General features: G+C 43.8%; 59 protein-coding genes (1 of these 59 cut by a window edge). 27 read left to right on the forward strand and 32 right to left on the reverse strand.

Going from position 1 to position 57,671, the window contains the following annotated elements:
• The first annotated feature begins 85 nt into the window (after window positions 1–85).
• From H0W44_04170 to fadJ, 5 genes are all read left to right on the forward strand, one after another.
• Window positions 86–919, forward strand: coding sequence for a ferritin-like domain-containing protein (locus H0W44_04170; GenBank protein ID MBA3581630.1), 834 nt, complete (start codon window positions 86–88; stop codon window positions 917–919).
• A 2-nt stretch (window positions 920–921) separates the two neighbouring features.
• Window positions 922–2,415 carry a deoxyribodipyrimidine photo-lyase gene (locus H0W44_04175; protein MBA3581631.1) on the forward strand — a complete coding sequence of 498 codons (1,494 nt, stop codon included), beginning with the start codon at window positions 922–924 and terminating at the stop codon, window positions 2,413–2,415.
• Window position 2,416: 1 nt separating this feature from the next.
• Window positions 2,417–2,908 (forward strand): dihydrofolate reductase, encoded by a 492-nt coding sequence (locus H0W44_04180; GenBank protein ID MBA3581632.1) that lies wholly within the window; start codon window positions 2,417–2,419, stop codon window positions 2,906–2,908.
• A gap of 152 nt (window positions 2,909–3,060) precedes the next feature.
• Window positions 3,061–4,374: an acetyl-CoA C-acyltransferase FadI gene (gene fadI, locus H0W44_04185; GenBank protein MBA3581633.1), complete on the forward strand. Its 1,314-nt coding sequence runs from the start codon at window positions 3,061–3,063 to the stop codon at window positions 4,372–4,374.
• Window positions 4,375–4,379: 5 nt separating this feature from the next.
• Entirely contained in the window at window positions 4,380–6,536 is a 2,157-nt protein-coding gene (fadJ, locus tag H0W44_04190; protein MBA3581634.1) for a fatty acid oxidation complex subunit alpha FadJ, read from the forward strand.
• Between the two features lie 78 nt (window positions 6,537–6,614).
• Here the strand turns inward: fadJ and H0W44_04195 are convergent, their stop codons facing one another.
• Window positions 6,615–7,442 (reverse strand): symmetrical bis(5'-nucleosyl)-tetraphosphatase, encoded by an 828-nt coding sequence (locus H0W44_04195; GenBank protein MBA3581635.1) that lies wholly within the window; start codon window positions 7,440–7,442, stop codon window positions 6,615–6,617.
• An 11-nt stretch (window positions 7,443–7,453) separates the two neighbouring features.
• Window positions 7,454–7,831: a Co2+/Mg2+ efflux protein ApaG gene (apaG, locus tag H0W44_04200; protein MBA3581636.1), complete on the reverse strand. Its 378-nt coding sequence runs from the start codon at window positions 7,829–7,831 to the stop codon at window positions 7,454–7,456.
• Between the two features lie 196 nt (window positions 7,832–8,027).
• On the opposite strand from apaG, the gene H0W44_04205 reads away from it, so the two are divergent.
• Window positions 8,028–8,411, forward strand: coding sequence for a hypothetical protein (locus H0W44_04205; GenBank protein MBA3581637.1), 384 nt, complete (start codon window positions 8,028–8,030; stop codon window positions 8,409–8,411).
• On the opposite strand, the gene rsmA is transcribed toward H0W44_04205, so the two are convergent.
• The 5 genes from rsmA to H0W44_04230 form a co-directional block, all read right to left on the reverse strand.
• The gene (gene rsmA, locus H0W44_04210; protein ID MBA3581638.1) at window positions 8,385–9,212 is read right to left on the reverse strand and encodes a 16S rRNA (adenine(1518)-N(6)/adenine(1519)-N(6))-dimethyltransferase RsmA; all 828 of its coding nucleotides are present in this window, start codon (window positions 9,210–9,212) and stop codon (window positions 8,385–8,387) included. The two genes, H0W44_04205 and rsmA, sit on opposite strands and share 27 nt — an antisense overlap.
• A 20-nt stretch (window positions 9,213–9,232) precedes the next feature.
• Window positions 9,233–10,213, reverse strand: a complete 981-nt coding sequence (gene pdxA, locus H0W44_04215; GenBank protein ID MBA3581639.1) for a 4-hydroxythreonine-4-phosphate dehydrogenase PdxA — start codon at window positions 10,211–10,213, stop codon at window positions 9,233–9,235.
• Between the two features lie 43 nt (window positions 10,214–10,256).
• A complete protein-coding gene (locus tag H0W44_04220) occupies window positions 10,257–11,591 on the reverse strand; it encodes a peptidylprolyl isomerase (protein MBA3581640.1) in 1,335 nt (444 codons plus the stop codon).
• Window positions 11,582–13,762, reverse strand: coding sequence for an LPS assembly protein LptD (gene lptD, locus H0W44_04225; GenBank protein MBA3581641.1), 2,181 nt, complete (start codon window positions 13,760–13,762; stop codon window positions 11,582–11,584). The genes H0W44_04220 and lptD overlap by 10 nt, the downstream gene beginning before the upstream one ends.
• Before the next feature lie 272 nt (window positions 13,763–14,034).
• Window positions 14,035–14,787 carry a VacJ family lipoprotein gene (locus H0W44_04230; protein MBA3581642.1) on the reverse strand — a complete coding sequence of 251 codons (753 nt, stop codon included), beginning with the start codon at window positions 14,785–14,787 and terminating at the stop codon, window positions 14,035–14,037.
• Window positions 14,788–14,918: 131 nt separating this feature from the next.
• On the opposite strand from H0W44_04230, the gene H0W44_04235 reads away from it, so the two are divergent.
• The 8 genes from H0W44_04235 (at window position 14,919) to H0W44_04270 (ending at window position 20,031) form a co-directional block, all read left to right on the forward strand.
• Window positions 14,919–15,731: an ATP-binding cassette domain-containing protein gene (locus H0W44_04235; protein MBA3581643.1), complete on the forward strand. Its 813-nt coding sequence runs from the start codon at window positions 14,919–14,921 to the stop codon at window positions 15,729–15,731.
• Window positions 15,732–15,747: 16 nt separating this feature from the next.
• Window positions 15,748–16,530: a lipid asymmetry maintenance ABC transporter permease subunit MlaE gene (gene mlaE, locus H0W44_04240; GenBank protein ID MBA3581644.1), complete on the forward strand. Its 783-nt coding sequence runs from the start codon at window positions 15,748–15,750 to the stop codon at window positions 16,528–16,530.
• Between the two features lie 3 nt (window positions 16,531–16,533).
• A complete protein-coding gene (gene mlaD, locus H0W44_04245; protein ID MBA3581645.1) occupies window positions 16,534–16,998 on the forward strand; it encodes an outer membrane lipid asymmetry maintenance protein MlaD in 465 nt (154 codons plus the stop codon).
• A gap of 50 nt (window positions 16,999–17,048) precedes the next feature.
• Window positions 17,049–17,687 carry an ABC transporter substrate-binding protein gene (locus H0W44_04250; GenBank protein ID MBA3581646.1) on the forward strand — a complete coding sequence of 213 codons (639 nt, stop codon included), beginning with the start codon at window positions 17,049–17,051 and terminating at the stop codon, window positions 17,685–17,687.
• A gap of 35 nt (window positions 17,688–17,722) precedes the next feature.
• The gene (locus tag H0W44_04255; protein MBA3581647.1) at window positions 17,723–18,040 is read left to right on the forward strand and encodes an STAS domain-containing protein; all 318 of its coding nucleotides are present in this window, start codon (window positions 17,723–17,725) and stop codon (window positions 18,038–18,040) included.
• Between the two features lie 88 nt (window positions 18,041–18,128).
• A complete protein-coding gene (locus tag H0W44_04260) occupies window positions 18,129–18,551 on the forward strand; it encodes a cupin domain-containing protein (protein ID MBA3581648.1) in 423 nt (140 codons plus the stop codon).
• Window positions 18,552–18,778: 227 nt separating this feature from the next.
• On the forward strand, window positions 18,779–19,729 hold the full coding sequence (locus H0W44_04265) for a sodium-dependent bicarbonate transport family permease (protein ID MBA3581649.1): 951 nt from the start codon (window positions 18,779–18,781) through the stop codon (window positions 19,727–19,729).
• Entirely contained in the window at window positions 19,729–20,031 is a 303-nt protein-coding gene (locus tag H0W44_04270) for a transcriptional regulator (protein MBA3581650.1), read from the forward strand. The genes H0W44_04265 and H0W44_04270 overlap by 1 nt, the downstream gene beginning before the upstream one ends.
• Window positions 20,032–20,145: 114 nt before the next feature.
• Here the strand turns inward: H0W44_04270 and H0W44_04275 are convergent, their stop codons facing one another.
• From H0W44_04275 to H0W44_04305, 7 genes are all read right to left on the reverse strand, one after another.
• Window positions 20,146–20,700: a DUF2059 domain-containing protein gene (locus H0W44_04275; protein ID MBA3581651.1), complete on the reverse strand. Its 555-nt coding sequence runs from the start codon at window positions 20,698–20,700 to the stop codon at window positions 20,146–20,148.
• A 141-nt stretch (window positions 20,701–20,841) separates the two neighbouring features.
• Complete coding sequence (sucD, locus tag H0W44_04280) at window positions 20,842–21,717, reverse strand: succinate--CoA ligase subunit alpha (GenBank protein ID MBA3581652.1); 876 nt, start codon at window positions 21,715–21,717, stop codon at window positions 20,842–20,844.
• Window positions 21,717–22,883 (reverse strand): ADP-forming succinate--CoA ligase subunit beta, encoded by a 1,167-nt coding sequence (sucC, locus tag H0W44_04285; protein MBA3581653.1) that lies wholly within the window; start codon window positions 22,881–22,883, stop codon window positions 21,717–21,719. The genes sucD and sucC overlap by 1 nt, the downstream gene beginning before the upstream one ends.
• Before the next feature lie 102 nt (window positions 22,884–22,985).
• Window positions 22,986–24,422 carry a dihydrolipoyl dehydrogenase gene (lpdA, locus tag H0W44_04290; GenBank protein MBA3581654.1) on the reverse strand — a complete coding sequence of 479 codons (1,437 nt, stop codon included), beginning with the start codon at window positions 24,420–24,422 and terminating at the stop codon, window positions 22,986–22,988.
• 15 nt (window positions 24,423–24,437) lie between these two features.
• Window positions 24,438–25,634, reverse strand: coding sequence for a 2-oxoglutarate dehydrogenase complex dihydrolipoyllysine-residue succinyltransferase (gene odhB / locus H0W44_04295; protein MBA3581655.1), 1,197 nt, complete (start codon window positions 25,632–25,634; stop codon window positions 24,438–24,440).
• A gap of 345 nt (window positions 25,635–25,979) precedes the next feature.
• Window positions 25,980–28,775 carry a 2-oxoglutarate dehydrogenase E1 component gene (locus tag H0W44_04300; protein ID MBA3581656.1) on the reverse strand — a complete coding sequence of 932 codons (2,796 nt, stop codon included), beginning with the start codon at window positions 28,773–28,775 and terminating at the stop codon, window positions 25,980–25,982.
• Between the two features lie 119 nt (window positions 28,776–28,894).
• Complete coding sequence (locus tag H0W44_04305) at window positions 28,895–29,545, reverse strand: adenylate kinase (GenBank protein ID MBA3581657.1); 651 nt, start codon at window positions 29,543–29,545, stop codon at window positions 28,895–28,897.
• Window positions 29,546–29,787: 242 nt separating this feature from the next.
• Here H0W44_04305 and ppa point away from each other — a divergent pair, with 242 nt between their 5' ends.
• The 10 genes from ppa to lipA are packed head-to-tail and all read left to right on the forward strand — an operon-like array spanning window position 29,788 to window position 39,245.
• On the forward strand, window positions 29,788–30,345 hold the full coding sequence (gene ppa, locus H0W44_04310) for an inorganic diphosphatase (protein ID MBA3581658.1): 558 nt from the start codon (window positions 29,788–29,790) through the stop codon (window positions 30,343–30,345).
• 54 nt (window positions 30,346–30,399) lie between these two features.
• Window positions 30,400–32,286: a penicillin-binding protein 2 gene (gene mrdA / locus H0W44_04315; GenBank protein MBA3581659.1), complete on the forward strand. Its 1,887-nt coding sequence runs from the start codon at window positions 30,400–30,402 to the stop codon at window positions 32,284–32,286.
• A complete protein-coding gene (rodA, locus tag H0W44_04320; protein ID MBA3581660.1) occupies window positions 32,276–33,400 on the forward strand; it encodes a rod shape-determining protein RodA in 1,125 nt (374 codons plus the stop codon). Before mrdA ends, rodA begins: the two co-directional genes overlap by 11 nt.
• A 50-nt stretch (window positions 33,401–33,450) precedes the next feature.
• Window positions 33,451–34,491 (forward strand): lytic murein transglycosylase B, encoded by a 1,041-nt coding sequence (mltB, locus tag H0W44_04325; protein ID MBA3581661.1) that lies wholly within the window; start codon window positions 33,451–33,453, stop codon window positions 34,489–34,491.
• 1 nt (window position 34,492) lies between these two features.
• Window positions 34,493–35,293, forward strand: a complete 801-nt coding sequence (locus H0W44_04330; GenBank protein ID MBA3581662.1) for a septal ring lytic transglycosylase RlpA family protein — start codon at window positions 34,493–34,495, stop codon at window positions 35,291–35,293.
• A 5-nt stretch (window positions 35,294–35,298) separates the two neighbouring features.
• On the forward strand, window positions 35,299–36,462 hold the full coding sequence (locus tag H0W44_04335; protein MBA3581663.1) for a D-alanyl-D-alanine carboxypeptidase: 1,164 nt from the start codon (window positions 35,299–35,301) through the stop codon (window positions 36,460–36,462).
• Window positions 36,459–37,310 (forward strand): D-amino acid aminotransferase, encoded by an 852-nt coding sequence (locus H0W44_04340; protein ID MBA3581664.1) that lies wholly within the window; start codon window positions 36,459–36,461, stop codon window positions 37,308–37,310. Before H0W44_04335 ends, H0W44_04340 begins: the two co-directional genes overlap by 4 nt.
• A 36-nt stretch (window positions 37,311–37,346) precedes the next feature.
• On the forward strand, window positions 37,347–37,619 hold the full coding sequence (locus H0W44_04345; protein MBA3581665.1) for a DUF493 domain-containing protein: 273 nt from the start codon (window positions 37,347–37,349) through the stop codon (window positions 37,617–37,619).
• Window positions 37,619–38,287: a lipoyl(octanoyl) transferase LipB gene (gene lipB / locus H0W44_04350; GenBank protein MBA3581666.1), complete on the forward strand. Its 669-nt coding sequence runs from the start codon at window positions 37,619–37,621 to the stop codon at window positions 38,285–38,287. The genes H0W44_04345 and lipB overlap by 1 nt, the downstream gene beginning before the upstream one ends.
• Window positions 38,280–39,245: a lipoyl synthase gene (lipA, locus tag H0W44_04355; protein ID MBA3581667.1), complete on the forward strand. Its 966-nt coding sequence runs from the start codon at window positions 38,280–38,282 to the stop codon at window positions 39,243–39,245. Before lipB ends, lipA begins: the two co-directional genes overlap by 8 nt.
• A gap of 6 nt (window positions 39,246–39,251) precedes the next feature.
• Here lipA and H0W44_04360 read toward each other — a convergent pair whose 3' ends face one another.
• The 4 genes from H0W44_04360 to H0W44_04375 all read right to left on the reverse strand — a co-directional run bounded on the left by H0W44_04360 (window position 39,252) and on the right by H0W44_04375 (window position 42,328).
• Window positions 39,252–39,635, reverse strand: a complete 384-nt coding sequence (locus H0W44_04360) for an acyl-CoA thioesterase (GenBank protein ID MBA3581668.1) — start codon at window positions 39,633–39,635, stop codon at window positions 39,252–39,254.
• A gap of 164 nt (window positions 39,636–39,799) precedes the next feature.
• Entirely contained in the window at window positions 39,800–40,597 is a 798-nt protein-coding gene (gene lpxA / locus H0W44_04365) for an acyl-ACP--UDP-N-acetylglucosamine O-acyltransferase (GenBank protein ID MBA3581669.1), read from the reverse strand.
• A gap of 61 nt (window positions 40,598–40,658) precedes the next feature.
• Window positions 40,659–41,339 (reverse strand): nucleotidyltransferase family protein, encoded by a 681-nt coding sequence (locus H0W44_04370; protein ID MBA3581670.1) that lies wholly within the window; start codon window positions 41,337–41,339, stop codon window positions 40,659–40,661.
• The gene (locus tag H0W44_04375; protein ID MBA3581671.1) at window positions 41,336–42,328 is read right to left on the reverse strand and encodes a phosphotransferase; all 993 of its coding nucleotides are present in this window, start codon (window positions 42,326–42,328) and stop codon (window positions 41,336–41,338) included. Before H0W44_04375 ends, H0W44_04370 begins: the two co-directional genes overlap by 4 nt.
• Window positions 42,329–42,468: 140 nt before the next feature.
• Here H0W44_04375 and H0W44_04380 point away from each other — a divergent pair, with 140 nt between their 5' ends.
• From H0W44_04380 to H0W44_04390, 3 genes are all read left to right on the forward strand, one after another.
• Window positions 42,469–43,056, forward strand: a complete 588-nt coding sequence (locus tag H0W44_04380; GenBank protein MBA3581672.1) for a hypothetical protein — start codon at window positions 42,469–42,471, stop codon at window positions 43,054–43,056.
• 78 nt (window positions 43,057–43,134) lie between these two features.
• Entirely contained in the window at window positions 43,135–43,941 is an 807-nt protein-coding gene (gene mazG / locus H0W44_04385; protein ID MBA3581673.1) for a nucleoside triphosphate pyrophosphohydrolase, read from the forward strand.
• Complete coding sequence (locus H0W44_04390) at window positions 43,938–44,693, forward strand: tetratricopeptide repeat protein (GenBank protein MBA3581674.1); 756 nt, start codon at window positions 43,938–43,940, stop codon at window positions 44,691–44,693. The genes mazG and H0W44_04390 overlap by 4 nt, the downstream gene beginning before the upstream one ends.
• A 288-nt stretch (window positions 44,694–44,981) precedes the next feature.
• Here the strand turns inward: H0W44_04390 and H0W44_04395 are convergent, their stop codons facing one another.
• The 14 genes from H0W44_04395 to H0W44_04460 form a co-directional block, all read right to left on the reverse strand.
• Window positions 44,982–45,761, reverse strand: a complete 780-nt coding sequence (locus H0W44_04395) for a putative DNA-binding domain-containing protein (GenBank protein MBA3581675.1) — start codon at window positions 45,759–45,761, stop codon at window positions 44,982–44,984.
• Window positions 45,762–45,766: 5 nt separating this feature from the next.
• Window positions 45,767–46,369 carry a DoxX family protein gene (locus H0W44_04400; protein MBA3581676.1) on the reverse strand — a complete coding sequence of 201 codons (603 nt, stop codon included), beginning with the start codon at window positions 46,367–46,369 and terminating at the stop codon, window positions 45,767–45,769.
• Between the two features lie 58 nt (window positions 46,370–46,427).
• Window positions 46,428–47,951, reverse strand: a complete 1,524-nt coding sequence (locus tag H0W44_04405) for an FMN-binding glutamate synthase family protein (GenBank protein MBA3581677.1) — start codon at window positions 47,949–47,951, stop codon at window positions 46,428–46,430.
• A gap of 29 nt (window positions 47,952–47,980) precedes the next feature.
• Window positions 47,981–48,826, reverse strand: coding sequence for a DUF692 domain-containing protein (locus H0W44_04410; protein MBA3581678.1), 846 nt, complete (start codon window positions 48,824–48,826; stop codon window positions 47,981–47,983).
• Between the two features lie 29 nt (window positions 48,827–48,855).
• A complete protein-coding gene (locus tag H0W44_04415; GenBank protein MBA3581679.1) occupies window positions 48,856–49,254 on the reverse strand; it encodes a hypothetical protein in 399 nt (132 codons plus the stop codon).
• Window positions 49,255–49,549: 295 nt separating this feature from the next.
• On the reverse strand, window positions 49,550–49,888 hold the full coding sequence (locus H0W44_04420) for a hypothetical protein (protein ID MBA3581680.1): 339 nt from the start codon (window positions 49,886–49,888) through the stop codon (window positions 49,550–49,552).
• A 93-nt stretch (window positions 49,889–49,981) separates the two neighbouring features.
• Window positions 49,982–50,617, reverse strand: a complete 636-nt coding sequence (gene nth / locus H0W44_04425; GenBank protein MBA3581681.1) for an endonuclease III — start codon at window positions 50,615–50,617, stop codon at window positions 49,982–49,984.
• A complete protein-coding gene (locus tag H0W44_04430) occupies window positions 50,614–51,270 on the reverse strand; it encodes an electron transport complex subunit E (GenBank protein MBA3581682.1) in 657 nt (218 codons plus the stop codon). The genes nth and H0W44_04430 overlap by 4 nt, the downstream gene beginning before the upstream one ends.
• On the reverse strand, window positions 51,267–51,920 hold the full coding sequence (gene rsxG, locus H0W44_04435) for an electron transport complex subunit RsxG (GenBank protein MBA3581683.1): 654 nt from the start codon (window positions 51,918–51,920) through the stop codon (window positions 51,267–51,269). The genes H0W44_04430 and rsxG overlap by 4 nt, the downstream gene beginning before the upstream one ends.
• Window positions 51,917–52,942 (reverse strand): electron transport complex subunit RsxD, encoded by a 1,026-nt coding sequence (gene rsxD, locus H0W44_04440; protein ID MBA3581684.1) that lies wholly within the window; start codon window positions 52,940–52,942, stop codon window positions 51,917–51,919. Before rsxD ends, rsxG begins: the two co-directional genes overlap by 4 nt.
• Window positions 52,939–54,525, reverse strand: coding sequence for an electron transport complex subunit RsxC (rsxC, locus tag H0W44_04445; GenBank protein ID MBA3581685.1), 1,587 nt, complete (start codon window positions 54,523–54,525; stop codon window positions 52,939–52,941). The genes rsxD and rsxC overlap by 4 nt, the downstream gene beginning before the upstream one ends.
• Before the next feature lie 17 nt (window positions 54,526–54,542).
• Window positions 54,543–55,127: an electron transport complex subunit RsxB gene (rsxB, locus tag H0W44_04450; GenBank protein ID MBA3581686.1), complete on the reverse strand. Its 585-nt coding sequence runs from the start codon at window positions 55,125–55,127 to the stop codon at window positions 54,543–54,545.
• Window positions 55,128–55,129: 2 nt separating this feature from the next.
• Window positions 55,130–55,711, reverse strand: coding sequence for an electron transport complex subunit RsxA (gene rsxA / locus H0W44_04455; protein ID MBA3581687.1), 582 nt, complete (start codon window positions 55,709–55,711; stop codon window positions 55,130–55,132).
• A gap of 131 nt (window positions 55,712–55,842) precedes the next feature.
• Window positions 55,843–57,671, reverse strand: the 3' portion of a protein-coding gene (locus tag H0W44_04460) for a M48 family metallopeptidase (GenBank protein ID MBA3581688.1). Its footprint extends 37 nt past the window's final position; only the last 1,829 of its 1,866 coding nucleotides appear in the window; its start codon lies off the right edge, out of view — the gene reads right to left on this strand; it ends in the stop codon at window positions 55,843–55,845.

Raw genomic sequence — 57,671 nt, forward strand, 5'->3', positions numbered from 1 at the left:
ATTTGAATTTTAGTTTAGTGTGTTTTTCTCTAAGATAAGCCCCGGCTGGTGGGGCCTGTTGATACGATGTTTATTGAGGTAGCAAATGTTATATCCGGAATTGTTTAAAACGTTGGAAAGAGCGCGCTGGGAAATGGAAACGGATATTCCTTGGGCTAGTTTTGCCCCTGAGTTGTTGAGCGAAGAGCAAGCGCAAACCATTCGCTCCAATGCTATTACTGAATGGTCAGCGTTGCCTGCGACTGAAATGTTTTTGCGTGACAATGTGGATGATTCTGATTTTTCTGCATTCATGTCAATTTGGTTTTATGAAGAACAAAAACACGCATTAGCGTTGATGGAATATTTACAGCGTTTCCGTCCTGATCTAATGCCTACTGAAGCAGAATTGCATGCAGTGCGTTTTGAGTTTGATCCCGCGCCGGCATTAGAAACCTTGATGTTGCATTACTGCGGCGAAGTGCGTTTAACCAATTGGTATCGTTGCGCGGCAGAATGGCATACGGAGCCCGTCATTCAAGCGATCTATAAATTATTATCTAGCGATGAAGCGCGTCATGCTTCTTGTTATATGCGTTATATGAAACGCGCGATTGAAAAATTAGGTAATCCAGCAAAATTAGCTTTTGCTAAAACCGGCGCTCTGATGACTAATTTAAAAACAGCGCGTGCCTTGCATCCCACAAATTTGCATGTAAATAAAAAAATGTATCCGCAAGATACCGTGCAAAGCCGTTTGCCAGATCCTGCTTGGTTAGAGCATTGGTTAGATCAGCAGATTTGTTTTAATGGTGAGTGGGAAGAAAAAGTGATCGACACTATTTTGAAAAAACTTTCAGGATTACTAGGTGTGACCTTTGAATCTTCTAAAGATTTACGGCATTACCGTCGTAGTTTGGCGCCTGAGTCTGCTGTATAAATATGCGCGCGCTGGTATGGTTCCGGCGCGATCTGCGACTTGCAGATAATCCTGCGGTACACGCCGCTAGCAAAGCTGAAATATTATTACCTGTTTATATCCATGCGCCTGCTGAAGCAGGTGCATGGCCGATTGATAGCACCGTTGGCGCGGCGGCGGCGTGGGGTTTGCATGAAGCGTTGCAAGCGCTCGCAAACGAATTACAAACACGTCAACAGCAACTGCATATTGCGCAGGGTAATTCTTTAGAACAATTATTGTTATTCATTGCGCAAGCAAACATCACACACGTTTTTTGGAATCGCCAATATGAGCCCTGGGCGATCACGCGCGATAAACAGCTGAAACAAGCGTTGCGTGAACGCGGCATTATTTGTGAAAGTTTTAATGCTAGTTTATTGCTAGAACCTTGGAACATTACGACACGCGAACAAAAACCTTATCAAGTGTTTACGCCGTTTTGGAAAACCGCGCAGTCTTTGTTACAAATTAATGCGGAATTAAAAGCACCTAGTACTTTACCGCCCGCGCCTCGACTCGAGACTAAAATTAATTTAGCGACCTTAGCACTCAAACCGGCTATCGGTTGGGATAAAGCATTTTATTCGCATTGGGTATTGACCGAAAAACAAGCACAACAACGTTTGCGTAGTTTTGCACGCCATGAAGTTGCGGAGTATGACACGCAGCGCGATCAACCCGCTGTTGATGGCACTTCAGCTTTATCTCCGTATTTGCAATTAGGTATTATTTCACCACGACAAATTTGGCGCGGCATTGAAAAAGTCCGCGCAGATGTTGCAGTGAGCCAGCGTTCTGCCTTGGATATTTATTTAAAAGAATTAGGTTGGCGTGAATTTGCTTATCACTTGTTATTTCATTTTCCCGACACACCCGAAACCGCATTACGTCCTGCGTTTCGCCGTTTCAAATGGCGTGATCTAAACAGTGTGGCCGCGCAAAAAGATTTGGGTGCGTGGCAACAAGGTCAAACTGGCATTCCTATAATTGATGCAGGTATGCGCCAACTTTGGCAAACCGGCTGGATGCATAATCGTGTGCGCATGTTGGTGGCATCATTTTTAACTAAAAATTTACGCCTCCCGTGGCAAGTGGGTGCGCAATGGTTTTGGGATACATTATTAGACGCAGATTTGGCGAGTAATACCTTAGGTTGGCAATGGAGCGCAGGTTGTGGCGCAGATGCCGCACCGTATTTTCGGATTTTTAATCCGGTTTTACAAAGTCAAAAATTTGATTCGCAAGGCGAATATTTATTACGTTGGCTGCCGGAATTAAGCGGCTTAGCAAAAATTGCAACAAGTCGTAAAACCGGCGGCAAAGCGGAATGGTTGCACGCACCTTGGTTAGCACCGGCGACAGTTTTGCAACAAGCCGGTATCTTATTGGGTGAAACCTATCCTGCACCGATTGTGGATTTACAACAAAGTCGCGTTGCTGCATTAGCAGCGTATCAGCATTTAAAGGACGATTAAGATGGCAGTATTAAGTTTGATTGCAGCGATGGATCGTAATCGATTAATCGGCCGCGATAATCAATTGCCCTGGCATTTGTCGGCTGATTTGCAGCGTTTTAAAGCGTTGACACTGCATAAGCCGATTGTCATGGGACGTAAAACCCATGAATCTATCGGCAAGCCGTTACCGCAACGCGACAATATAGTCGTTAGTCGCAATCCTGATTTTCAGGCGGCAGGCTGTCAAATGGCGAGTAGTTTGGAAGACGCACTGCAAAGCGCTAAAGAAGCAGAAGAAATCATGTTGATTGGTGGCGCGCAGCTATATGCTCAAGCTTTGCCCTTAGCAAGCCGCTTATATCTGACGATTATTGATCATGAATTTGTCGGTGATGCGTGGTTCCCCGCATGGCATGCGCAAGACTGGCAAGAAATTGCCAGCGAACAACATCAGTCGCTTGAACGCCCATGGAGTTATCGTTTTATTACCTTGCAACGCCTAATGAATTAAATTTACTAGCAGCGACTAGCTCTTAAGGTCAGCGCTCGTTATGCTCGCGTATTCATATATTAATGATGCCAGAAATAATGCCGGATGAGTTTAAGACATCCACCCTTACTTTTTATTACATAGATTAAGTCAGCTTGCTGAGGGAGATTTTTATGTCGAATAACGGAGCCGGTTATACCAATCATATCGGTGAACGCGTGGCAGTGGTTGCCGGTTTGCGTACGCCATTTGCCAAACAAGCCACGTTTTTAAGAGAGCTCAGCGCGATTGAATTAGGCAAAATGACTGTTGCGGAATTATTAGCTCGCAGTGATATTGATCCGGCATTGATTGAACGCGTAGTGTACGGCGCGGTGATGATATTGCCCGAAGCGCCAAACATCGCACGCGAAATTGTTTTAGGCACTGGCATGCCGGTAACCACAGATGCGTTTAGCGTATCGCGCGCTTGTGCTACTAGTTTTCAAGCTGTAGCCAGCATCGCTGATGCCATTCGTTTAAATGATATTAGTATTGGTATCGCCGGTGGCGCCGATTCGTCAAGCGTTTTATCTATTCAAGCCTCTCGGCCGTTAGCTAATACATTAATTTTGGCCAGTAAAGAAAAAACCTTAAGCGCGAAAATAAAATTATTTCGCAAATTACAATTAAGAGATTTTTTACCCGTGCCACCAGCCGCCGCTGAATATTCTACCGGCTTGCGAATGGGCGATACAGCCGAACAAATGGCGAAAGATTATGGCATTACACGCGCAGCACAAGATGCCTTGGCGCATCGTTCGCATTCTTTAGCGGCACAAGCATGGGAAACAGGAAAATTGGATGATGAAGTGTTACGCACTTATATACCTCCTTTTGCAAAAACTTATCATCGTGATGAAAATATTCGTTTTGATTCTAAGTTGGAAAATTATGCAAAATTAAAACCCGCTTTTGATCGTCAGTACGGCACGGTAACGGCCGCCAACTCGACACCCTTAACCGATGGTGCTTCCGCTATTTTATTAATGAGCGAAAGTCGTGCAAAAGCGTTGGGTTATAAGCCGTTGGGTTACATCAAACAATATGTATTCACGGCGAATCAAGTGAAAAAAGATTTGTTGATTGGTCCTGCCTACGCCATTCCTAAAGTATTGGCCCGCGCGGGTTTAACATTAAAAGATATTAGCGTAGTGGAAATACACGAAGCATTTGCTGCGCAAACGTTAACGGTAACGAAATTATTGGCTTCAAAACAATTCGCCGAAAAAGAATTAGGCTTAAGTGCTGCGGTAGGTGAAATTGATGATGATAAATTTAACGTATTGGGTGGTTCATTAGCCTACGGTCATCCTTTTGCCGCAACCGGTGGACGAATGATTACGCAAACCTTACGTGAGTTAAATCGTCGCGGCGGTGGTTTAGGTTTATTAAGTGCTTGCGCTGCGGGCGGTTTGGCGGCAGCTATGATTGTGGAGGCGGAATAATCGTTATGGAAAAGAATTTAACTGTAGAAATTAATGCGCGTGCTATTGCCGTTATTACGGTAGATGTGCCAAATGAAAAAATGAATGTGTTGAATCGTGCATTTCTTGACGAATTTTCTGCCGTCTTTGACGAGCTTACTAACAACGCTGCAGTAAAAGGCATCGTTATTGTTAGCGGCAAAGCCGATAGTTTTATCGCAGGTGCAGATGTGCGCATGTTAAGTGCGGTGACGACGGCGGAAGAAGGCCAAGCATTGTCGTTGGCCGGTCACGCCATCATGAATAAAATCGCTGAGAGTCATAAACCGGTAGTGGTGGCTATTCATGGTGTCTGCTTAGGCGGCGGTATGGAATTAGCGTTGGCTTGTCATGGTCGTGTTGCGAGTGATGATGCGAAAACGGCATTAGGTTTGCCCGAAGTACAATTAGGTTTGTTGCCCGGTACAGGTGGTACGCAACGTTTACCACGTTTAATCGGTTTGATTAAATCATTAGATTTAATGTTAACCGGTCGTCAAGTACGCGCCTTAGAAGCAAAACGCTTAGGGTTAGTTGATGCGGTTGTGCCGCAACCCGTGTTAGTAGAAGCCGCTATGCGACGTGTTGAAGTCTTGCTGAAACCTGCTGCAGATAAAGCCAAGATGCAATGGTTCTCGGTTAAGGCTTGGCGCGATTATATTTTGCAAGACACGCGCTGGGGACGTGGCAAAGTATTTGCCGCTGCGCGTTTAGATGTGAAAAAGAAAACGCGGGGTAATTATCCTGCGCCACCAAAAATTATTGATTGTGTTGAATACGGTTATCGTCATGGCTTAACTAAAGGGCTAGTGCATGAAGCACAGCGTTTTGGTGAGTTAACGGTTACCTCTGAAGCGAAGCAACTCATTAATATTCATTTTGCACAAACGGCATTGAAAAAAGAAACGTATGCACCCGAAGGTGTAAAAGCCGTGGCGATTACTCAAGTGGGTGTATTGGGTGGCGGTTTAATGGGCGGTGGTATTGGTACCGTGTCATTAGATAAAGCGGATGCAGAAGTACGTTTAAAAGACATTAATGATGATGGCATTCGTCGTACCTTAGTGCATGTACATGAACACTTTAATGTAAAAGTTAGCAAGCGAGCAATGACTGCGACTGATGCAGCGCGGCAGTTACGACGTTTAACCGCTACAACTGATTACAGTGGTTTTAAACGCGTGCAATTAGTTATTGAAGCGGTGTTTGAAGATTTAGCATTGAAGCAACAAATGGTGCGCGATATCGAAGCCTTAGGTAATCCAGATATTATTATGGCAACAAATACTTCTTCTATTCCGATTCGTGACATTGCCAGCGTCGCTAAACGTCCCGAACAAGTCATCGGCATGCATTATTTTTCACCTGTTGAAAAAATGCCTTTATTAGAAATTATTAAACATGAAAAAACGGCTGATTGGGTAGTGGCTAGCTGTGTAGCATTTGGTAAGCGTCAAGGTAAAACGCCAATCGTAGTGCAAGATGTGCCAGGGTTTTATGTGAATAGAATTTTATTTCCTTATATTAATGAATCTGTTTATTTGGCTTTAGAAGGTGTACCCATTGATGTTATTGATCGTGCGATCGTGCAGTGGGGCATGCCGGTCGGGCCGTTTAAATTATTGGATGAAGTCGGCATTGATGTTGGTGCTAAGATTCAAAAGATTTTGGAAAATGCCTACGGCGAACGCATGCAAGGTAGCACCGCAGTCGATAAATTATTAGCTGATGGTCGTAAAGGCCGCAAAAATAAAAAAGGTGTTTACGATTACAGTGCCGCGAGTCGCGGTAAACAAATTGATGCTAGCGTTTATACCTTGTTGGGCATTACGCCGACTGCTACCTCCAGTAAATCCATGTCGAATGCGGACATTGTCGAGCGCTGCATGTTGCCCTTATTAAATGAAGCGGCTATTTGTTTGGAAGAAGGTGTCATTAGCAGTGCACGGGATGGTGATATTGCAACTGTTTTTGGTATCGGTTTCCCACCGTTCCGTGGCGGACCTTTCCGCGAACTAGAAAGCCGAGGTTTGGCAAAAGTTGTAGAGCGCTTAAAGAGTTTTGAAGCGCAATATGGTGTGCGATTTACACCCAGCAAAGAATTAGTAAAAAAAGCCACTGCCAATCAAAGTTATTTTTCTTAATAAATTCGTCAATGTTTTATTTAAAAATGCCCAGCTTGCTGGGTATTTTTTTGTAAGTAGTCTTGGTAACGATTTCGATTAGTTGTTTTTACAATTGATGCACGATTGTTGCGTAATGATTAAATCAGGATGGTCTAATTGCATGGCGGTTAATTGTTGCCCCCATACACAGCCACTGTCTAATGCAAAAGCGTCATGACGTTGAGTGGCGCTTAATGCAGACCAATGTCCAAACACGATGCGTGTGCTGGCGCTGCGACGTTCAGGCAAATCAAACCACGGTAAGAGTCCAGGCGCTTGACTACCCGGCGCACCTTTGGGTTCTAAGTCCAGCGCTCCATCAATCGTACAAAAACGCATGCGAGTTAAAGCGTTGATAATATAACGATAGCGCGGCATGCCGACTAAATCATCTGACCATTGCGCAGGTTCATCGCCGTACATATTGCCCAGTAAGTTTAAATATTCATCGCTGCGTAATAAATTGCTGACGCTTTGTGCATGAATGAGGGCTTCATCGATAGTCCATTGAGGTGGTAACCCTGCATGTACCATGCTGAAATTTAATTGTGGGTCGTGATGGAAAAGAGGTTGTTGGCGTAACCAATAAAATAATTCTTCGCGATCTTTAGCGTGCAAAATATCCCCGGTAGTATCTTTATTTTTCGCCGGTCGGATTCCTGCTAGCGTCGCTAATAAACTTAAATCATGATTGCCTAACACGGTGATGCAATGCGCGCCTAAATTTTTAACGTAGCGTAATGTCTCTAGTGATTGTGGGCCACGATTAACTAAATCACCCACTAGCCACAAATAATCTTGTGCAGGATCAAAGTGTAATTTGTCGAGTAATGCGCGAAATTCACGGTAACAACCTTGCAGATCTCCGATGGCGTAAGTAGCCATGATTTCAACCGTTAATGCACGCTATTAGGAGTGGAAAGCAGGAAGGCCGGAATCGGTGCTTCGAATAATTCACCGCTTTGGCTGCGAAATTGATAGTGGCCATGCATCGTACCAAATGGCGTTTCTAACATTGCGCCGCTGGTGTATTCAAAACTTTTGCCGGGTTGAATGAGCGGTTGTTCACCTACTACGCCATCGCCGTCGACTTTTTGGATTTGACCTTCGCCGTCGGTAATGACCCAGTGCCGCGTTAATAATTTTGCTGGACTGGTGCCTTTATTGGTGATCCGAATGGTATATGAAAAAACGAAGCGGCCGGCATCAGGTGCAGACTGTTCTTCCAGATAACGGGTTTTGGTGTGTACATCAATTTTTTGATTGTCTGCCATGGCGTTACCGACTTGCTACTGTTCATACGAGTGGGCATAGTATATCGCAATACCCGTAGCCCGTTGTATCTTGCGCGGAACTCTACAATAATCGGTTTAGTAAAATTGCAGCGCTTGATGTGGACTGGGTGCGTAATTGGGCGCGTAACTGAATATATAACTGGGTTTGTCAGCGAGTGCATAAAAGGATCTGATCATGGACATTTTACAAGAAGTACCTAGCAGCAAACAAAAGCAACCAGAAGCGGGTCGTCGCTGGTTTCATGCCGCGGGCGCAGATTTATATGTGTGGCACGATGCGCACAACACACTCACTGCTTTACGTTATCAATGTCAAAGTGACCAAGAGCAATATTTATTAACCTGGAATACACAAGAAGGCATTCGTCAGCAATGTAATCGATTGGATGCTACTCAGTCCAAAAATGTGGACTTCGACAAAACCCAAATATTAAATGGCAGAGCAGCGTTTGATGAGGGCTATGTAGCGCGTGATTTTCGAGTACGCGGTTTGCATTTAGAACCGCCATTATATCAATTCATTCTGTATAAATTATTCGATCCCTTGCAAGCGGCGTGAATGTACGCATTCGCTGAGCGCCGCAAATGCGCTTAGCGATAAAGTTTCTGCACGTGCTTGAGGATCGACACCGGCTTTTTCTATGCTGGCTTCATCTAATAATATTTTCAAAGTATTGCGTAACATTTTTCGACGTTGCGCAAATGCGGCTTTCACCACCTCGGAAAAAATAGCCATATCACTGACCGTTATAGGCGCGTCGGTGTGTGGCACGAGTCTGATAATGGCAGACTCTACTTTAGGCGGAGGATTAAAAGCATGACTGCCGACGGTGAATAATTTTTCTGCGTGACAATAGAATTGCAGCATCACTGACAAACGTCCGTAGTGTTCCGTGTCGGGTGCTGCCACAATTCTATCGACTACTTCTTTTTGCAGCATAAAGTGCATATCTTTAATGACCGATAAGTGCCGCATTAAATGAAATAATAAAGGCGAAGAAATGTTATAGGGCAGATTACCGATGACGCGAATTCTTTCACTGCCTGCTAAAGTACTAAAATCTACCGTCAAAACATCTTGTGAAATAACCGTGAGTTCAGCTTGTGGTTGATTGGTTTGGCATAAGGCAGTTAATTTTGGAATAATGTCGCGATCAAGTTCAATCACAGTTAGTTTTTTGGTTTGCTCTAATAAAGGCAGCGTTAAAGCACCTAAGCCTGGGCCTACTTCAATATGCTGCTCATAATCATTCGGTCGAATCGCACGCACGATGCGATCAATCACATTTTGATCGACTAAAAAATTTTGTCCAAACCGTTTGCGTGCTTGATGCGGTGATGAATGATTAGAATAACTCATGAAAATAATTAATTGCTGATCTATTGGGGCAGCAAACTAGATGCAAGTTCAAACGCAGCTAATAAACTATCGTGCTTAGCTTTGCCGGTACCGGCTAATGCTAAAGCCGTGCCGTGATCAACCGAAGTGCGAATAATTGGCAAACCTAACGTCACGTTGACCGCTTCACCAAAGCCTAGTGCTTTTAATACGGGTAAACCTTGATCGTGATACATGCAAAGGAAAGCATCGGTGTTATTCAAATTTTCGCTAGTGAATAAAGTGTCCGCTGGCAAAGGATCGCTGATGTTCATGCCTTGTGCACGCAGTTCATTAATTACGGGTTGTAATATATCGCGTTCTTCTGTGCCTAAGTGACCTTGCTCGCCTGCGTGTGGATTAACCCCGGCGATTAAGATACGTGGCTCGGCAATATTAAAACGAGTTTGTAAATCTTTATGTAATATTTCTAGCGTTTTTTTCACCGTATCGTGCGTAATCGCTTGTGCGATTTTATTCAAAGGTAAATGCGTAGTCACTAAAGCAACTTTTAAACGCGGACAAGCTAACATCATGACGGGGTAACCACCGACACACTCAGCTAAAAATTCTGTGTGGCCCGTGAAAGCAATGCCTGCGTCATTAATCACACCTTTGTGCACAGGCGCTGTCACCATAGCGGCATAACGATTTTTTACGCAACCTTGCGCGGCTTCGCGTAAACAATCTAATACATACGGCGAGTTAGTCGCATCGAGTTTCCCTGCCGTCACAGTGGCACGTAAGGGCAGAGATTTTATCCAGATATGACCGGGCATATTCGCGCGCGGTTCATCAGCGCTAGCATCACCAACCTCATGGAATTCGATTGATAAATCTAATTGGCGCGCGCGTTTTTTAAATAAAGCAAAATTAGCGATGACTACCATCGGCCTTGGTAAGGCGTGTTGTGCTAATGCTAAAATAATATCAGGCCCTACGCCTGCGGGTTCACCGGCGGTTACAGCGATGCAATATGTCATTGGGTTATAGCGTACCTTTTTATATTAATGTTTTTTGTTAGCATTATTTTTTATCGGTTTTGTTATCGATTTTCTTAGGGGCAGCATCTAAACGATAATCCACATACGCTTGTTCGCGAATTCGACGTATCCACAAATCTTCTTCTTCAGCGGCTTTGCGTTTAAATAATAATTCACGTACTTGCGTGCGTTTCAGATCTTCGGTTTTATCGTATTGACGACGTTCCAGAACTTCGACGATATGCCAACCGTATTGAGATTGAAAAGGTTCGCTGAGTTTTTTAAGGGGCAAACTATCCACTACAGAACGAAATGTAGGTACAAAAGTGGTGGATTCCGTCCAGCCTAAATCACCACCTTCGGTGGCGCTGCCGTGATCTTCGGAATATTGTTTGGCTAATGCGGCAAAATCGCCACCGTTTGATAATTGGCGACGAATATCATTTAATTGTTGGCGTGCCTGATTGTCATCTATGACTGCATTGGTTTTAATTAAAATATGTCTAGCGTGTAGTTGCGGCACGATTTGACGTTTATCGCCGCCACGAACATCTTCGAGTTTGATTAAATGAAAACCGCTGGGACTGCGTAAGGGATGACTAAAGTCACCGGCTTTCATATTAATAAGTTCACGCGAAAATAGTTTAGGTAATTCGGCGCCTTTGCGCCAGCCTAAGGTGCCGCCTTCCAACGCATTTTGACTATTAGAATAAGTGGCGGCTAATTGATCAAACGGTTTTCCTGCTACTAAGTCTTTGTATAAAACATCTGCTTGTTGTTCGGCTTGTTTGATTTTTTCAGCGGCAGTGTTTTCAGGAACGGCGATCAAAATATGTGATAACAAGTATTCGGCATTATCGCTGGCTTGTTGGCTAGCTAAAAATTCGTCGATTTCTTGTTCGGAAATAGTAATGCGGCTTGCAACCATACGTTGTGTTAAACGCGAAATGGCAATTTCTTTGCGTAAGTCTGCACGAAAAATTTCATAACTAATACCATCGGCGGCCAGTTGTTTGCTGAATTCTTCTAAAGACACGCGATTTTGCCGAGCAATTTGATTCATCGTTTCATTGAGCGTGAGATCATCTACTTCAATGCCACGGCGATTAGCTTCTTGTAATTGCAGCGTTTCTACAATCATGCGTTCTAACACTTGGCTGCGCAAACTTTCTTCTGGTGGCAAAGTAGTGCCGCGACTTTTAAGTTGTTTTTTAACTTGCGCTAATTGCTGATCGAGTTCGGTGGCTAAAATTACATCATCTTCAACCACCACCAGAATTCGATCCAGCGGTTGTACATTCGCGGCGAATCCGTATGGTGTGCTTAATATTAAAAATAGGGCTGTGCAGAATATTTTTGGGATTTTTATCACTTCAATGTTTCCTCAAAACCGATGACATTGCGTTCTAACAAGCCACCTAAATCATCGCCAAAACGCGTAAAGCCTTTTAGCACTAGTTGAAAATAAATACCGTCTTTAAGTTCGCCATTATCGAGATAACGTCGACTGGCTAAGCGCACGCCATAACAACAACTTTCGTATTCAAGTCCCATTAATATTTCGGGGTCTTCTTCGCCAGCACGCAAACTGTGATTCCAGCGACCTAAAGCGTACCAATGCGCCGTAATAGGCCAGCGCAAAGAAATATCCGTTTGTTCTAATTCATCAATAAAATAGCGATAGCTGAAATTGATGACATGTTGTGCATCGGGTTTATACTGTGCTCGAAATAAACGTTGTTGATCGCTTTCGGTATCGGGATCACGTACCCAAGTAGTGCTTAAATACCACACTTTTTGCAAACGTAACGCCGCTTCTGCTACCCAATCTGAATCGTGATCCTGTTGAATAATAGGTTCGTCAGGTAAGCGCACTTGTGGCGTGACGGCATAGTATATACGACCCACTTGAAAGCTGAATTGTTCTTCGCCGCTATTGGTATCTAACCAGCGGCTGCTTAATGCCACAGTCGTTTGTTGAGTATCACCAATCCGATCAGCGCCGGTATAACGATTGGTTGCAAACAGTTGACTAAAGCTGAATTCGCGTAAGTCAGTATCCAGTATCGGAATATCGTCTTGATTGCGGTAAGGTGTATGCAGATAAAAAATACGCGGCTCTAAAGTTTGTATCGTAGTGTCATTAAAGTCGCGTTCTAAAATAAAACCAGCATCCACGGATTGCACATTTAAATGACGTGAAAGAGTGCTCGTGTCATTTGCGGTGTTGGTGATGCGATATTCAGTGTAGCGAGGCGCAATCGCGGGTTCTATATACCAACCATGATCACCTAATCGATAACCTAAGCGAGTGTCGATGTCGGTGCGTAAGGTATCTGGATTAACGGGGTGTTGAAATTCAATCATTTCTACGCTCGCATCGGAACGTAGCCCGCGCCAATCGGGAGGTAAACCGGTTAATTTAATTTGCGGCGCTAATCGATAAGGTTCGTCTTCCGCTGCAATACTAGTATCGAGCGTTTGATAATCTAATACTTTAGTTTCAAGAATCCAACTGTCACCTTCACCCACTAAGCCAGCCGTGCGTTGCACATGAGTTAAACTGCTTAAACTTAGTTCGTTACCTAAATCGCTAAAATACTCTGAGTCAGATACTTCTGTTGCATCTATGTAAGTGCGCCACCGATCAAAAAAGCGGCCCGATAAATTACCATCGTGACGTAACCGTAGTAATTGTCGAGCATCGTTGGTTTTACGATCATCTAAATATTCAGCATCTAACTGATTATGACTCCAATTATTTAAATATCGCCATTCGGTTTGTGCTTGAAAACCGCGATTCGCCAAATAGTGCGAGGTTAATGTTGCATCTGCTTGTGCAGCGATATTCCAGTAATAAGGCAAACTAAATTCAAAACCTGATGCTGACGTGTGACCAAAAGTAGGTAATAAAAATCCTGACTTGCGTTTATCATCAATCGGAAAACTCATATAAGGAAAATAAAAAACAGGCACATCTTTTACAAACACCCGCATATGTTTAACGGTGCCGGTACCTTCGGTTTTATCTAAGGTGATTTTGCTGGCTTTTAAATACCAATCGCGTTCTTCTGGATCGCAGGTTGAATAAGTAGGTTCTTCTAAGGTAGTGACATTGTTTTCGCTGAAAATACGCGCTGCACTGCCATTAGCATTATGAGAAAAAATATAAAATTGGGCTTTTTGAAATTCAATACGTTCGCGTTCTTGCACAAAATCCATGCTGTTTGCTTGTGCTTGTAAATCCGCATTGCGGTAATTGACATTACCTTCTAACAAAAAATGTTGTTGAGTTAGATCATATTGCGCGGAATCTGCGCGCAATTCATCACTCATTCGAGAGAGCACCACGTGACCGGATAACTCTGCGTGTTTTTTATCCACCCAGGTCATTTGATCCGCGGAAACAGATAATTCATCAAGGGTTTCAATTTGCGCACTGTTATTAAAAGGTTCGACCCAGCGCGGCAGATGGCAAAATGCCCAGTCGGCGGAGGCCGCGACCGGCAATAAAGCGCTAAAAACCAATAAATAGCGGAACCACATCAACGCCGTATATACCTTATAGATAGATGTTAAAAAGCCTAGCTAGTGTATCGGATTGGCAGGGCTGACAGAACTGCTGAATAAAGCGAGGTGATGCAAAGTTTAGCGATTTATTATTTTGCTATGGAGATGGAAATCGGATTGGTTCTGCGCTCTGTTGGCTGAGCGCTGCATTGTTTCAGGATTTTGAGGTTTGATAAGGCGGCTATAATGAATTTAATCCAGCGCCTGAATGTAGAAAAAGGGTTATCAATGTTGCAGAGTTTGGCTGGAGTTTAATCCGAAAAAATATCTATTTTTTCATCATCAGGCATATCTGCGGCAGGCGGTAACACACCATCATGAATTAAACTTTGACGCCGTTGCAAATAGGCTTCGCGGACAAAGGTATAGCGATCCAAGGCGGCCTCGTCGAGAATGTCCGTTGCTTCTAATAAACTTGCCCGAACATCTACAAACGCAAGCGCATAAAGGGCATTTTGAGTGCCTTGATCATTTACGTATTGCAAAGGATCAAGATATACAACGTCGACCCCTAAGCCAAAGCCATCACGTACCGTGCTGGGACCCAGGAAGGGCAAAACTACATAAGGCCCAGACGCTACGCCCCAATGTGCCAGGGTTTGACCAATATCTTCATGGTGTTTTTCTAAACCAACCTTGCTGGCAACATCGACCACACCTGCAATTCCCACCGTGGAGTTCAGCAAAAAACGGCCAAGATCAGCGCTGGCTTGGACGGGTTTTAATTGCAGTACGTCATTAACAAATACTTTTATATCCCACAGATTACTAAAAAAATTACTGACACCATGTTCGACCAGATTGGGCGTAATAGCACGGTAACCTTTGGCGACAGGTTCTAGCGCATAATGGTCGACGGTATCATTAAAGCTGTATATGCTGCGATTCATCCGCTCCCAAGGATCGTGTGATTCAGGTGTGTGATTCAATGACGCACAGCCTGATAACATCAGCAGATTCAGGATAATAAGCAAGTAAGAATATAAACGTAGTTTGGGTCGCATAATGCTACTGAAAGTGTAAGAGTTTTAATTTTTTGAGCTCGTACAATGTGACACAATTATGCCATTATTCCAAGCGTAGCCTACGGCATTTCTGTGAGCCTCTTTTAAAGTGATGATGTGTAAAATTGCATATGGAATCTAATAACGACATATTAGTAAAAGTGCGTGGCTTGTCTTTTACGCGCGGCAATAAAGTCATTTTTGAGAATGTAGATTTGGATATTCGTCGTGGCCAGATCACCGCTATCATGGGCCCCAGCGGTACTGGTAAAACTACTTTATTAAAAATTATCGGCGGAGAATTACGTCCGCATGCCGGTAATGTCTGGGTGGATGGCCAAGATGTTCATCGCGTAGCACGCAAAGATTTATTTGAACTACGTAAGCGTATGGGCATGTTGTTTCAAAGCGGCGCATTGTTAACGGATTTATCGGTATATGACAATGTGGCGTATCCATTGCGCGAACATACGCAATTATCGGCATCACTGATTCGTCATTTAGTATTAATGAAATTACATGCTGTGGGTTTACGAGGTGCACGGGACTTGATGCCAGCAGAATTGTCAGGCGGTATGGCGCGGCGTGTGGCATTAGCGCGTGCGATGGCATTAGACCCGATGATGATTATGTATGACGAACCTTTCACTGGCCAAGATCCCATTTCGATGGCGATGCTGGTTAAATTAATTAAAACTGTTAATGCTTCTATGCAATTAACCAGTGTCATTGTTTCGCACGATGTGCCTGAAACATCATCTATAGCAGATTATGTTTATATCATTGCGGAAGGCAAAGTGATGTCACAAGGCACACCCGCAGAATTACATGCAACGCCTTCTGAGTGGGTTAATCAATTCATTCACGGATTACCGGATGGCCCTGTTAATTTTCATTATCCCGCGCTTGATTATGCGCAGGATTTATTTACACCTATAAAATGAATAAGTGGAGTTAAGGGTGCTCGATAAAATTGCACAGATAGGGCGTTACGGTTTAGATGTATTGCAGCATCTTGGCCGCAGCTTACTATTTTTATTGCGCGTATTAGAAGGCGCGCCATCCGTTATGCTGCGCTGGGATTTATTAATACGCCAATTATATTCCGTGGGCGTGCTTACCATCGTTATCATTTTTGTTGCTGGTGGTTTTGTCGGCATGGTGCTCGCGTTGCAAGGATATAACACCTTAGTGCGTTTTGGCGCTGAAGAATCCTTAGGTATTATTGTCGGATTATCCTTAGTGCGCGAATTAGGCCCAGTGGTAACCGCATTATTATTTGCAGGTCGTGCAGGTTCTGCATTAACCGCTGAAATTGGTTTAATGAAAACCACTGAACAATTATCCGCACTCGAAATGATGGCGATCGATCCTTACAAGCGTATATTTGCACCGCGATTTTTAGCAGGATTTATTTCTATGCCGTTGCTCGCGGCTATTTTTAGCGCGGTAGGTGTCATGGGCGGTTACATGATTGGCGTAGGATTGTTAGGTGTAGATGATGGCGCTTATTGGTCACAAATGCAGAACTCGGTAGATTTCCGCGAAGATGTAATGAGCGGTTTTATTAAAACCGTGGTGTTTGGTTGGGTTGCCACCTGGATCGCGCTTTATGAAGGTTTTAACGCCGTCCCGACTGCAGAAGGCGTCAGTCGTGCGACGACGCGAGGAGTAGTGCAAGCCTCGCTCGCAATATTGGGAATGAATTTTGTATTAACGGCATTAATGCTAACTGGGAACTAAGTTATGAACACACGCATCATAGAGATTTGGGTTGGATTATTTGTAGTGGGTGGTTTGGCGGCATTATTTATGCTGGCCATGAGCGTCAGTAATTTAACTGATTTTGATTCCTCGAAAGGTTATAAAGTAGTTGCGCGTTTTGAAAATATTGGCGGTCTAAAAGTGCGATCGTTAGTGAGCGCCAGCGGCGTTCGCGTCGGCCGCGTAACGGATATTCGTTATGACAATACCGGTTTTGAAGCAGAAGTAACCATGACACTAGAACCGCAGTATGTTTTCCCGAAAGATACATCGGCGAGTATTTACACGGCCGGATTGTTAGGCGAACAATATATTGGTTTACAACCCGGTGGTGAAGAAGAAAATCTAAAAGAAGGTGATCGTGTCGCTTTAACAGAATCAGCGATGGTGTTGGAAAGATTAATCAGCCAATTTTTATATAACAAAGCGTCTGGTGACAGCGAATAAAAGTCCAGAATCTAATTTAGCGTTTATTTTAAAGTATAAGGAATCATCATATGTTAAGCCGTCTGTTTAGTTTGGTAGTTTTGATCGCGACGACAAGTATTAGTCCGGTGTTCGCCGTTGAGCATCAAGCGCCGCAACCATTGGTAGAAAACGTGACGCAAAAAGTATTAGCAGAATTGCGTCAACCGAAAGGCGCGGCAGTTAAGGACGCGAGTTTTTTAACGCAAAAAATAGAAGAACATATTGTCCCGCATGTTGATATGACAGCAATGTCAAAGTTGGTTTTGGGTAAACATTGGCGCGCTGCTACCGATGCGCAAAAAGAACAGTTCATGAATGAATTTAAAAAATTATTAATTCGTACTTATCAAAAATCATTATCGGCTTACAGTAATGAAAAAATTGCTTTTGAACCGTTTCATCCTAGCGCGGAACCAAACAAGCTCGCTACTGTTAAGACCAAAATTGTGCGCGGCAATGGCCCAAGCATTGCGATCGACTACGATTTAAGATTTAAAGCAGAAGATGGTTGGAAGTTATATGACATTACAGTGGAAAGTGTAAGTTTGGTGACTAATTATCGCAGCAGCTTTTCAACTGAAGTTACTCAACAAGGTTTAGATCATTTAATCCAAACATTAAAAGATCGCAATGCTAAAGCGATAAGCGGCAATAACGCTAAAAAATAACTTATAAGTTAAATTTTTTAATAAGGCGTGTGCAAATGGCGAGTTTGAACTCAGTGACTACAACTGCGGATAGTGCGGAGTTTGATTTGGCGGGCGAGCTTAATTTTGTCAGCGTTGCTGAACTCTGTGAAAAAATCCAACCCCTACTAGCTGCGCATGCGCTTATTACGATTAATCTTGTGAATGTAACCCAGGCCAATAGCGCGGGTTTGGCGTTGTTACTCGAATGGCTAAAACGCGCTGCTCTTGCTCAAAAAAAGCTACAGTTTAAAAATATCCCCGTAAATTTAAAAAATATCGCGGAAGCGAGTGGCGTATTAGTCTTGTTGCCATTAGCGCCTGACACCATTTAAGTTTAATGGTGCCCGTGTGGCTAGATGCCAAATCGCTCAATTGTTTTTTTAAACATCCATTTTTCAAATAGTAACTAAAATAACCCATATGAAATTTAATAATATATTTTTCATATTTATTTTTATGTGTTTTTCTGTGCGCACATATGCAATTGAAAACAAAGCTGCTGTTAATGTTATGCCATTGCTGAAAACCACCCAGAGCTGGGATGGCAAACAAATTGTTTATCCAGCGGGGAAAGCAGAAATTACTAGCTTGTTAGTTGAAATCGCGCCCGGCGGTGAAACTGGCTGGCATCAACATCCGGTTCCTTCATTCGCTATGTTATTAGAAGGCACATTAGAAATAACGCTTAAAGATGGCCGTGTTAAACGCTTGCAAGCGGGCGCCGCATTAGCGGAAGTAATTGATACTTTGCATAATGGTCGTAACGTAGGTGATGCGCCTGTAAAGATTTTGGTGGTTTATATGGGCGTGGTGGGCCAGCCCCTTGTCATAAAAGCGCAGTAAATCTATTTGTAAGCCATAAAACGCTTCATATAAAAAGTTACCGAATACATAAGCAGAATGCACTAAGGTCTCTATTTTAAAATGTTGAAGAGAGGGCTCAAAAATATCTAACTGGGCCTATTTAAAAAATCGCAGTCTGAAGTTTTGCGTCAAATAATGATCGATTTTTATCCGGCGCCTGCGTACAGTACGGTGGCTATAAAAACATTGTGGAGCACCTTGGCTATATGAGTATTGATCCAGTAGTCGCGTTTTTTGTTTTAGGATTGCTCGCCGGTTTGTTGCGTTCCGATCTTAAAATACCTGTAGCGCTATATGAAACGTTGAGTATTTATTTACTACTGGCGATTGGGCTAAAAGGTGGCATAGCGTTAGCGCAAATGAACGTCAGCGATATTTTGTTACCCTCATTGGTGATTATTTTATCTGCAGCACTTATTCCTTTATTTGCATTTCCGATCTTGCGTTATTGGGGCAAATTGCCACGTGTTGATGCCGGCTCTATCGCTGCGCATTATGGTTCAGTCTCGGTGGTCACTTATGCTGTAGCGGTAACGTATTTATTAAATAAACAAGTTGATTACGAAGGTCACATGACCGTGTTTTTGGTCTTCCTCGAAATACCCGCGCTCTTGATTGGTGTTGTATTAGCGCGTGGTGTTAATAACAGTACGCGCTGGGGTGTCTTAATTCACGAAGTCTTATGTGGTAAAGCTATTGTGTTATTACTCGGTGGTTTATTGATTGGTTGTTTAGCCGATCCCAATAAAATGAATGCATTAAATACGGTTTATATAGATCCGTTTAAAGGTATTTTGTCTTTGTTTTTATTAGAAATGGGTTTGGTTACGGCTTCGCGTTTTGCAAGTGTACGCAGTGCCGGTGTTTTTTTAATCGTGTTCGGCATCACCGTGCCAATATGTGCAGCCTTATTAGGCATCACGACGGGTTATTTATTAGACCTCTCCTTGGGCGGCACGACCTTATTAGCCGTGTTGTATGCCAGCGCATCTTATATTGCTGCACCTGCCACCATGCGTATCGCTGTACCCGAAGCGAATCCGGCATTATCAATAGGCGCCGCCTTAGGTATTACTTTTCCTTTTAATATTGTGTTGGGCATACCCTTGTATTACTGGTTGGCAACACAACTGTATGCTTACGCAGGAGCGCATTAATGAGCGATACATCTATTAAATTACTGACCTTAATCGCTGAACGCGAGTTAGAAAAAATATTATGCCAAGAAATTATTAAAGCCGGCGCCAAAGGTTACACCATCACCGATGTGCGCGGTCGTGGTAGTCGCGGCGTACAAGATGGATCGTGGGATTCAGCGAGTAATATTCGCATTGAAATAATATGCCCCGCGAGTATTGCTGATGGCATTATGCAAATCATCGCGCAGCGTTATTCAGAACATTACGGTATTGTGATGTTTGTCGTAGACACTGAAGTCTGGCGTCGAGATAAGTTTTAAATACGAGGGCAATCATTTCTAGATTGTATTTATAAAATTATTCGAAATAGAAAATTAAAAAATGGCACGCGTAAAGTGGGTTAGCTTGTGCTAACCCACCCTATTCAATAAATCTTACTTTTTCTTTTTGGCTTCTTTCTCGGCTTTTTTAGCTTCTTTTTCCGCAGCCGCCGCTTTGCTCTTTTGTAGTTCTGCAATCAACGCTTCTTGCTCGGCTTGTAATTTCGGCAACATGCTGCGCATCATTTCTTGGGTCATAGTCATAGATTCGCGCATGACGTCAGGCATTTTGGCTAACATTTTTTTGCCGGTAGGCGATTCGTAAAAAACGATAATTTCTTTAACTTCTGCTTCGGTGTACACGCGCATATAAAGGTCAGTGAAAGGAACTTTGAGTTTGTCCCAACTCATTTCTTCTTTCATGATGGCGGATAATTTTTTTAGATGCTTTTCAATAATCGGCCGGTCATTTTCTTCGAGGGGAGTGACGCTATTGGCTGATTGTAAAAAAGCTTGTTCTACTTGTGCATAAGCGGAGTTTAATAAATTTTTGGTTTCCGTTACGTCGAGTAATTTTTCGACGGCGGCTTTATGGGAAGCCTCATCGGCATATGCATTACCGAGAGCAAGGAATGCGCAAAGCAAAATAAATATCTGTTTCGTTTTCATGAAAATAGCCTTGTGATGAATAAAGTAAAAGTTAAGGTTGTTAATAGCCCGAACAGGTTTCAACAGTATGTCAGCGGCGGATATTCGTCAATAAAAAGCCCGCATGTGCGGGCTTTTTATTTGCACGACGAAAATAAGAGCTTATTTCCAGCCAGTGACTTCTTTCAATTTACTGCCGATGTCCGCTAACGATTTGACGGTGTGCACGCCGGCTGCTTGGAGCGCGGCAAACTTTTCATCTGCTGTGCCTTTGCCACCGGAAATAATTGCACCTGCATGTCCCATGCGTTTGCCTGCCGGTGCGGTAACACCTGCAATATAAGACACGACTTTTTTCGTAACGTTGGCTTTAATAAACTCAGCGGCTTCTTCTTCTGCGCTGCCGCCGATTTCACCGATCATGACAATGGCTTCGGTTTGTGGATCGTTTTGGAATAACTTCAAAATATCAATGAAGTTAGAGCCGGGAATTGGATCCCCACCAATGCCTACGCAAGTAGACTGACCAAAACCAAAATCAGTGGTTTGTTTAACCGCTTCATAAGTTAAGGTGCCAGAGCGCGACACGATACCGACTTTACCGGGTTGGTGAATGTGACCGGGCATGATGCCGATTTTGCATTCGCCAGGTGTAATGACGCCGGGGCAGTTAGGACCAATCAAGCGCACGCCGAGTAAATCGCAAGTGACTTTAACGTCAAGCATGTCCAGTGTTGGAATGCCTTCGGTAATGCACACAATTAATTTAATGCCTGCGTATGCCGCTTCTAAAATAGAGTCTTTGCAAAAAGGCGCGGGCACATAAATAACAGTAGCTTCGGCACCGGTTTGTTTAACGGCTTCAGCAACGGTGTTGAACACAGGTAGGTCTAAATGTTTTTGACCACCTTTGCCTGGCGTTACGCCGCCAACCATTTTAGTACCGTACGCAACGGCTTGCTCAGAATGGAATGTACCTTGTGAGCCGGTAAAACCTTGGCAAATCACTTTGGTATTTTTGTTAATTAAAATACTCATTATTTACTCTCCGCAGCGGCAACAACTTTCTTCGCAGCATCGGTAAGACTTTCCGCAGCGATAATATTGAGACCAGATTCTTTTAATTTCTTTGCGCCAAGATCAGCGTTGTTGCCTTCTAAACGCACTACCACCGGAACTTTAACGCCAACTTCTTTGACTGCGCCGATGATGCCTTCAGCAATCATGTCGCAACGCACAATGCCGCCGAAGATATTAACTAATACGGCTTTGACGCTGTCATCAGATAAAATAATTTTGAATGCTTCAGTAACGCGTTCTTTAGTTGCGCCGCCACCTACGTCCAAAAAGTTTGCTGGTGCGCCACCGTGTAATTTAACGATGTCCATCGTGCCCATCGCTAAACCTGCGCCGTTAACCATGCAACCAATGTTGCCGCCGAGTGCGACATAGTTGAGCTCCCAACGTGCTGCATGCGCTTCGCGTGCATCATCTTGTGATGGATCGTGCATCGCTTTAAGTTTAGCTTGACGATACATTGCGTTGCCGTCGATGGTGATCTTCGCGTCTAAGCAATGCAGGTTGCCATCTTTTTTAATGACTAACGGGTTTACTTCAAGCAACGCTAAATCATTCTCTTTGAATAATTTAGCTAAACCCAAAAAGATATTGGTGAATTGCTTAATTTGATCGCCTTGTAAACCGAGTTGGAACGCTAATTCACGGCCTTGATAAGGTTGGGCGCCATTTAAAGGATCGATTGTAGCCTTCAGAATTTTTTCAGGCGTGTCGTGTGCGACTTTTTCAATTTCTACGCCGCCTTCAGTTGATGCCATGAAGACGATGCGACGTGAACTGCGATCAACAACGGCACCTAAATAAAGTTCTTGAGCAATATCGGTGCACGATTCAACCAAAATTTTACTTACGGGTTGACCGTTTTCATCTGTTTGATAAGTAACCAAACGTTGGCCTAACCATTTGTTAGCAAACTCTTCAATGGCTTCGGCAGTTTTAACGAGTTTAACGCCACCCGCTTTACCACGACCACCTGCGTGTACCTGGGCTTTAACTACCCACTCGGTACCACCGATTTTTTTCGCGGCTTCGACTGCTTCTTTCGCGGTATCGCAGGCAAAGCCTATTGAAACCGGCAAGCCGTATTCAGCGAATAATTGTTTCCCCTGATACTCATGCAAATTCATGTTTTCAGATCCTCTTGGCTTTTAAAAAAAAACCATCAAACACTTTCGTATCTCGCAACGTCTTGCTGTGTTGTGAGCGACGAAAGTTTTCGACGGCAAATACTATTTACGTTTACGCTGCACCGCGTGAATAGCGCGGCCATGTACCGATAAGGCCGCTTCGTGCACGGCTTCGGAAAGTGTGGGATGCGCGAACATGGTTAAAGCGAGATCTTCAGCGCTGCCCATAAACTCCATGGCAATCACTGCTTGAGCAATTAATTCAGAACTGTGCGCACCAAAAATATGCACACCTAAAATACGATCGGTTTTAGCATCGGCTAAAATTTTTACTAAGCCACTTACTTCACCGGATGCGCGCGCGCGACCACAAGCAGCAAACGGGAAACTACCGACGTTGTAAGCAATGTTAGCGGTTTTTAATTCGTCTTCGGTTTTGCCTACCCACGAAATTTCGGGATGCGTATAAACGACGGAAGGAATCGTGTTGTAATTTACATGTGCATGTTGGCCGGCGATTAACTCGGCTACCATCACACCTTCTTCGGAACCTTTATGCGCTAACATCGGGCCACGTACAACATCACCGATTGCATAAATACCTTCAACAGCGGTGCGACATTGTTCGTCAACAGCAATAAAACCGCGTTCATTGACGCTGATACCACAATCAGCGCTTAATAAATCCGTCGTGTTAGGTTTACGGCCGACAGCAACAATTAATTTATCAAACGACACGGTATGTTCGCCGTCTTTATTCTGATAAGTCACGTCGACTTTTTTGGTTTTGGTTTTTGCGGAAGTAACACGTGCGCCTAATTGAATATCTAAACCTTGATCGCGTAATTCTTTTAAAGCGGCTTTGGCAATATCACGATCAGCCATCGCTAAAAATTCATCTAAGGCTTCTAGCACAATTACTTTTGAACCTAAGCGCGCCCAGACGCTACCGAGTTCTAAACCAATAACGCCGGCGCCAATGACGCCTAAGGTTTTAGGAACTTCGTTAAAACTTAAAGCGCCTGATGAATCGACAATTAAGTCATCGGCATAAGGCGCGGCGCCAATTGCAACCGGCACAGAACCGGTGGCGATAATGATGTTTTTTGCGGTATGCAGAGTGGTTTTATTTTTGCTGTCGGTGATTTCAACTTGTTTATTAGCGAGTAACTTGCCGCTACCTTGCAACCACGTAATGCCGTTGCCTTTAAATAATTGCTCGATACCGCCGGTTAAATCGCTGACGACTTTATCTTTACGAGCTAACATTTTTTTCAAATCGAGCGTGACGTTTTTGCTCACTACGCCGTGCTCATCTAAACCGTGTTGCGCAAAAGCGAAGTGATGCGACGATTCGAGTAACGCTTTAGAAGGAATACAACCGACGTTTAAACACGTGCCACCTAACGATGCTTTGCCCGCAGGCGTTAACCATTTTTCTACACAAGCGGTTTTAAAACCGAGTTGTGCGCTGCGAATGGCTGCCACATAACCTGCAGGGCCACCACCAATAACGAGGACATCAAACGTGTCTGACATGTGCGATCCGATTAATTAAACGTCGAGCAAAATACGCGCGGGGTCTTCCAACAAATCTTTGATGGTGACCAAGAATTGCACTGCTTCACGACCATCAACAATACGATGATCATAAGACAATGCTAAGTACATCATGGGGCGAATGACGATTTGGCTATTGACTACCACAGGACGTTCTTGAATTTTGTGCATACCGAGAATGGCGCTTTGGGGTGGATTTAAAATCGGTGTGGAATTTAAGGAACCGAAAATGCCGCCATTAGAAATTGTGAACGTGCCGCCCGTCATATCTTCCATTGATAAGCTGCCGTTTTTTGATTTGTTACCGTACTCAACAATGCTGCTTTCAATCGTTGCTAAGCTCATGTTTTCGGTGCTGCGCAAAATCGGTACTACTAAACCACGCGGACCAGATACTGCAACACCAATATCACAATACGCGTGATAAACAATATCGCTACCGTCAACCGAGGCGTTTACTTCTGGAAAACGTTTTAATGCTTCAGTCGTCGCTTTTACGAAAAAGGACATGAAGCCGAGTTTCACGCCGTGTTTTTTCTCGAATTGATCTTTGTATTGTGTGCGTAAATTCATTACGGGTTGCATATCGACTTCATTAAAAGTCGTCAACATAGCAGTCGTGTGTTTGGCTTCTAATAAACGTTCGGCAATGCGCGCGCGCATGCGGGTCATCGGCACACGCTTATCACTGCGTGCACCCAAACTAACGGGGCTCACCGCAGGAGCGGTTTTGCTGGTGGCGGGTTTTTCTAAATGATTAACAACGTCTTCTTTGCTAATACGACCGTCTTTGCCGGAACCAGCAATGTTGTTGGCATCTAATTTATTTTCGGCCATTAATTTGCGTGCAGCCGGTGCGGTAGCGGCTGCGCTGGCTGTTTCGGTTTTGGTTTCGTTAGCGGCTGCAGCGGCGGGTTTAGCAGCGGCTTTACTTGCAGTTGGCGCGGCAGCCGCGCCGGCTTCAATAATGGCGATGATTTGGCCAGCTTTAACGCTGCTGCCGGATTCAAATTTGATGGATGTTAAAACGCCATCAGTGGGTGAGGGTACTTCAAGGACGACTTTATCGGTTTCTAAGTCCACGATATTTTCATCGCGGCGCACGGCGTCTCCCGGTTTTTTATGCCATGCGGCAACGGTGGCGTCGGAAACAGACTCGGGTAAAACCGGTACCTTCACTTCGATAGACATGAACAGCGCATCCTTATATATGGCGTTGTCATTTAGAAAAAACGTTGGCTAGGCGAACGGCACACGCTGTTTTCTATAATGTTTGTATTGCAATTTCGCTTATTGGCCCGTGTCTCTCATCTAAAAACCTAATGAGGAGAGTTTTTTACCGCGCGGGTAAATACCAAGGGTATGGTCGCTTGAGCGAGGGGCGCCATTTTACCTGACTTATGCGGTATAAAGAATACGTAGGAACACCGCGAGCAGCGGATTCTTATCTGGGCAAATGAAAACCTACGCGTCCGTGATGAATTACCGTTCGCCTCGCTCATGGCGTGTAAGTCATGAGCGAGGGTTTGCTTTAGTCTATTTGTCGAATGCGTCGTCGATTAACTGTTTTTGTTGTTGCGCGTGTAAACGAGCATAACCAACCGCCGGTGAGGCAGAAGCGGTGCGACCTGCGTATTGCAAGGTTTGTTTCGGGGTCATGACGCGGCGAATCCGGTGTTGGCTTTGATACCAAGCGCCTTGGTTGGCGGGCTCTTCTTGACACCACACCACGCTGTCGGCTTGCGGATAACGCGCAACCGCTTGTTTTAATAAGGTTTCAGGGAAAGGATAGAGTTGTTCTAGACGAATAATTGCCACGTCATCCCGCGCAGTTTCTTCGCGTCTATCATCTAAATCGTAAAAAACTTTGCCGCTGCATAAAATAATGCGTTTTACTTTTTTCGGCTCACGAACCTGCGCGTCATCCAATATGGGTTGGAAACCACCACTGGATAAGTCATCCAAGCTATTGACCGCTTTTTTATGACGTAACAAGCTTTTGGGCGTCATGACGATCAAAGGTGCGCGCCAAGGTCGCAGCGCTTGACGACGCAACATGTGAAAACATTGCGCGGGCGTGCTGGGCACACAAACTTGCATATTGTGTTGCGCGCAGAGTTGTAAATAACGTTCCAAACGCGCGGACGAATGTTCCGGGCCTTGGCCTTCATAACCGTGCGGCAATAACATCACGAGGCCGGATAAACGTCCCCATTTTTGTTCACCAGAGCTAATAAATTGATCAATGACGACTTGCGCGCCGTTGGCGAAATCACCGAATTGCGCTTCCCAAATGACCAAGGTTTTTGGATCATTCGTGGTATAGCCATACTCAAACGCTAACACGGCTTCTTCCGATAATACGGAGTCGATAACTAAAAACGGAGCCTGTTTTTCGTCTAAATGGCGTAATGGAATATGCGCATGGCCATCTAATTGATTGTGCAGTACCGAATGTCGATGGAAAAAAGTACCGCGACCAGAATCTTGCCCGGACAATCTGACCGGTGTGTTTTCAGTTACTAAGGTAGCGTACGCCATAATTTCAGCAAAGCCCCAATCAATGGCTAATTCACCATCGGCCATTTTTTGTCGATCCGACACAACTTTTGCAACACGCGGATGCAGTTCAAAATTTTCCGGCAATTGGCTCATGTTATTCGCTAATGCTTGAATACGTTTTTGACTGACGCTGGTGTCGAAAGGGGTTTCCCACGTGCTGCCAAAATACACTGACCAATCGACGACGAATTTTTTTTCTTCTTCGCTCATCACCGTCAGATATTGCTGCACACTTTCGCCTTTATCTAATTTCTGACGATAGGTCGCAATCAGTTCATCAGCTTCGGCGCTGCTGACTACGCCTTCGGCAATTAAACGATCTGCGTATAACTGGCGCGTGGTCGCTAAACTTTTAATTTTTTGATACATCAACGGTTGGGTTGCAGAAGGTTCATCTGCTTCGTTATGACCGTGGCGGCGATAACACACCATGTCGATGACGACGTCTTTTTTAAATGTGCTTCGATAATCAATCGCGACTTGTGTAACAAACGCAACGGCTTCTGGATCATCGCCGTTCACATGAAAAATTGGCGCACCCACCATTTTTGAAATATCGCTGCAATATAAAGTAGAACGCGCATCTTTTTGATTGCTAGTGGTGAAACCAATTTGATTATTAATAACAATGTGCACAGTGCCTTTGGTGGAATAACCACGCGACTGCGACATGTTAAATGTTTCCATGACCACGCCTTGACCGGCAAATGCAGCGTCGCCATGAATGGTGATGGGTAATACTCGAATACCGTCTTTGTCATCACGTCGATCTTGGCGTGAACGTACCGAACCTTGTGCTACTGGGCTGACAATTTCTAAATGCGAAGGATTAAACGCTAACGCTAAATGTGTAGTGCCGCCGGACGTTGCAACATCCGATGAAAAACCCATGTGATATTTAACGTCACCGGAGTAACGTTCGCCCAGCGATGACAAGCCGTCAAATTCTTTAAATAAATCGCCGGGATTCTTGCCCATGATATTAACTAATACATTGAGTCGGCCGCGATGCGCCATGGATATAACGCATTCACGCATACCGAGCTGACCTGCGCGTTGCAACATTTCTTGTAACATGGGAATTAACGATTCCCCGCCTTCTAATGAAAAGCGTTTTTGACCTACATATTTAGTGTGTAAATAACGCTCCAAACTTTCGCCAGCCGTTAAATCGTGCAGCAATTGTTTTTTAAATTTTTGATCGTAGTTAGGTTTGCATTGCACGGATTCAATGTATTGTTGAATCCAACGTTTTTCTTTAGTGTCGACAATGTGCATGTATTCTGCACCCACCGAACTGCAATAAGTGGTTTGCAAAATGTTAAGAATTTCTGCGAGCGTGGCTTTGTCTTTGCCCTGTAATGAGCCTGTGTCAAAAACGGTTTGCAAATCAGCGGTGCTTAATTCGTGATATTCCAAGGTTAAGTCGGGAATGTTGCTAACGTCGTTTAACGCTAAGGGATCGACTTTGGCTTGTTGGTGACCGCGAAAACGATAAGCATTAATTAATTGCAGAACGCGGACTTGTTTGCGCATGTGTTCAACTGACGCACTGTCGCCGGCATTTGCTGGTGCGCTGCTGAAATTGCGGAATTGTTCTTTGATGTCAGCATGTGCTTGTTCATACCCATTAACCGCGGGTAATTGTTTAAACACATCGCGCCATTCTGCGGCGACGCTGTTAGGGTCGCTTAAATAATTTTCGTATAGTGATTCAAGGTAAGCGGCGTTGCCGCCATCCAGATAAGCACTGGCTGTAAAAGCAGCCATGCTGCGAGCGGTTTCGGATGTTTTGCTAGACATGGTATGGGGCGTTCCTCGCGCCGCGAACTAACAGCAGGTTAAATATTAAAATCTTAAGTTTAAAGTAGGGTGAATAATTTACGTATTTAGTGTGACTCGACCGCTTGGCAAACAGTTGCAAATATAGCGTCAATATTGCCTTGGCCTTTAACCGTAGTTAAGAGTTTTTGCTGTTCATAAAACGCGATTAAGGGCGCAGTTTGTTTTTGATATACATCTAAACGATTGCGTACAGTTGCTTCATTATCATCCGCACGATGTTGTAAATCGGTAGAGCCGCACTTGTCGCAGATATCCGCTTGGCGCGGCGCAGAAAAATAGGTGTTATAAATGGCGCCGCACTGGCCGCAGGTACGTCGACCGGTAATACGTTTGACGATTTCTTCGAAATCAACTTGAAAATGTACCGCCACATCTAAAGGCGTTTTGAGATTTTGTAACAAAACATCAAGCGCTTCGGCTTGCACTAAATTGCGCGGGAAGCCGTCTAAAATGAAACCATTTTTAGAGGCCGGTTCGCTGAGTTTTTCGCGAATCATACCTAGCACAATTTCATCGGGGACTAATTCGCCCGCATCCATTAGGGATTTAGCTTTTTTGCCTAATTCGGTGCCAGCTGCTACGGCGGCGCGGAGTAAATCACCGGTGGAAATTTGCACGATTTGATATTTTTCGACCAATTTCTTGGCTTGAGTGCCTTTGCCTGACCCTGGCGCGCCTAATAATACGATTCTCATGTGCTTCAGTTCCCCGCAGAACCCCGTTTAAAATGGACGGCCATGATAGGCGATGGCGGCGGCCTAGGGAAGGCGTTTGCTGGAGTTGTTAGAGATTGCGGGTCTGCTTGAGGATTTGCGCTGATTTGCCTGCGCAACATCCAGATTGTTGGTTTCTTCGGCAGCGCGCAGAGGTTGTGGGTATAATGCGCCAGTCCTATATATAGGGTTCCAATCGATTTTAATTGAGGAGTGTAGGCCCGATGTTCTTAGATAATCTGAGCCCCGGTGAGAAATTGCCTGAAGAAGTGAATGTGGTTATTGAAATTCCGGCGCAGGCAGCCCCGGTGAAGTATGAAATGGATAAAGACAGTGGCGCGTTAGTGGTGGATCGTTTCATCAACGTGGCAATGTACTATCCCTGTAATTATGGTTTTGTGCCCCACACTTTGTCGGAAGACGGTGATCCGGTGGATGTGTTGGTGATTTCGCCGCAGCCTATTATCAGCGGTGCCGTCATTGCAACACGCCCCATTGGTATGTTGAAAATGACCGATGAAAAAGGGCCTGATGCGAAAATTTTAGCGGTGCCTATTTCTAAATTAAGCACCATGTACGATAACGTCAAGAAGACTGAAGATTTACCCAAAGAATTGTTAGCGCAAATCGAACATTTCTTCCAACACTATAAATTGTTGGAAAAAAATAAATGGGTCAAATTAGACGGTTGGGCCGGCCCTGAAGAAGCTAAAGCAGAAATTGTTTCTAGCTTGGAGCGTTACGGTCATAAGCCTTATGTGAAAGACGCTAAAAAAGCGTAATCATTTCGTGAAAAGGCCGGGGTTACGACTCCGGCCTTTTGCGTTCGTGGGCGAATGGCATACCGTGTAACTTTACAAGATCGGTTTCGGGAGCTGGAAATTTATCGCGCCCGAGCTTGGTTTGCGTTGTTCTTTTGCGCGTTTTTTTTATTGGTCTTGATCGGTCGTTTGTTTTATTTGCAAATCGTTCATCACGAATTATTTTCTACCCAATCACAAAATAATCGCGTTCGTTTAAAAGCGTTGCCGCCACCGCGCGGTTTAATTTTTGATCGTTATGGTCGCGTGCTCGCAGAAAACATTCCAAATTTTCAATTAGAGATAACCCCTGAAGAAGTGCCTGATGTCACGGCGACGTTAACTGCGCTGCGTGAAATTATTGAATTAAGTGACAATGATATTGAACGGTTTAAAAAAGAATTAAAGCAACAACGCAAATTCAACGATATCCCTTTACGCTTTAATTTAAATGAAGAAGAAGTCGCACGTTTTGCGGTGAATCGTTATAAATTTCCGGGTGTTGACGTCGTCGCGCGCTTAGCGCGTTATTATCCTTATGGCGCCGCGACCGTACATGCTTTAGGTTATGTTGGGCGTATTGATGAAGCTGATTTAAAGAATCTTGATGAAGCTAATTACAGTGGCACTACGCATACCGGTAAATTAGGCATTGAAAAATCTTATGAAGCTGAATTACACGGTAAAGCTGGTTATACACAAATTGAAATTAATGCGGAAGGGCGTTTATTGCGCGAACTCGATACGGTAGTAGCGCAACCCGGTTTGGATTTAATGTTAACTATCGATGTTGATTTGCAGCAAATCGCACAAGAAGCATTAGGTGAATTTAATGGCGCGGTGGTGGCCATTGAACCGAGCACCGGCGCAGTCCGTGCGTTAGTGAGTAGACCAGGATTTGATCCGCAATTATTTGTAAACGGTATTTCGCAAGTAAATTACAGCGCTTTACAAAATGATGATAACAATCCTTTGTTTGATCGAGCATTGCGCGGTCAGTATCCGCCAGGTTCAACCGTAAAACCCATGTATGGTTTTTCGGGTTTAGAAAGTGGTCATACAACGGCGCAGCGCAGTGTATTTTGTCAGGGTTTTTTCCGCTTAGGTGGCGTGGGTCGTCGCTATCGAGATTGGAAAGAAACCGGACATGGCAGCGTTAATTACGATGAAGCGGTAACGCAATCGTGTGATATTTTTTTTTATGATCTTGCTAATCGCATGGGTATTACAGAGCTTAGTGCGTGGATGGCGCGTTTTGGTGTGGGGCGTGTTACTGGTATTGATGTGCCCGGCGAAAAAAGTGGCATCTTGCCTAGCGATGAATGGAAACGAAAACGATTTAAGGATCGTTGGTACGCGGGTGAAACCTTGAGCGTTGGTATTGGGCAAGGTTATCTATTAATGACGCCATTACAATTAGCGCAAATGACCGTAGTGCTGGCGAATCGTGGTGTTGCTTATAAACCGCATTTTATTCACGACATGCAAGATAGTCTTACGGGTAAAAGTGTGTATGTTTATAAGCCGCAACAAACTTTAAGTATTGTCGCAAAAAATCCAAAACATTGGGATATGATCCAAAGTGCAATGGTTAATGTAGTGCACGGTGAACGTGGTACTGCACGCGCAGCGGGTAAAGACGCTGAATATAAAATTGCGGGTAAAACGGGTACTGCACAAGTGATTGGCATTGGACAAAACGTAAAGTACGACGCGAAAAAAATTAATGTAAAACATCGTGATCATGCCTGGTTTATTGCATTTGCACCCGCAGAAGCCCCGCGCTTAGCGATTGCGGTGTTAGTGGAAAATGGAGGCCACGGTGGTTCTGCCGCCGCACCGATTGCGCGCAAAGTGTTTGATCGTTATTTTGCGCCCGGCCCTAGTGAATCATTGGAAGAAGAGTCACCTGATGGCACTTAATTTTAATAATCGTTCGGAATCATTTGTGCGCGTGCTGCTGCACGCATTTAAGCTTGATTACACTTTATCAATGGCACTGTTTAGTTTGGTTTCGGTTGGCTTAATTATTCTTTATAGCGCGTCGGGCGAAGATGTCGGCGTGTTGTTGCGACAAATATTCCGACTAGGTCTGGCCTTTGCTTTGTTGGTTTTTGTGGCGCAGATTACACCGCATCAGTTAAAACTGTGGACGCCGTGGGTTTATGTTTTTGGTGTGTTGATGTTAGTTGCAGTATTTTTATTTGGTGATATTGGTAAAGGTGCGCAACGTTGGTTGAATTTAGGCATCGTGCGTTTTCAACCTTCCGAGATGATGAAGATCGCGGTGCCTATGATGGTCGCGTGGTATTTATCCGAGCGTTCGGTGCCGCCGCGTTTTTGGGATGTGGTGGTTGCGGTAATTATTGTGTTGGTACCTATGGTGTTAATTGTTGAGCAACCTGATTTAGGCACGGCTTTGTTAGTGGGTGCGGCGGGTTTTTTGGCTTTGTTTTTGGCGGGTATCAGTTGGCGAATCATGATTACGGGTGGTGTGTTAGCCGCGGCAGCTGTGCCCTTGATGTGGTTTAAATTTATGCATGATTATCAGCGTCAACGCGTGTTAACTTTTTTAAATCCAGAAAGCGATCCCTTGGGTTCTGGTTATCACATTATTCAATCAAAAATCGCGATTGGTTCTGGTGGTGTTTACGGTAAAGGTTGGACTAATGGTACCCAATCACATTTGGATTTTTTACCAGAGCGTTCTACCGATTTTATTTTTGCGGTATTTGGCGAAGAGTTTGGTTGGTTCGGTGCAGTGATTTTATTGGGCATGTATGCGTTTTTGATTTATCGTTGTTGGCGCATTGCATTGCGTGCTCGTGATCGTTATAGCCGAGTGCTGGGCGGTGCATTAACACTGACTTTTTTTGTTTATGTATTTGTGAATGTGGGCATGGTTATTGGTTTATTGCCAGTAGTGGGCGTGCCTTTACCTTTGATTAGTTATGGCGGCACTTCTATGGTTACCTTAATGGCAGGTTTTGGGATGTTAATGTCGATTAATTCTGATAGACGATTGAGTCAAGGCTGATGTTACAACGTTATTTTATAGTTGTTTGCCTATTGCTGTGCAGTACGTCGATGCTGCAGGCCGATGAAGCAGTGATAGAAATTCCGCCCGAAGTTATTCGTTATTGCGATCGGGATGATGTACGCCTCTTTATTAATGAAATGGTGGCTCAGCAGAAATTTAATCGGGCTGAATTAATGCGTTTGTTTCGTGACGCAGTCCGCGTTGATAGTGTCTTAGAGTCCATCGCCAAACCCGCCGAGCGCAAATTAACGTGGGAAGAATATCGTGCCATTTTTATCGATGAAAAACGTGTGCAAGCAGGCGCTGATTTTTGGCATGCGCACGCAGAAATGTTGCAGAAAGTTTCGCAAGAGTACGGTGTTCCACCCGAAATTATTTTAGCAATTTTGGCTGTTGAAACTCGTTATGGAAACTATACGGGCAGACATCGAGTATTAGATTCTTTAATTACATTAGCCTTTGACGGTAAATCTAGACAAAGTTTTTTTCGTGAAGAATTAAAAGCATTTTTGTTATTAGCGCGCGAAGAACATTTAGACCCGCGCCTTATTAAAGGCTCTTATGCAGGGGCGATGGGGATGCCGCAATTTATTTCATCGAGTTATCGTCAATATGCGGTGGATTATGATGGTGATGGGCAGCGCGATTTATGGAATAGTGATGCGGATATTTTAGCGAGCGTTGCTAATTATTTTAAAAAACACGGTTGGGCAATGAACCAGCCCGTGGTATTGCAAGCTTTGTCAGCGACCGATGCGGCCGCTGAAATTGCGGTAGGACGTGGGCGTGTTGGGCTGAAGCCGGAAAAAACTTTAGCTGAATTACGCGCGCTCGGCGTTGAGTGGGATAAAAAAGCACAAACGGCTAGCGATAAAACGTTAGCAACATTAATGGTGCTTGATAAAAAAGACGGCACGCTTGAGTATTGGTTAGGGCTGCAAAATTTTTATGTGATTACGCGTTATAATCATAGCTCAATGTATGCGATGGCTGCGTATCAGCTCAGTCAATTAATTAAGGCGCGCGCTGAAGTTTCAAAAGATTTTAATATGCGGGGCAACACTTCGTCGTCAGGTAATAAGCGCTAATATGTATTCTAAGAAAATTAGTATCGTAATAATGTTTGCTGTTGTGTTGTCAGCTTGTGGTGGTACGACAGTAGTGAGTAAACCGCAGCGTACGGCTGAGGTTGTGCCCGTAGCTGAACCGCGTAGTAAATATGGCAACCCCGCGTCTTATGTGGTATTGGGCAAGCGCTATTATGTTTTACAGAGTGCGGCTGGTTATAAAGACAAAGGTATTGCGTCTTGGTATGGCCCAAATTTTCACGGCAAACGCGCTTCTAGCGGTGAAACTTATAATATGAATGCTATGACTGCGGCGCATAAAACATTGCCCTTGCCTACTTATGTGCGCGTTAGTAATTTAGAAAATGGCCGGAGCATTATTGTTAAAGTAAATGATCGCGGACCGTTTCATGATAATCGCATTATTGATTTATCTAAAGCCGCAGCCACTCAGTTAGATGTAGTGCGCACTGGCACGGCGTTGGTGCAAGTTGAAGTAGTGAGCAGTAGTGCGCCTAGCAACACTGTTGATCTCAGTAACGTCAGCAAATCAAAAGCAACCATTGATCTAGTGAGCCAACAAAGTCAAAATTTTATTTATATCCAGCTCGGCGCATTTAGCGCCAAACAAAATGCTGAACAATTATTAGGCCGATTGTTATTAAGTAATGTGGGTGGTGCCGCAATTACGGAAAGCGAAAATAATGGCAATCTTATATATCGTGTCCGCATAGGACCTTTGTCTTCTGTAGCGATAACCGATCAGGTGGCGGCTAAATTAGACACTTTAGGTTTTTCCGAATATCAAATTGTTATTGAGTAATGGGCATGTTGAATAAGCAAACATTTTTTAAATACGTAGTTTTGTTAAACGTAGTGTTGAGCGCGCCGCATGGGCTGGCAATTGAAGTAGTGCCGCCACGTTTGGATCTTAGCGCCTATGTGTTAATGGACGCAGATAGCGGTCAAGTGCTCGCAGCGGATAATCTAGATGAGCAAATAGGCGTTGCTGGCTTAACTAAATTAATGACGACGTATGTGATTTTTGATGCAGTGCAGCAACAAAAGTTAACGCCGGATACGGTAATTGATATCGCTGAAATAGGCGCACACACGACGACGCCGGAAGTTTTGAAAAGTGGTCCGCGCATGTTTTTGCAATCCCATAGCAAAATTACGCTAGCCGACTTGTTAAAAGGTTTAATTATTCAAAACGGCAATGATGCTGCTTTAGTATTAGCACAGCACATAGCGGGAAATGAATTGGCTTTTGTAGAGCGCATGAATGCAGTCGCGAAAAAGCTAGGTATGAGTAAAACCCATTTTAATAACGTTGCAGGGGTTGCCGGCCGTGAGCATTATTCAACAGCATTTGATTTGGCGCTGCTGTCACGTGCTTTGATTCGTAATCATGCTAGTTCATACGCAATGTTTGCTGAGAAACAATTTGTTTACAATAACATCCAGCAAACTAGCCGAAATAATTTGTTGTGGAAAAACACGGGCGTAGATGGGTTGCAAACTAGCTACTCCATTGCCGAAGGTTATTGCGCGGCTATTTCTGCGAAGCGTAACAATATGCGCTTGATCGCAATTGTATTAGGTGCCGGCAATGAACGCGAATGGACCACTGCGGTTGATGCTTTATTAGAATGGGGTTACCGTTATTTTGAAACGCATAAATTGTATAGCGCAGAGCAAGTGTTGTATCGTGCGGCTATAAGCGACGGCAACATGCGAAAAGTTGCATTGCGCTTAGCAGAAGATTTGTATGTAACGGTACCGCATGGTCATTATGAAGAACTAACACTCAACATGGCGGTGCAAAAAAACTTAATGGCGCCTGTGGCCGAACGCGCGGTGATAGGGCGCGTAGAAGTTATGTTAGCAAATGAAGTATTAAAGTCGCCAGCTTTAATAGCGGCACAAGCGGTGCCACAGGGCAATGCTGTGCAACGATTATTTAACGATGTGATGAGTATGTTTGAATGAGTATTGTGTATTTAAATGGTCAATTTTTACCTTTGTTAGATGCAAGAATTTCTGTATTAGATCGCGGTTTTTTATTTGCGGATGGTGTCTATGAAGTGATTCCTGCTTATAACGGAAAATTATTTCGTCTCGAACACCATTTAGAGCGCTTGGATAACAGTATGCGCGGAATTCATTTAAGCAACCCACTGTCTAATGCGCAGTGGAGCGATGTTTTAAATGCATTGGTGGAACGTAATGGCGGCGGCAATATTTCGGTGTATTTGCATGTTACGCGCGGCGCAGATGAAAAGCGCGATCATTTATATTCTGCCAGTACTGAACAAACGATTTTTGTTATGACCACCCCTATTAAACCGGTGTCTGCGCATTTATTAGAACAAGGCGCCAAACTCATTGTGTTAGATGATATTCGTTGGCAGCACTGCAACTTAAAAACTATCGCATTATTACCAAACGTGATGTTGCGCAATCAAGCGCATGCCGCGGGTGCTGACGAAGCGATTTTGGTGCGCGATGGTTATGCTACTGAAGCCACCGTCAGTAATTTTTTTGTTGTGAAAGATGGTGTGGTGTTAACGCCACCTAAAAGTGAGTTTCTATTGCCCGGCATCACCCGAGATTTAGTATTAGAGCTAGCGCGAGATCATGGTATGCCTTGTGAAGAAACCAGCATTGGTCGTGAAATGTTGTATGACGCAGATGAAATTTGGATAACGAGCTCCACCAAAGAAGTAGTAGCAGCCACCCGTTTAGATGGCGAGTATGTAGGTGATGGTTTGCCGGGACCTATGTGGAAATTAATGCTACGGTATTATCAAGAATATAAAATGCAATTAAAAAATTAATGCGCCTTTAATGACTGCTTCACGATACTTTCACTTATGACAGAACACGATTCAGATAGTTTAATAGAATACCCATGTCGGTTTCCGATCAAAATTGTTTGTCGTGCACTCGTAGGCATTGAGCAGACAATGGTGAGTTTGGTGCGTATGCATGCGCCGGATTTAAATGATTACGATGTGCGCTCACGTGAAAGCAATGGTGGTAAATATATAGGGATAACCGTGGTGGTGACGGCAGTGAATCGTGTGCAGTTAGATGCGATTTATCAAATGCTCAGTGATCATCCTGACGTCATCATGGCGTTGTGATGCAGACGCCCCAAATAATGCAGTTGCGCGATTTTGGGTCTTGTGATTACGCCGCGTTAGCGCAAGCTATGCAAGAATTTACTGCGGCACGCACTGCAGAAACGATAGATGAATTATGGTTAGTAGAGCATCCACCCGTTTATACCTTAGGTGTTGGTGCAAAAGCGGAACATCTATTGGATGTACGCGACATTGCGATTGTTCAATCAAATCGCGGCGGTCAAGTTACTTATCATGGCCCCGGTCAACTAGTAGTGTATGTCTTGTTTGATTTGCGACGTTTACATTTAGGTGTGCGCAAATTTGTCATAGCATTAGAACAAATTATTATTCGCTTATTAAGCGAGTATGAGATTCACGCAGAAGGTCGGCGTGATGCACCCGGTGTCTATGTTGATGGACGTAAAATTGCGTCACTTGGTTTACGCGTGAGTAATAGCTGTACTTATCATGGCTTGAGTTTAAATATTGATATGGATTTAAATCCTTTTAAATATATTAACCCTTGTGGTTATCCCGGATTAATCGTCACCCAAATGGCGGCGGAATCGCCACAAGTGGTGAACTTTGGCGTAGTAAAACAGCGCTTGGTAGAGATTCTGGCCCAAGATTTGGGCTATACTGCGAGCCCCGCTACTGCTGCCATTGCTGAGTTACGTCATGGTTGATTACACCGCCCACTCCCGCCAAGATCCTGAAGGTCATCAGCGTGGCGCTGATAAAGTTTCTAAAATTAAAATTAAAGTAGAGCGCACCATTCAAGCGCCGCGCAAACCCGATTGGATCCGCGCGAAAGCACATAACTCGCCGCAAGTTGCTCGCATCAAGCAAATTTTACGCGAACGTAATTTACATACCGTCTGCGAAGAAGCGAGTTGCCCAAATTTAGGTGAGTGTTTTGGCAAAGGCACTGCGACGTTTATGATCATGGGTGATATTTGCACGCGTCGTTGTCCGTTTTGTGATGTGTCACATGGTCATCCAGAGCCTTTAGATTTGAATGAGCCGCAGCATTTAGCAACGACTATTGCGGAATTAGGTTTGAGTTACGTTGTTATTACTTCAGTTGATCGCGATGATTTAAAAGATGGCGGCGCCGGACATTTTGCTGCTTGTATTCGCGAAGTCCGCGAATTAAATCCGCAAACGCGTATTGAAGTATTAGTGCCGGATTTTCGTTCTCGTATGGAACGTGCATTAGCTTGTTTTGGTGATGTAGTGCCTGATGTGTTTAATCACAATATTGAAACCGTACCGCGTTTATATCGTGCGGCGCGCCCCGGCGGTGACTATGAATGGTCTTTGTTATTATTAAAAACGTTTAAGTCTCAGCACCCAGCCGTACGGACAAAATCCGGCATCATGTTAGGTTTAGGCGAAGAGATGGAAGAAGTTTATCAAGTCATGCGAGATTTACGTACACATGATGTTGATATGTTAACGGTAGGGCAATATTTACAACCCAGTTTAGAACATCTGCCCATTAAACGCTTTGTGCATCCTGATGAATTTAAGCAGATTGAAATCTTAGGTTATGAAATGGGTTTCAAACATGTAGCCAGTGGCCCGATGGTGCGTTCTTCGTATCATGCGGATCAACAAGCCGAGCATGTATTGCAAGATTAAATAAGTTTAGCTCGCAATCAACAATGCCGGTTCTACGCCTTGCCCGTGCGGCATGGGTTTGCCGTTTTCATCAATGCAAACAAATACAATCTTGTCGATTTTCAAAATTGTTTGCTGTGTAAATTTATTGCGCACTTCGCAGCACATGGAAATTGAGGTAGTTCCGAATTTGGTGGTTTCAAAACCGAATTCAATAATATCGCCTGCGCGAGCTGAACTGATGAAGTTGATGTCAGTAATCAGTCTTGTGACCATCTTGTTGGTTTTCAATTGGCAGGTGGCAAAAATAGAAGCCTCTTCATCTATCCAATACAACAAAGTACCGCCAAATAAGTTTTGAGCCGGATTTAAATCTTCGGGTTTAATAATGCGACGACTAAAAAATTTCATGACCTACCTCGATAAGCTATTAACGCTGATGCACGAGTAGAGCACAACTTATGCCAATTGCTAAGTTATTGAATGGGCAGCATTATTTCAGAAATATGACAGCGATTGAGCACCAACTTAGTACATAAAAAGTGTCGCGTGATACGAGTTGGTGCTTGTGATGATTAATCTTCTTCAGTCTGGGTATGATTAATTCGATTAAATGCGGTTAGACCGCGTTTGGATTTTTGCGCCAGCCAATGATAGAGATACTGTAAGTGAGGATCGGTGGAGTGGGTGTCTGGAGAAATTTTTTCTTGCGCACGTAAAGCGCGAAACACGTGTTCAATTTCGCGGTAAGTCTCGCCGCGTATACCGGCGCGCCGCAAACCTACTTTATTTAAGCTGTGATGTTTGGCGGGATGTCCTGCAACCATGCTGAAAGGCAGCGCATCGCGGCGTAATACTATTCCTCCCGCTAACATGGCATAAGCGCCCACGCGACAGAATTGGTGCACGCCTGTGTGACCGCCAATGATCGCGCGCTCATCAACTTGGACATGCCCACCGAGTGAAACAGCATTCGTTAAAATCACGCGATCGGCCACTTGGCAATCATGTGCAATATGCGCGTGCGCCATTAAAAAACAATGTGATCCTAGGCGAGTAGGTTGTTCGATTTTGGTAGCACGATGAATAGTCGAAAATTCGCGTAATACATTATGGTCACCAATTTCTATCCACGTGTCGGCATTATTAAAAGAAATATCTTGCGGCGTATTTCCTAACACGACATGTGCATGAATTTGATTAAACGCACCTATGCGGCTATGGTGATGAATCACGGCGTGCGGCCCAATGATAGTACCTGGTCCAATTTCAACTTGATCCTCAATAATGGCGTAAGGACCGACGATGACGTCATCGGCTAATTGAGCGCCACTTGCCACAATAGCGGTTGGATGTATTTTAGCAGCGACCATAATTATCCTGATTATTTTGGTGAAGTTACGAATGCACGATCAAGCAAAAGTGTAAAAAGAATCATAAGCGTGTGTTCAGGTTTTTTTTTAAATCCGCATTTAGTTTAGCTAATCTTTCTATCGTTCCAATATCCTGCCATTCACCCGCATAATGTTCTGCACCAATTATTTTTTGTGCAATCCCTGTATCTAATACTGATTTTAGCGTACGTTTTCCTGGCGCTAAGGATTTAAATAAGTCTGGATGATAAAGCGCAATGCCACTAAAGGTAAATTTAGGCGTAGCCTTCAATGAAGCATGGTTTTGTTCAATACCAAAATCACCCTGCGGATGTTGACTTGGATTGTTAACTAAGACTAATTGCGCTAATAAATTTTTTGCTAAAGCGAGTTGATGCAAAGGGTAATCACACCAAATATCTGCATTAGTTACCACAAAAGCTTGCGTGCCTAATAAAGGCAATGCTTGCACGATACCGCCCGCCGTTTCGAGTGGTTCATCACCTTCATCACTGTAAATAATATTCGCGCCGAGTGTTTTGCCATCGCCTAAGTGTTGACGAATCATATCGCGCAAATACGCAATATTAACCACAATCTCCGTAATGCCCGCCGCGACCAGTGCGGCGATGCGATGTTCAATTAAGGTACGTGAGCCGACCATTAATAAAGGTTTCGGTGTGGTGGCCGTAAGCGGCAACATGCGCTCACCGCGGCCGGCGGCCAGAATAAGCGCTTTCATGCAGCGAGCCGTTCAGCGATCTTATGGTGCTTAAATAATGTGGCTAAATCATGTAGCTCCATGTGTGTATTGCAAACGCTATCTAAATAATTAAAAGTCCGTGGAATATCGTTTAAATAACCGCTTTTGCCGTCGCGATAATTTAAACGTGAAAAAATACCGATGGCTTTAAGATGGCGTTGTGCACCCATCAAATCAAACAAATATTGGAACATGACTAAACGAGTATTGGTAATGCCGGCATTTTGTAAGCGAATAAAGTAGCGTTCAACCCAGTGATCAATTTTATTTTGTGGCCATTCAATATAACAATCGCGCAACAAGGAAACCAAATCATAAGTGACCGGCCCCAATACGGCGTCTTGAAAATCTAAAATCCCCGGATTCTTATCGTCCGTTACCATTAAGTTGCGTGAATGATAATCGCGGTGCACAAAAACCTGTGGTTGATTAATGGCGGCATAAATCAAAATTTCAAAACTGGTTTTAAGCGTAGCTAATTCAGCGCCGCTTAATTCGATGCCTAAATGCCGTCGCAAAAACCATTCTTCAAATAAATGCATTTCTCGTTCGAGCATAGCTTTGTCGTACAAAGGAAGGCCTAAAGGCGGCACTCGTGTTTGGATTTTAAATAATGCGTCTAAGGCATCGCCATACAGTTGCTCAACATTTGTATCAGACAAGACATTTAAATACTGAGTGCTGCCTAAATCGCTGAGCAATAAAAAACCGTGTTCAACATGACTGTCGTAAATATGCGGCACGTTTAAATCATGTTCTTCTAATAAACGCGCAATGCTACTAAAGGGTTCTAGCTTTTCGTGTTCCGGCGGTGCATCCATAACGATGTAACTGCCATGTTGTGTGCTAGCACGGAAATAACGGCGGAAACTTGCATCTACCGAGGCCGGCGTTAGTGTCGCCGAATGTAATTCAGCATTTTCTGCTAACCAGTGTTGGATCAAGTCGAGACGCGGATCATGAGGCATGGTGTTTATCTATCAGTAAAGAGGATTTTTGTAACAGCATGCTATAATGCCGCAGCGCTGCCAGTGGGGCAACGGGTGATTAACACTTGATTGTAAGCGGCAGCAAATAATGATGGTCGTAATTCATAAAGGTGGGAACTATGTTACAGCGCATATTGGTAAGTTTAATGTTATTGGTAATGAGTGTATATGCTCAAGCACAAGGCATCGACTTTCGTTTGAGTTCAGAATCAGCAGAATTTAATTATTTAATGAAAACCACCACTAAGATTGGGGTGGGCGGTGCCGATGTCGGTATGGGTCTATTTTGGAATGAGAATGATGATCTGTTGGCAAATTTTAAAGGCACTGTATCCGGTGCATTAACTGGCACTAATCGTTCGGTGAGTATCGGTGGCGGCATCAAATTTGTATTGGGTAAAGTAGATCGTTTAGACGATGATAGTGACAATGAGATTGGCTCATTAGCCATTGGCGGCAAGATAGCCTATATATTCCCTGCAACGACGCCGATGAGCGTGTATGTGGAAGGTTTTTATGCACCCGATGTTACCTCCTTCGCTGATAATAAAAGCTTCACCGAATTAAATATCGGTTTTGATGTTGAAGTCGCCGCGCAAAGTAGATTGTATGTCGGTTATCACAAAATGGAAGTGGATTTTGAAGATGGCCTTAGCGATTATGAATTAGATGATAATTTGCACGTTGGTGTTCAATTAAGTTTTTAATTTTTCGTAATGAGCAGACTCCGTAACTACCAAAGCGATTGGTTCACGCCAGTCGCTTTCTCTGAATAAATATCTTTTATGCACACACTCAATGATTTATTAACTATTATGACGCGTTTGCGAGACCCGCAAACCGGCTGTCCCTGGGATAAGCAACAATCGTTTAATACGATTGCGCCTTATACTATTGAAGAAGCGTATGAAGTGGTCGATGCCATTGAACGATTCGACATGAGTGATTTACGTGATGAGCTAGGAGATTTATTGTTTCAAGTTGTTTATCACGCACAAATAGCCCAAGAGCAGGATCATTTTAATTTTAATGAAGTCGTGCATGCAATATGTGAAAAAATGCTACGTCGTCATCCACATGTGTTTGGTGCTGCACAAGAGCGCCCCATTAATGAAATAAAACAAAATTGGGAAGCTGAAAAAGCACGCGAACGTGCCAATAAAAATTCAGCTGAGTTATCCGCCGAATTAGCAACGGGCACCTTGACGGGGATTGCTTTAGCGTTGCCGGCATTAAAACGTGCAATGAAATTGCAAAAACGAGCGGCTCAAGTAGGTTTTGATTGGCCTTCAGTCGACGGCGTGTTTGCAAAGTGCGTGGAAGAATTGCAAGAAGTACGCGCCACTCATCTTGATGATAAAGTTGCACTGCAAGAAGAGCTGGGAGATTTGTTGTTTAGCTGTGTCAATCTCGCGCGGCATTTAGAAGTTGATCCGGAAGAAGCTTTGCGCAAAGGCAATCATAAGTTTGAACGACGTTTTGCGGCGGTTGAAGAATATTTACACGCACAAAATATTGAGCTGCGTAATGCTAGCGTAGAACAAATGAATCATGCTTGGGATATGATTAAACAGGCGGAGAAAGCGATATGATGTTTGGTTACGGTTTTTTAATGATATTAGTTCAAGTTGTATTTGGTATTCATGCTTATAAAACGGGACGCATGTCGCCATGGTTGTGGTTTATTGTGTTAGTCCCGGTGATTGGGTGTCTATTATATTTCTTAATCGAAATGTTGCCAGAATTAGCACGCTCGCGAGTGATCGGAAAAACGCAACGCGGCGTTGAAAAACTATTAAACCCCGAAAAAAATTTAAAAAACTATTCGCAGCAGCTCGAAGTGTCAAATAATGTGGGCAATACATTAAAGCTAAGCGAAGAAATGTTGAGCAAAGGACTTTATAGCAACGCTTTAGAAATAATAAAAAAAGCGCGTAAAGGTTTATTTGAAGATGACCCCGTTTTGTTATTAAACCAAGCGCGAGCGGAGTTTCAGTTGGCCTTATATGCTGACAGTAAAGCCACCTTGGATTATTTAATTGCACGTAATCCTGATTTTAAATCTGAACAAGGTCATCTTTTATACGCACGAAATTTTGAAGCCTTGCGGCAAGACCCTCAAGCACTGCACGAATATCAGGCATTAATTAAGTATGCGGCTGGCGCAGAAATTCGTTACCGCTATGCGGTCTTGCTGCATCGTATGGGTCAGCTGGAGCAGGCGCAAAAAGAATTGCAAGAACTGTTGTTAAGCGCGCGAAATTCGCCTGGCCATTATAGAAAGCGCAATGAAGAGTGGTTAAGTTTAAGTGAGCGCGAATTGCAGGCGATAAAACGCAGCTGATCATAGACAGTTTATGCGCACGCCAGCAATTTTAATTCATTATCGTGCAGTTTATTTGGCGAGAGAAAACTATCCGGCGGCGATGTGGAGTAGCACGGCGTGTTTATCGGGCACTGGGTATCTCGATTTACGCCCAACAGATTTATGAAGGCTTGATGCTTATGAAGGTGCTGCATATAAGCGGACAAAACGGTTAACGTGTTGGGCGAATAATCAGATTTTTTTTTTGGTATATCGTTTGCGAAGCAATCAACGACGTGTGGATAGAAGGCCCTGGGTTTTTACATCTTAAATATTTAATCCACCTAGAATCACGCCCGCCGCTTGTAACTTTTGTAACTCTATCGTGCCGCCTTGAAGCACAACCATTGGGTTGGGGTGCTGTAATTCAAGTGCTATTTTTTCTAGTATTTGTTGTCCGGTTAATTTTGCGGCGTTGTGCTCGTTTTGAATAAGTTGCACCAAACGCGCAGTGACCGGATTGAGATTGATAAAATGAATTAAGTCTTGGCGATCGCGATAAACAATCAGATGGGTTATTTGTGCCGGCGGCTCTTGCGGTTGATAGTCTGGACTTAGTTGATGTACCGGCCATTGATAACTTAATAAGCAGGCTAACGATGATAAAATGGGCGTTGTGTGTAATAAATTCGCATTGGGATTAATATTTTCGAAATTATTGGTTTCATCTTGTACCGATAGCGCTATTTCAATCCATTCATAATGCGCGAGCTCATGCAAAAAAGGAGGGTCGCATGGCTTTGCTATATGTTCAGTGTTAAGGAAATACAAAAACTCTTGAGCAATTTCCAGAAAATAGGGCGAGTGATTTTGATGGCGATGCATGAAGTCACGCACCATTGCATGCCAGTCCGCATCTGAATATAGTTTACGTAAGACCGGAAAGCCGGTTGCGATAAAATTTTCTAGATTGTTATAAAACAATTCTCGATAGATCTTCATGCGCCGATCTTCAACATCAGCAGGCGCAGGATTTTTATCAGGATGACGCAGATGCGCTGAAAATTCATATTGCAGGGTTTTAAAATCACGCACGAGGTTTTTCATATTTTTTAATTAGGTGATAAATATTTTTTAAGCCAGTAGTCCGCGCTGATCCAGCGACCACCGCCTAAACAAAACAGCGCGAGCAACATAATAAAATAAGTAGCCGCCCATTCGATACCATTATTTAAAATAACAAAGTTGCCTGTTTCGGTCAGCCATTCGTAATCGGTGTGTTGATATAAAGTTTCTTTGGCGTAATTTAAGCGCTGCATGGCACCGGCTAAATTGGCGGAGGCAAAAGGCGAAGCTCCGTCATGCACTGCTTGCCAACCATGTTGCCAGTGTACTGTAAACATAGCGACTAACATGGTTATCATTAAAGGAATAGAAATCCAACGCGTTGCTAGGCCTAGTAATAATAAAATAGCGCCTCCCATTTCAGTAGCGGTGGCGAGAAATGCCAATAATTGTGGGAATGGTAAACCGAGTCCACCGTCACCAAACCACGCAACCGTATCACTAAAGTGCATCATTTTATTGCTGCCCGCCAACCAAAAAATCGGCACCAGATAACAGCGCAACACTAGTGGCGCCAAGAAATCTAATTGCTGCACAATGTTTAATAAAAAATTGTTGGCCTGTTGCGCATAACGTAATAACAATGACATAAGTAAACCTTTGGCTGAGAGTTTATATTATACGTGGCATTCGGAGAATTGGATGCGTTTAAGCGGCCGCATCATTGCGTGTGTTTATTTGCGCAACCGGTGGATACAATTCGCTAAAAGGTTTTGAGTGGCCATAGCTTACGACAATGCGTACATGTTTGCGGGTCAAGTGACGGGGATCTTCGACGCCACAAGAATGCGCAATATTGCCAATACCCAATAACATATTTTTTACATAGTTTGCGATACGTTCAGATTTTAAACGGGGATCTAAACCTTTTTGCAGTTTGACATTGTGCGTCGTGATGCCGGTAGGACAGGTATTGCGATTGCATTGCAACGCTTGAATGCAACCCAATGCGAACATAAAACCGCGTGCCGAAGAAATAAAGTCTGCACCTACGCACAGTGCCCAACAAGCGCCAGCAGGTGTGATCATTTTGCCGGAGGCAATAATTTTAATGCGTTCGCGTATTTGATGGCGTGATAATAAATCAATCACTCGCGGTAAACTTTCTTGAATTGGCAAACCAACATAATCCATTAAGCTTTGTGGCGCAGCACCTGAACCGCCATCACCGGAATCGATGGTGATAAAATCCGGTGCAGATTCAATGCCGCGTTTTTTTATTTCGCCGCACAAATCATCTAGCCATTCAGTGTCACCGATTACCGTTTTAAAACCACACGGTTTGCCGGTGACTTGGCGAATTCGGGCGATTAAATTTAATAATTCACTCACATTAGAAACGTCAATGTGTCGATTGGGGCTATGACACGTTTCGCCAACGGTAATGCCGCGGATCGCAGCAATTTCAGGCGTAACTTTATCGCCGGGTAATAAACCACCCATACCGGCTTTAGCGCCTTGACTTAGTTTTACTTCAAACATTTTAATACAATCATTCGCGCCTAATTCGCGCAATTTATTGTCATTTAAATCGCCGTTAATATCACGCACGCCAAATTTGGCAGTACCTAATTGAAATACGATATCGGGTTTATAAGCGAGATGGTATTTTGATAAACCGCCTTCGCCCGTGTTGAGCCAACAACCTGCTTTAGCTGCACCTTCCGATAAAGCCAGCACGGCGGGTTTTGAAATAGCGCCATAACTCATGGCTGACATATTAAAAAGCGAACGCGCTAAATAAGGTTTTTCGCAATACGGCCCAATTGTAACGGGTGCGGTTTCAACGGCATCTATGCCTAAGGTCGGAAATGCTGTATTAGGAAAAATTACCGCGCCAGGTTTGGTTAAATCATAGGTAGAACCAAACGCGATGGTGTTATCTAAATTTTTAGCAGCGCGATAAACCCACGCGCGTTCGGCGCGATTAAAAGGCATTTCTTCGCGATCTTGCGAGAAAAAATATTGCCGAAAAAACTCACCTAAGTGTTCAAATAAATACCGAAAGCGACCAATAACCGGAAAGTTATAACGCACGGCTTGAGTAGTTTGGGTTTTATCAATAATGTAAATAACGATAATGCTTAATACGCCTACGCCGATGGCAACAATAAACAACACCGCCATGACGGCGAGGGCTTGTAATAAATAGAGGGATAATTCGTTATTCATGAACACTTCCTTGTTGCTATGCAGCAGAATCAGCTGGCGGCACTGTGTTGTTGTGCTTGAGCTTGGAGCTGATGAATCTTATCGACCTCGGCGAGTAATTCCTGAGTAGCGGGGAAATTAAAATCACGTTCAAGTAAGGTGGGGAACACGCCTACGAGTTGGTAAGCGGTTTCTAGCAGTTGCCAAACCGGGTCAATAACATCTGCGCCATGGGTGTCGACGCGTAAATCTTCGGCTTCGACATAGTGCCCTGCGATATGGGCGTAGGCGATTCGTTGTAAAGGCAGCGCTTTTAAAAATGCGTGGGCATCGTAATGATGGTTAATAGAATTCACATAGATATTGTTAAGGTCTAATAATAAATCGCAATCAGCGCGGCTGATGACGGCGTTGATGAAATCAATCTCAGTCATTTCTTGGCCGGGCGCAGCATAATAAGACACGTTTTCAATCGCGATGCGCTGTCCCAATAATTCTTGTACCCGCATGATACGCGCAGCGACATGGTCAACCGCAGCTTCGGTAAAAGGGATCGGCATTAAGTCGTATAAATGCCCGTCATCGGAGCAATAACTTAAATGTTCTGAATAACAACGGATTTGATGGGTATTAAGAAACTCTTTGATATCGAGCACCAGGCTCTCATCCAACGGTGCAGGACTGCCTAGCGATAACGATAAACCATGACAAACAAAAGGATAACGTTCGGTAAATTTACGTAACTCTTTACCCCAGCGGCCGCCCACGCGAATCCAATTTTCCGGCGCGACTTCCATGAAATTAACTTGTGACGGATAAGGATCTGAGAGCGGGCCCGTGAGAGCCCGTCTCAAACCTAAACCCGCACCAGTAACGCTATAGCGAGGGATTTGCATAAGGTATAAAACCTACCTAATGAGGATGACTATTTCTTTACTGCAGCTTTGGGTTCTTCTTTCTTCATGTCAGCGCCGCACTTGCCTTCGCCACATTTGCCTTCAACCGCTGTTTTAGCTTCTGCGCCGCCTTTACCAGCAACACCTTGCTTCGTGTCACTTCCTGCTTTTTTGTCAGCGCCGCACTTGCCTTCGCCACATTTGCCTTCGCCACATTTGCCTTCAGCATGTTTTGCATCGTCTTTTTTCTTAGCGCCGCATTTGCCTTCGCCGCATTTACCTTCGGCGCCTGCAACCATGTAGCCGCTGCTCATTTCGGTCATGCCGAAAGGATTTTGTTCAGCTGAAACAGGTGCTGCTGCTAAAGAAGCTAACAGGGTTACGCCCAAAGCAGAGGCGATCGGGCTAAGCTTGTTTTTATGGTTCATGAAAATTTCTCCAAAATGATGAAATGATAATTTAATAGATCAATGTGACTGGATAACGCTTCAAGCCATCTTACTAAAGGAAAGCTAACGCTAAAGCTAAAGTAAGGCAGCCAGTGTACCTATTTCAATACGCATGAAAACTCTTTTTGGATGCTACGGAATAAGATCCCGCAATCAGGGCAGGCTTAATTAAGGCGAAATAAATGGAGAGTAGAAAGATAAAGCTAAATAAATTCAAGGAGTTGTGGCTTGTGCGAAGTGCAAAAGCCACCGCTCAGACGATCAATACATTTATTTATAATAGAAAAATAAAAGTCGCTATGACGACCGCGAGTTGTACAGGCACCATTACTTTGTAATTTTTAGATACCACAATCATTAATAAGGTAAGCGCGCAGGCGATACCTAATAAAACTTTAGCGTCCAAGGGGCTGAAATTATTAATCGCAATCCGCGCGGCTAGATATAAGCCCAATCCGGCTACAACGCCGCTAATAGCAGGCAGCACGGCCAATTTATAAGACTTGGCATTAGCAGGCAGCGGGCCCATTATAATTAATGCAGGTACGTTAACCACAAACATGGCCAGTAAAATGGCGGCCAACGCTAATACGACAAAAACGAAGTAACCCATGGGTAGTTCTCCAGCGTGAGGGTCTTAAATCAGAGGTGGCGATTATGGGTTTGTCGGGCGAGGTGAGCAAGTAGAAGTTGCGGAAGTGGCTAGTTAGTCTTCGGCTTTATCAGGGTAAGCGCATAGATCTTCAATGAGGCAGGCACCGCAGCGCGGTTTACGGGCGACACAGGTATATCGACCATGCAAGATCAGCCAGTGATGCGCGTCTTGTTTAAATTCAACAGGCACACGTTTTTCTAATTGCTGCTCTACTTCGATGACATTTTTGCCCGGCGCTAAACCGGTGCGATTGGCTACTCTAAAAATATGTGTATCAACCGCAATGGTAGGCTGACCAAAAGCGGTGTTTAACACCACATTGGCGGTTTTACGACCCACGCCAGGCAGCGCTTCCAAAGCCTCACGAGATGCCGGCACTTGGCCGTCATGTTTTTCTAATAATAAAGCGCAAGTTTTTAGAATATTGCGGGCTTTGGTATTAAACAAACCGATGGTTTGAATGTATTTTTTTAAACCACGCTCACCGAGTTTTAAAATAGTTGCTGGCGTATTGGCGACGGGAAATAATTTTGCCGTGGCTTTGTTAACGCCGACATCTGTCGCTTGCGCCGATAAGATAACGGCAATTAATAATTCAAAAGAGTTTTGATAATTTAATTCAGTCGTCGGCGTAGGGTTAGCAGCGCGTAAACGTGTAAACATAATGCGACGTTGGCGGGCGTTCATGTTTTAGATAGCCGCAAAGCTATGCGCGCATCAATCATATTTTTTACAGCGATTAATAGACCTAAAATAATAAAAGCGCCCGGCGGTAAAATTGCTAATAAGAAACCGCGGTAATCAGTGTTCAGCTCAAATACAAAATCATTTGCTGCTGCACCGAAAATCAAACCTGCATGGGCGAACAAAGTACCAAACCCGATGAGTTCACGCAAACTGCCTAGTGTTACTAGCGCCAATGCAAAACCAACACCCATGCTTAAAGCATCAACGGCAGCGGCTAATGTTGAGTTTTTAATAGCAAATGATTCGGCGCGGCTGATGACAATACCATTGATAATAATCAACGGCACAAAAATACCTAAGCTTAAATACAGCTCATGCCAAAATGCATTCATCAATAATTCAATAGCGCTGACCACCGTGGCGATGATTAATAAAAAAACCGGCCTGCATATTTCGGGACGTACGATATGACGCAGAAGTGAAATGCTAATATTCGACATCAGCAAGGTTAATAAAGTGGCTAGCGCTAAACCCAAAGCCGTAATAGCCGTATTGCTGACCGCTAACAAAGGGCATAAACCTAAGAGCTGTACTAAGCCGGGATTGTTATGCCAGATATCGTCGCATAGTTTGTTTTTAATCAAGCTAGTCATGGCGTCCGCGCCGCTGTATTTTTTATTACAGTATTAGGAGAAAAAATAACAGCATGATGAGTTTTGGCGTATTGCAAAGTAGTGTAAATCGCCAGCACCACGGCGCGCGGTGTAATAGTTGCGCCTACAAAAGCATCAAAATCGCCGCCATCTGGTTTTACTTTCCATTGTGATGCTGCCGGATTGTTTAAGCTTAAACCACTAAATTGTTGGATCCAATCAGAGCGCGTTATATCAATTGCATCGCCTAAGCCGCGCGTTTCACGATGCGTGATGACCCGTACGCCCGCAAGACTATGGTCAACATTAATACCAATCAATAGTTGAATGTTGCCACCATACCCATTCGGTGCAGCGGTAAAAAATAATGCAGCAACCGGGTTTTCATTTAGATGCGCGCGATGAACGATAACGGATTGTTTAGTACCTAAAGCAGGATCTTGCAACACGATAACATCGTTAAGTAAATCATTGTCATAACGATGGTTTGGAATAATTTCATTTAATATTTTTAACTGAGCTACATGTTGGTTATGCGAGATTCGATCTTGCGTTGCATTATTGAGCCACCACAAAAAGCTAATCGACAATAGTGCGCAGATACTGAAAAAAGCGCTGTTCATGATAATGGGCGAGATACGAAACTTCATGTTCTGCCGAATACGCGAGGTTTGGTAAAGTAATCTAACGCTGGCGCGGTTGAATTCATCAGTAATACAGCAAAAGCGATGCCGTCAGAATAAGCGCCAAAGGTACGAATAAAATAAATCAATATACCAATGCCAGCGCCGTAAATAATTTTGCCCTTGTTGCTAGTGCAAGCTGAGACAGGATCGGTTGCAATAAAAAATGCCGCGAGCAGGGTGCTACTGGCGGTGATATGAAACAGTGGTGAAGGATAAACATTGTCATTAACCAACCAAAAAATACTGGCGACAATCGTAAGTGCGAGTAATAAGCTTATGGGTATATGCCACGTAATAATGCGTCGCCATAATAATAATAGGCCGCCGCATAACCACGCCAACGAAATAAATTCCCAGCCATAACCGCTCACATATCCAAAGAGTGGGCGAGTTACAATATGGCGAACATATTGATTTAAATTTACGTTAGTTTTTAATGTGTCTAAAGGCGTTGCGCCGCTAATAGCATCCCAATTGGCTGTCGGTAATTGCTGTTGGAATACCGCTAAATACGTTTCGTAAAATGATAAATGATAATGCGCTAAACCTTGCGGCAAAATCCATTGACTCATATCTTTGGGAAACGAAACTAACAATACTGCATAACCCAGCATCGCAGGATTAAACGGGTTGTAACCTAAACCACCGTATAATTGTTTGCCACATATAATGGCAAATCCGCAGCCGACCGTCGTTAACCACCACGGCGCTAAAGGCGGCAAAGCCAGTGCTAATAACCACGCGCAAACAAATGCGGAACCATCTTGTAGCGTGTCGAATATGGCGCGTCGCCGTAGCTTTAAAACACAAGCTTCTGCCACGCATGCCACCATGCTGGCAATGACGATATTAAATAATACGCCCCAACCAAAAAAATAAATCATAAAGACACTGCCGGGAATCAGCGCGGCTATAACCCACAACATAAGATGCTTAATGCGATTACCCGAATGGATATGCGGCGAACTAAGTGTTTTAAATTTCATTCGGTTTCGTCATTTTGAAATGCTATTTTTTTCTTAGCGTTAACACGCGCTAATGCAGCTTGAATGTCCACTTGCGCGCCTAGGCTGGTAGTTTTTTGAGTTTCTAAAGCTTGCTTTTTTTGTTGCAACATTTCTTGCTTAATACGTTCTTCAGCGTCTAAACGCGCTTGCCTAGCTTCAAAACGCGCACGTGCGATATTGGATTTTTGATGGTTATAATTAATCTGAGTAATTTCTGTTTTGGCAAAACGATAATATTGAACCAGAGGAATTTCGCTAGGGCATACATAAGAGCAGCAACCGCATTCTATGCAGTCAAATAAATGCTGAGATTCAGCTTTAGCGAAGTCTTGTGTTTTGGCGTGCCAATATAATTGTTGTGGTAATAAATTAACTGGACATACTTGTTCGCAGGCGCCGCAGCGAATGCAACTTTTCTCGCCAACAGATTCAATTTCAAGATCAGAGGTGTAAACTAAAATACAGTTAGTTGATTTAATAACGGGCAGTTCATCACTAGTTAATGCAAAACCCATCATCGGTCCGCCCATGATGAGTTGATAAATATTTTGTTGATAACCGCCGCAATGCATAATTAAATGCTCTATAGGCGTACCGAACAACACATCTATATTATGCGCTTGTCGTATGCCATCGCCGCAAACAGTAACAACGCGGGAAATCAACGGTTCATTGTGTTCGATAGCGCGATGGATAGCATATACCGTCGCCACGTTATGACACATCAATCCAAACGCCGCCGGTAAGTCATCATGCGGAATTTCTAATCCAGTTAACGCTTTAATTAATTGTTTCTCATCGCCGCTAGGGTAACGCGCAGGAATTATTTTGAGCTCGATATTGGTGGTTTTATTTTCTTGTAGCGCTAATTTTAAAGCGTGATACGCTTCTGGTTTGTTATCGGCTAAAGCAATAAAACAATTTTTTACATTTAAGGCGTGTTGCAAAATACGAATGCCGGCAATAATGCCGTGTGCGTGTTCACGTATCAGCGCCTCATCGCAACAAATATAAGGTTCACATTCTATTGCATTAATAATTAATGTCTGAAGGGGGTTGTTAGCGCAAGAATTAAGTTTAACGGCGGTAGGGAAAGCCGCTCCGCCTAAACCAACAATTCCGGCCTTATGAATTTTTTCGAAAATCTCAGTTGCGGAGAAAGCTGTAAAGTTTGTAATCGGTGTGCGTGTGATCCACTGTTCTGCGCCATCGGGCTCGATGATCATGCACGGCGTGATTAAACCTAAAGGATGAGATACGGCGCAATCTTCAATGGCGAATATTTTTCCGGAAGTAGGCGCGTGCAATCTTATGCTCATCTCCTCTTGCGTGTCAGCAATCAGTTGACCTTTAAGAACCGAATCGCCGATTTTCACTAGCGGCACAGCAGCGCTGCCTTTGTGTTGTTGCAAAGGTAAAATTAATCGTTTCGGCAAACTAATCGTTTTGATGGGTTCAGATAATGCAGCGCTATTGTTAATAGCAAAATATAAACCGCCATGTAATTCATGTGACGTGGTTTGCTTAGTAATATTAAGCGGTATTTTAATGTTTACGCCCACGCTAATTATTCTCAGTGTTAATTTGCATGAGGCAAGTGTAAAGATGCTACATGGATAGGAATAATTTTTGGTTGGGTTGGAAATGGCCACGCGGGTAGATTATTTTCCACCGGCACCATTAGAATGCAATCGACAGGACAAGGCGCGACACATAATTTGCAGCCCGTACATTCTTGCGCGATAACGGTGTGCATTTGTTTGCTGGCACCAAGTATCGCATCTACTGGACAGGCTTTAATGCAGAGCGTGCAGCCGATGCAAATGTTTTCATCAATCACAGCGAGTAGCGAAACCTTTTCTTCAACGCCATTGGCGGGATTGAGCGGTTTACTCTCACGACTTAATAAATGGGCTAGTGCCTTAATAGTGGCGCTGCCGCCGGGTGGACATTGATTGATATCAGCATTGCCTTGTGTAATAGCAGTAGCGTAAGGACGGCAGCCGGGGAATGAGCATTGGCCACATTGTGTTTGAGGTAACAAGGCATCGATTTGATTAATGAGTTGGTCATTATTTTTTATTTTCAAATGAAGTGTCATATACGCTAACAAAGCGCCAATCAGCGCGATGATGCTACTAACAATAATAATAGATAGCCACATAATTAGGTTTTAATAAATCCAGCGAAGCCTAAAAACGCTAATGACATAATGCCAACGGTGATTAATGTTAACGGTGCGCCTTTAAAGGGCGCAGGCGCATCAGTCACGCTTAAGCGTTCGTGCATTGCCGCAAACAATACTAACACCACTAAAAATCCTAGCGCGGCACCAAAACCATAAACCGCCGCCTGCAGGAAGTTCTGCGCTTGTTGTATGTTCAATAAAGTGACGCCTAAGATCGCGCAGTTGGTAGTAATCAAAGCTAGAAAAATTCCTAGCGTATCGTGTAAGGCAGGTTTTATTTTACGTATTGCCATATCAGTGGATTGCACGATGACTAAAATTATTAAAATAAATATTAAAGTGCGTAAATAGGATAGATCTAAAGGAATCAAAATATATTGATATAGTAAATAATTAACTATCGAAGACAAGGTCAACACCAAGGCGGTCGCTAAGCCTACGCCTAATGCTGTTTTAATTGGGTATGGCGCGCGTATGAATGAACCTGCGCCTAAAAAATTAATTAAGACGATATTATTTACTAAGACGGTACTGAGTAAAATCAGGAAATAGTCGGTCATAACGGCGCGGAATCGATTAATAACAGAGGCAGACTATAGCAAAACTGCCTCGGCGGTTTAAGATATTTTTGCTAACCGCGAGGGAGATAATGAATGTGTGTACGGGATTTTAATGAAATTTTAAGCGGCTGTTATGAGGGTTTTAGCGGAGGCACTGGACAATCAATCGTTGCGGCAATGGCGCGCAATAGTTCAATTTCTTCGGCTTGTACAACGCCGTCGCTATTAATTGCTGCACATAAGGCTTTGAGAAATTTGGGTTTGGCCAGCGGTTTAAGCTGCGCTAAATTAGTTAAAGCAGTTTCTACTTGAGTATGGCGTAATAAATTTTTTGGTGTTAATTCGATAGTGAGCTCGGCAAGTTTAGCGGCTTGCTGAAAGGCTAAAGTTGCATCTTGATTACGATAAGCGAGCAAAGAAAAAATAATAGCGCAATCGTCGGCTAGTTCTTTAATGTCATTAAACCGCACGGCAGCAGGTTTGGTTTGACGTAAACCCAGATCGATTAATCGATATAAGGCCCATTCCCATAATTCAAAACGCTGATCGGCATTAATAGCGTGTTTTAAATGATTTTGTAATTCATCGATTTCGCTTGCTGATAATTCTTTGAGCGCAGCTAAACATAATTCCATAATGGGCAGGCGTTGTTCAATGGATGTTTCGTTTAATGCGGGTAACAAATTTTCTAATTGCGCGAGCAAAGTCGCTGGCAAAGAATTGCCGATTACATTTAAATTAGCTGTGCGTTGGCTGGCGGTGCTGCCTAACATAAGTCCTACCAGTGTTGCGGATGCAGCGGCGGGTGTATTGGTGGCTGTATGTAAGACGCTGGGAATGTTAGCAATGAGTTGATGCGCGTAAGCAACGTGTTCCGCAGTCGGCATGCCCGTTTGATCAAGCACATGCTGCAACACCGCGGCCGTCGGTATGATCGCGGCAAGTTTATCGCGCGGTGAATTTTTATTGTCTTGAGCAGTAGATTTTGTTGCATCAGGTTTGATTGTGGAAGTAGTGCTGATGTATTTTCCATCCCAACGTTTATCAATACGTCGAATCCGTTCGCTTAATGGTGGATGCGTTGCAAATAAACCTTGTAAGCTCATGCTGGTGCCGCTAGCGATATAACAATGACTGAATTCCGCTGCGTTGGCATGCACTAATTGCGAACCTGTCCCGACGCTGCCAATTTTTTTCAAGGCGCCACCAATACCTTCGGGATTGCGCGTGTATTGCACGGCGGACGCATCCGCTAAAAATTCGCGTTGTCGACTAATCGCGGCTTTGATTAAGTTGCCAAACAATAATCCACCATAACCGATCGCCATAAAACCAACGCCCATTAACACCACAGGCATGCTATTTTTGGAGCGTGAAAAGCGCATGCTCATTAACAAGCGTTGGCCAATCAAAGCGACAAATAAAATACCAAATAACAAACCAACTAAACGTAAATTAATGCGCATATCACCATTAAAAATATGCGAGAACTCATGCGCAACTACGCCTTGTAATTCATCGCGGCTTAATAATTCCATGGTGCCGCGCGTAACACCAATGATGGCATCGTGAGGGCCGTAACCCGCGGCAAAAGCATTGATGGACTTGTCTTCTAAAATATAAATGGCGGGCACCGGTGTGCCAGAGGCAATAGCCATTTCTTCTACTACATTCACCAATTTGCGTTCGTGAATATTTTTAGTAGCACGATCCAGCAATTTTCCATCTAGCGCTAACGCAACTGCTTTGCCGCCTTGATTTAATTCACTGAATTTATAAAGGCTGGCTAAGGCAATAACCACGCAGATGCCGACAGCGATGCCAATATAAGCAGAAAGCGATAAGGTAATAGGATGCTCAGATTCTGCGGAAAATTTAAGCAGCGCTATAATTAATAATTCACTGAGCGCGACTAGCGAAATAATAGCCGCAACAAATAGCAGTGCTAGACGTGTAGTGT

The organism is Gammaproteobacteria bacterium (assembly GCA_013817245.1).
Taxonomy (GTDB): Bacteria; Pseudomonadota; Gammaproteobacteria; order HTCC5015; family HTCC5015; genus JACDDA01.

Excerpts from the sequence above, each read along its gene's own strand:
- H0W44_04170 (MBA3581630.1), top strand. The coding sequence starts at position 86 with ATGTTATATCCGGAATTGTTTAAAACGTTGGAAAGAGCGCGCTGGGAA.
- H0W44_04175 (MBA3581631.1), top strand. The coding sequence starts at position 922 with ATGCGCGCGCTGGTATGGTTCCGGCGCGATCTGCGACTTGCAGATAAT.
- H0W44_04180 (MBA3581632.1), top strand. The coding sequence starts at position 2,417 with ATGGCAGTATTAAGTTTGATTGCAGCGATGGATCGTAATCGATTAATC.
- fadI (MBA3581633.1), top strand. The coding sequence starts at position 3,061 with ATGTCGAATAACGGAGCCGGTTATACCAATCATATCGGTGAACGCGTG.
- fadJ (MBA3581634.1), top strand. The coding sequence starts at position 4,380 with ATGGAAAAGAATTTAACTGTAGAAATTAATGCGCGTGCTATTGCCGTT.
- H0W44_04195 (MBA3581635.1), bottom strand. The coding sequence starts at position 7,442 with ATGGCTACTTACGCCATCGGAGATCTGCAAGGTTGTTACCGTGAATTT.
- apaG (MBA3581636.1), bottom strand. The coding sequence starts at position 7,831 with ATGGCAGACAATCAAAAAATTGATGTACACACCAAAACCCGTTATCTG.
- H0W44_04205 (MBA3581637.1), top strand. The coding sequence starts at position 8,028 with ATGGACATTTTACAAGAAGTACCTAGCAGCAAACAAAAGCAACCAGAA.
- rsmA (MBA3581638.1), bottom strand. The coding sequence starts at position 9,212 with ATGAGTTATTCTAATCATTCATCACCGCATCAAGCACGCAAACGGTTT.
- pdxA (MBA3581639.1), bottom strand. The coding sequence starts at position 10,213 with ATGACATATTGCATCGCTGTAACCGCCGGTGAACCCGCAGGCGTAGGG.
- H0W44_04230 (MBA3581642.1), bottom strand. The coding sequence starts at position 14,787 with ATGCGACCCAAACTACGTTTATATTCTTACTTGCTTATTATCCTGAAT.
- H0W44_04235 (MBA3581643.1), top strand. The coding sequence starts at position 14,919 with ATGGAATCTAATAACGACATATTAGTAAAAGTGCGTGGCTTGTCTTTT.
- mlaD (MBA3581645.1), top strand. The coding sequence starts at position 16,534 with ATGAACACACGCATCATAGAGATTTGGGTTGGATTATTTGTAGTGGGT.
- H0W44_04250 (MBA3581646.1), top strand. The coding sequence starts at position 17,049 with ATGTTAAGCCGTCTGTTTAGTTTGGTAGTTTTGATCGCGACGACAAGT.
- H0W44_04255 (MBA3581647.1), top strand. The coding sequence starts at position 17,723 with ATGGCGAGTTTGAACTCAGTGACTACAACTGCGGATAGTGCGGAGTTT.
- H0W44_04260 (MBA3581648.1), top strand. The coding sequence starts at position 18,129 with ATGAAATTTAATAATATATTTTTCATATTTATTTTTATGTGTTTTTCT.
- H0W44_04265 (MBA3581649.1), top strand. The coding sequence starts at position 18,779 with ATGAGTATTGATCCAGTAGTCGCGTTTTTTGTTTTAGGATTGCTCGCC.
- H0W44_04270 (MBA3581650.1), top strand. The coding sequence starts at position 19,729 with ATGAGCGATACATCTATTAAATTACTGACCTTAATCGCTGAACGCGAG.
- H0W44_04275 (MBA3581651.1), bottom strand. The coding sequence starts at position 20,700 with ATGAAAACGAAACAGATATTTATTTTGCTTTGCGCATTCCTTGCTCTC.
- sucD (MBA3581652.1), bottom strand. The coding sequence starts at position 21,717 with ATGAGTATTTTAATTAACAAAAATACCAAAGTGATTTGCCAAGGTTTT.
- sucC (MBA3581653.1), bottom strand. The coding sequence starts at position 22,883 with ATGAATTTGCATGAGTATCAGGGGAAACAATTATTCGCTGAATACGGC.
- lpdA (MBA3581654.1), bottom strand. The coding sequence starts at position 24,422 with ATGTCAGACACGTTTGATGTCCTCGTTATTGGTGGTGGCCCTGCAGGT.
- odhB (MBA3581655.1), bottom strand. The coding sequence starts at position 25,634 with ATGTCTATCGAAGTGAAGGTACCGGTTTTACCCGAGTCTGTTTCCGAC.
- H0W44_04300 (MBA3581656.1), bottom strand. The coding sequence starts at position 28,775 with ATGGCTGCTTTTACAGCCAGTGCTTATCTGGATGGCGGCAACGCCGCT.
- H0W44_04305 (MBA3581657.1), bottom strand. The coding sequence starts at position 29,545 with ATGAGAATCGTATTATTAGGCGCGCCAGGGTCAGGCAAAGGCACTCAA.
- ppa (MBA3581658.1), top strand. The coding sequence starts at position 29,788 with ATGTTCTTAGATAATCTGAGCCCCGGTGAGAAATTGCCTGAAGAAGTG.
- mrdA (MBA3581659.1), top strand. The coding sequence starts at position 30,400 with ATGGCATACCGTGTAACTTTACAAGATCGGTTTCGGGAGCTGGAAATT.
- rodA (MBA3581660.1), top strand. The coding sequence starts at position 32,276 with ATGGCACTTAATTTTAATAATCGTTCGGAATCATTTGTGCGCGTGCTG.
- mltB (MBA3581661.1), top strand. The coding sequence starts at position 33,451 with ATGCTGCAGGCCGATGAAGCAGTGATAGAAATTCCGCCCGAAGTTATT.
- H0W44_04330 (MBA3581662.1), top strand. The coding sequence starts at position 34,493 with ATGTATTCTAAGAAAATTAGTATCGTAATAATGTTTGCTGTTGTGTTG.
- H0W44_04335 (MBA3581663.1), top strand. The coding sequence starts at position 35,299 with ATGTTGAATAAGCAAACATTTTTTAAATACGTAGTTTTGTTAAACGTA.
- H0W44_04340 (MBA3581664.1), top strand. The coding sequence starts at position 36,459 with ATGAGTATTGTGTATTTAAATGGTCAATTTTTACCTTTGTTAGATGCA.
- H0W44_04345 (MBA3581665.1), top strand. The coding sequence starts at position 37,347 with ATGACAGAACACGATTCAGATAGTTTAATAGAATACCCATGTCGGTTT.
- lipB (MBA3581666.1), top strand. The coding sequence starts at position 37,619 with ATGCAGACGCCCCAAATAATGCAGTTGCGCGATTTTGGGTCTTGTGAT.
- lipA (MBA3581667.1), top strand. The coding sequence starts at position 38,280 with ATGGTTGATTACACCGCCCACTCCCGCCAAGATCCTGAAGGTCATCAG.
- H0W44_04360 (MBA3581668.1), bottom strand. The coding sequence starts at position 39,635 with ATGAAATTTTTTAGTCGTCGCATTATTAAACCCGAAGATTTAAATCCG.
- lpxA (MBA3581669.1), bottom strand. The coding sequence starts at position 40,597 with ATGGTCGCTGCTAAAATACATCCAACCGCTATTGTGGCAAGTGGCGCT.
- H0W44_04370 (MBA3581670.1), bottom strand. The coding sequence starts at position 41,339 with ATGAAAGCGCTTATTCTGGCCGCCGGCCGCGGTGAGCGCATGTTGCCG.
- H0W44_04375 (MBA3581671.1), bottom strand. The coding sequence starts at position 42,328 with ATGCCTCATGATCCGCGTCTCGACTTGATCCAACACTGGTTAGCAGAA.
- H0W44_04380 (MBA3581672.1), top strand. The coding sequence starts at position 42,469 with ATGTTACAGCGCATATTGGTAAGTTTAATGTTATTGGTAATGAGTGTA.
- mazG (MBA3581673.1), top strand. The coding sequence starts at position 43,135 with ATGCACACACTCAATGATTTATTAACTATTATGACGCGTTTGCGAGAC.
- H0W44_04390 (MBA3581674.1), top strand. The coding sequence starts at position 43,938 with ATGATGTTTGGTTACGGTTTTTTAATGATATTAGTTCAAGTTGTATTT.
- H0W44_04395 (MBA3581675.1), bottom strand. The coding sequence starts at position 45,761 with ATGAAAAACCTCGTGCGTGATTTTAAAACCCTGCAATATGAATTTTCA.
- H0W44_04400 (MBA3581676.1), bottom strand. The coding sequence starts at position 46,369 with ATGTCATTGTTATTACGTTATGCGCAACAGGCCAACAATTTTTTATTA.
- H0W44_04405 (MBA3581677.1), bottom strand. The coding sequence starts at position 47,951 with ATGAATAACGAATTATCCCTCTATTTATTACAAGCCCTCGCCGTCATG.
- H0W44_04410 (MBA3581678.1), bottom strand. The coding sequence starts at position 48,826 with ATGCAAATCCCTCGCTATAGCGTTACTGGTGCGGGTTTAGGTTTGAGA.
- H0W44_04415 (MBA3581679.1), bottom strand. The coding sequence starts at position 49,254 with ATGAACCATAAAAACAAGCTTAGCCCGATCGCCTCTGCTTTGGGCGTA.
- H0W44_04420 (MBA3581680.1), bottom strand. The coding sequence starts at position 49,888 with ATGGGTTACTTCGTTTTTGTCGTATTAGCGTTGGCCGCCATTTTACTG.
- nth (MBA3581681.1), bottom strand. The coding sequence starts at position 50,617 with ATGAACGCCCGCCAACGTCGCATTATGTTTACACGTTTACGCGCTGCT.
- H0W44_04430 (MBA3581682.1), bottom strand. The coding sequence starts at position 51,270 with ATGACTAGCTTGATTAAAAACAAACTATGCGACGATATCTGGCATAAC.
- rsxG (MBA3581683.1), bottom strand. The coding sequence starts at position 51,920 with ATGAAGTTTCGTATCTCGCCCATTATCATGAACAGCGCTTTTTTCAGT.
- rsxD (MBA3581684.1), bottom strand. The coding sequence starts at position 52,942 with ATGAAATTTAAAACACTTAGTTCGCCGCATATCCATTCGGGTAATCGC.
- rsxB (MBA3581686.1), bottom strand. The coding sequence starts at position 55,127 with ATGTGGCTATCTATTATTATTGTTAGTAGCATCATCGCGCTGATTGGC.
- rsxA (MBA3581687.1), bottom strand. The coding sequence starts at position 55,711 with ATGACCGACTATTTCCTGATTTTACTCAGTACCGTCTTAGTAAATAAT.